Origin of the sequence: Variovorax sp. KK3 (genome assembly GCF_001984055.1) — a bacterium.
Classification (GTDB): domain Bacteria; phylum Pseudomonadota; class Gammaproteobacteria; order Burkholderiales; family Burkholderiaceae_C; genus Variovorax.
In genome coordinates this window covers 1-55,019 of record NZ_LYVO01000014.1, presented here as the reverse complement: position 1 = coordinate 55,019, position 55,019 = coordinate 1, and the positions used below count along the sequence as shown (strand labels likewise).

The window sequence follows — 55,019 nt, the reverse complement described above, 5'->3', positions numbered from 1 at the left end:
GCCGCTGATCAACGACCAGGCCTTGGCCAAGGTGCAGCGCGGGATCGATGAGGCACTGGCCTGCGGCGCGAGCCTGGTGGCGGGCGGCACGTCGCGCGGGCGCTGCTTCGACGCCACCGTGTTGGCGGACGTCAGCGCCGATGCACCCATCCACAGCGAAGAGGTGTTCGGGCCGGTCGTGCTGGTCGAAGCTTTCGACGACGAACGAGAAGCCGTGGCGGAGGCCAACGGCACGGCCTACGGCCTGTCGGCGTCGATCATGACCGCGGACGTGTGGAACGGCATCCGCCTGGGCGGCCAAGTGCAGGCCGGCATGGTCAACGTCAACGGACCCACGATGGGCGGCGAACCGCAGATCCCCTTCGGCGGCGTCAAGGACAGCGACTGGGCGCGCTTCGGCCGCTGGGCGATCGACATGTTCACCGACCTCAACCTGGTGACGGTGAGCCAGGAAAAGCGGCACTACCCGCTATGAACGATGGCCGCACCGTGAAACCGACAACCGCCGCCCTCGTGGTCGCACCCGCAGCCGCAACCGCATTGACACTCCCGCGGACGTTGTTCGGCCGAGGCGCCGTGCGGACGCTGTCTGCCGAACTCGAAGGCCTGGGCGTGCGCCGCCCCTTGCTGGTCACCGACCAGGGCCTGGTCGCGGCCGGCGTCTCGGCCCGCGTGGTGGCTGCCTGCGGGGGCGGCGTTTCGACCGTGCTCTTCGACAACGTGACCGAGAACCCGCTGTTCACCGATGTGGATGCCGGCGCCGCGGCTTACCTGGCGCACGGATGCGACGGCGTGCTCGCCGTGGGCGGTGGCTCGGTGATCGACACCGCCAAGATGATCGCCCTGCTGGCCGCCAACGCCGGAACGGTCGCCGACTACGCCGGCAAGCCCGGCGTGCCACACGGTCCCGCGGCGCCGCTCGTCGTGATTCCGACCACGGCCGGCACCGGCAGCGAAGCCTCGCCCTCCGCCGGCATCCACCCCGATGCAACGACGCCGTCGGTCGGCATGAACTCGCGGCATCTGGTGCCCAGGCTGGCGGTGCTCGACCCCGAACTCACGCTGAGCCTGCCGCGACGGCTCACCGCCGCCACCGGCATCGACGCACTGTCCCATTGCATCGAGGGGTATCTCTCCGAACGCGATCAGCCGCTCGGCAAGGCGATCGCGCTCGACGGCATCCGGCGAGTGGCGCGTCATCTTCGCCGCGCCGTGGTCGACGGCAACGATCTCGATGCACGAGCAGAAATGATGATGGCCGCCTACGCGGGCGGCGCGTCCATCGCCATGGGCCTCGGGCCGGCACACGCCGTCGCCATCGTTTGCAGCGACCAGGGCTTCCACCACGGCGTGCTGAGCGGAATCGGCCTGGTCGCCACGCTCGATGCGACGGCAGAACACGCACCCGCGCGGATGACTGCGGTGGCCGAAGCCTTCGGGCTCTCTTCCGGTGCCTCATTGGCTGCGGGCGTGGCAGCGCTGATGCGGGAACTGGGCCTGCCCGCCACCTTGGCCGAACTGGGCTACGCCGCGAAGGACCTGCGGGCCATGGCGGCCGCTGCCGAGCGCAGCCACTTCAACCTTTCCGCGCCGTTTCGCCCCAGCGCTTCGCAGTACGCAGCGCTGCTGGCGCATTCCATCGCAGTCGGTGACATGGATCCGTGAGCTCGGGCCTGGCGTTGGCGCGGGCAAAAAAAAGGGCTCGCAGAGCGAGCCCAAATGATTGCCTTTGCAGCAATCCCCCAGAGAAACAGTGAACGTAGTGTGCGCCTGTTTCCCCTGGGAGACGTGTGAAGAAATAGACGGAAGACCGACCAGAACCTGATGCTTTGTAACGGCCACGGCAGAGTTGGCGTAGAAGACGCGCCGAGTGGCGCAATCCAGCCAAATCGATGCCCGGAACAGACGCCATTCGCGTCCCGCCAAGCCGGTGCCGGGGGTGATTCGCCCCGCTCGAACGCCCTGCCCCGCAGCCGCGTAACATGCTCCGCAAGCCGGCCGCCGCGCGGCCCATCCACCTCATGCCCCTGGCCAATTTCCACCCCGCCGTTGCCGGCTGGTTCAGCCGCAGCTTTCCCGCACCCACCGAGGCGCAGACGGCCGCCTGGCCGGCGATTCGCGCCGGGCGGCACACGCTGGTCGCGGCGCCCACGGGCTCGGGCAAGACGCTGACCGCCTTCCTCGCTGCACTCGACGCGCTGGTGCGCCAGGGTCTGGCGCCCGAAGGCCTGCACGACCAGACCACGGTGGTCTACGTCTCGCCGCTCAAGGCGCTGTCGAACGACATCCACCTGAACCTCGAACTGCCGCTGGCCGGCATCCGCGACGAGCTCGCGCGGCTGGGCCTGCCCGACGTCGCGATCCGCAGCGCGGTGCGCACCGGCGACACCGCTCAGCGCGACCGGCAGCAGGCCCTGCGCAGGCCGCCGCACATCCTGGTGACGACGCCCGAGTCGCTGTACGTGCTGATGGGCTCCGCCTCTGGCCGCGGCATGCTCTCGACGGTGCGCACAGTGATCGTGGACGAGATCCACGCCATCGCCGCCGGCAAGCGTGGCAGCCACCTCGCGCTGACGCTCGAGCGGCTGGAGGCGCTGGCCGACGGGGCCATCACCCGCATCGGCCTGTCGGCCACGCAGAAGCCGATCGAAGAGGTCGCGCGCTTCCTGGTCGGCGCGGCGCACGTGCACGACGGCGTGGCCGACTGCGAGATCGTCGACATCGGCTACGCGAAGCGGCGCGACCTGGCGCTCGAGCTGCCGCCGCAGCCGCTGGGCGCGGTGATGACCAACGAGCAATGGGAGCAGGTCTACGGCCGCGTGGCCGAGCTGGTGCTGATGCACCGGACCACGCTGGTCTTCGTCAACACCCGGCGCATGGCCGAGCGGGCCGCGCGCCACCTGGGCGAACGCCTGGGCAAGCAAGCCGTGGCCGCGCACCACGGCAGCCTGGCCAAGGAAGCGCGGCTCGATGCCGAGCAGCGCCTCAAGCGCGGCGAGCTGCAGGTGCTGGTGGCCACCGCCTCGCTGGAGCTGGGCCTGGACATCGGCGACGTCGACCTGGTCTGCCAGTTGGGCTCGCCGCGCGCCATCGCCACCTTTCTGCAGCGGGCAGGACGCTCGGGCCACGCGGTCGGCGGCACGCCGAAGGCACGGCTGTTTCCGCAGTCGCGCGACGAGCTGGTCGAATGCGCGGCATTGCTGGACTGCATCCGCCGCGGGGAGCTCGACGCCCTGCGCATTCCACGAGCGCCGCTCGACGTGCTGGCCCAGCAGATCGTGGCCGAGACCGCCTGCCAGGAATGGGAAGAGGACACGCTCTTCGACATGGTGCGGCGGGCCTGGCCCTATGCCGCGTTGGAGCGCGCGCAGTTCGAGGCCGTGCTGTCGATGCTGGTCCAGGGCTTCGCCACCCGCAACGGGCCGCGCGCCGGCTACGTCCACCGCGATGCAGTGCATCACCTGCTTCGCGAACGCCGCGGCGCGCGCATGACGGCGCTGACCTCCGGCGGCACCATTCCCGAGACCGGCGACTACAGCGTGGTGCTGGAGCCGCAGGCCCACGCGATCGGCACGGTCAACGAAGACTTCGCGGTCGAAAGCCTGGCCGGCGACGTGTTCCAGCTCGGCAACACCAGCTACCGCATCCTGCGCATCGAGCCCGGCCGCGTGCGCGTGGAAGACGCCCAGGGCGCCGCGCCCAACATCCCCTTCTGGCTCGGCGAAGCGCCGGGACGCAGCGATGAACTCTCGCTCGGCGTGTCGCGCCTGCGCGAAGAGATCGCCGGGCGCATCGAGGCCGAAGGCGCGCCGGCCGCGGCGCGGTGGTTGCAGGGGCACATCGCAGGCCTGTCGGAAGACGCCGCGCGCCAGCTGGTGGACCACCTGGCCCGCACCCTGGCCGTGCTGGGCGTGCTGCCCAGCCAGCACCAGATCGTGCTGGAGCGCTTCTTCGACGAATCGGGCGGCATGCAGCTGGTCATCCATTCGCCCTTCGGCAGCCGGCTCAACCGGGCCTGGGGCCTGGCGCTGCGCAAGCGCTTCTGCCGCAAGTTCAACTTCGAGCTGCAGGCCGCGGCGACGGAAGACGCGATCGTGCTGTCGCTGTCGACCAGCCACAGCTTTGCGCTCGACGAGGTCGCGCGCTACCTGCATTCGGCCACCGCGCTCGACGTGCTCGTGCAGGCCCTGCTCGATGCGCCGCTTTTCGGTGTGCGCTGGCGCTGGAACGCGACCACCGCGCTCGCGCTGCCGCGCTTCGTCGGCGGCCGCAAGGTCGCGCCGCAGTTGCAGCGCATGAAGTCCGAAGACCTGCTCGCCAGCGTCTTCCCCGACCAGGTGGCCTGCGCCGAGAACCTGGCCGGCGAGCGCGAGGTGCCCGAGCATCCGCTGGTCGCGCAAACGCTCGACGACTGCCTGCACGAGGCGATGGATGCCGAGGGCTGGCTGGCCCTGCTGCGCCGCATGGAGTCGGGCGAAGTGAAGGTGGCAGCGCGCGACCTGCCCGCGCCCTCGCCGCTCGCGGCCGAGGTGCTGAGCGCCCGCCCCTATGCCTTTCTCGACGACGCACCGCTCGAAGAACGCCGAACGCGGGCCGTGCAGAGCCGGCGCTACAGCGATCCGGAAAGCGCCGACGACCTGGGCCGGCTCGACCCCGAGGCGATCGACGCCGTGCGCGAGGAAGCCTGGCCGGCGCCCCGCCACGCGGACGAGATGCACGAGGCGCTCAACGGACTGGGCCTGCTGACCGACGAGGAAGCCGAACGCGATCCGGCCTGGGCCGCCTGGCTGGCCGAGCTGGTCCAGGCGGGGCGCGCGACACGCCTGCTGCCGGCAGGCGAAAACGAGGGCATGTGGGTGACGGCCGAACGCCTGTCGCTACTGCGCCTCTTGCATCCCTCGGCCAGCCTGCAACCGCACATCGAAGCACCCGCCGCCTGCGCACAGCCGCCTGCCAGCCGCGACGAAGCCCTGCGCGAACTGCTGCAATCGCGCCTGGGCGGGCTCGGTCCCGTCACGCTGCCGCAGCTGGAGCGGCATCTGCGCTTGCCCCTCGCCGAGATCGAAACCGCCCTGCTGGGCCTGCAAGGCGAAGGTCTGCTGCTCAGCGGCCGCTTCACGCCCGGCGCTGCCGAACCCGAGTGGTGCGAGCGCCACCTGCTGGCCCGCATCCACCGCTACACGCTCAAGCGTCTTCGGCGCGAGATCGAGCCGGTCGAGCCGCGCGACTTTGCGCGCTTCCTTTTCGAATGGCAGCACGTGAGTGCGTCCTCGCGCGTCAGCGGCCCCGAGGCGCTGACCGGCGTGCTGACGCAGCTCGAAGGCTACGAGGCGCCCGCCGCGCTGTGGGAGTCCGAGCTGCTGCCCGCCCGCGTCAACGACTATTCCAGCCCCTGGCTCGACGACCTCTGCACAGCCGGCCGCGTGATGTGGACTCGACTGCGGCCGAACGTGGTCGAGGGACGCGCCGGTCGCGCCGGAACGTCGTTGCGCAGCACGCCGATCCTGCTGTTGCCGCGCCGCAGCGCCGCGCTGTGGACCGGCCTCGCCCCCACGCCCGCCGATGACGAGGCGCTGAGTTCGCGCGCGCAGCGCGTGGCCGCATGGCTCGGCGAGCGCGGCGCCTCCTTCTTCGACGAGATCCAGGACGGCGCCCGGCTGCTCGGCACCGAGCTGGAAGACGCGCTGTCGGAGCTGGTCGCCCGCGGCCGCGTTCGCTGCGACAGCTACGCCGGACTGCGCGCGCTGCTGGTGCCGGCCTCCAAGCGGGCCAGCACGCATGCCCGCCAGGGCCGCCGGCGCAATCCGCTGTTCGGCATCGAGGACGCGGGGCGCTGGTCGCTCGCGCGGCCGCCCAGCAGCGCCGACGCGCCCGCGGCCGATGCCGTCGAGCAGGTCGCGCGCGTGCTGCTGCGGCGCTACGGCGTGATGTGCTGGCACCTGATCGAACGCGAGGCCGCATGGCTGCCGCCCTGGCGCGAGCTGGTGCGCTGCTACCGCCGGCTGGAGGCGCGCGGCGAGATCCGCGGCGGGCGTTTCATCGCGGGCCTGTCGGGCGAGCAATTCGCCCTGCCCGAGGCCATCGGCCTGCTGCGCCAGGTGCGGCGCAATGCGCCCGATGGCGAGCTGATCTGCCTCTCGGCCGCCGACCCGGCCAACCTGCTCGGCAGCGTGCTGCCCGGCGGCCGCGTGCCGCGCGTGCCGGGTTCGCGCGTCCTTTACCAGGACGGCGTACCGATCGCGGCGAGCGTGGGCGGCGAGATCCAGTGGCTTGCACCCCTCGATGCGGCAACTGAACTGCAGGCGCGCAGGGCCCTCACGCTGTCGCCCGCCCTGCGCAGCAACGTCGGATTGCGGCAAGCCTTGGCTTGAACGCCGGTGTCGGCGTTGGCGGCGTAGCGCCTTGGACGGCACGGCGTGTGCATGCCAAGCGCCAGTTCAATCTATTCGATGTTTTCGCTTTCTTTGCGTTGTAAAAAGGCTGACCAGCAAATCCGCGAGTTGGAACTTAAACGCTGATCGTGTCCACTCACGACCTTCACAACAATTCCGGAGAGCGATGCATTTTGAATTTACCGTCTTCCTACGTTCATCCACCTTCTGACCCGAGAATTGCCGCGCTCGTGGAAGCGGCAACAGAAAAACTGCGGAATATTCAAAAGAACCCGACCGATTTTCAAGCGAACAGTGATTCCAGCCGAATGCCGAAACGGTTTCATGGCCACGGCCCGGAGTTCGACCGCGAACTTTACGAGGCGGCACTCGATCTGTGCAAAGACAACGAATTCGTACACGCTTTACCGCTGGCGCTGGTGTTGACCGCCAATGGCAGCCGCAACTGCCGCTTTCCCTTCCTTGCTGGCACCTGTCTTCAGCGCCTGGGCATGCCTGCCGAAGCCGGCGCCTTTTTCGAAACAGCAGCGGCGCTCGATGAAAAGTTCGATGTCACTGTGGCGGCGCAATACCGGCTGGGCGAATGCCTGCAAGCGCTGCAAATCCCCGATGCTGCGACCGCCGCCTTCGAGAAGACCATCGATTTCGCACGTTCGGATGAGCGACATCGACACTTTCAAATGCTCGCGGAAGCACGACTTGCGACATTGAGCGCCGGCACCTCCAGCATTTGATGCAACCATTCAAGCTTTGACCCAAACACAATCATGATTTCAACCAGCCCGCGCCCAAGCATCTTTGAATGTTCGCCTCAGCCACAAACCCAACTTCAACCTGAAGACCACGCGATTGCCGATCTCACAGACAGCGAATTGCCAGAGTTCCGCGCCTCTGAGCAGTCATCCGAATCTGAGGCTGAAAATTTTCAAATTGCAGCACCCGTCGACGTCGCGATTCAAGTTCCACTGAACGAGCACATCGACAATGACAGGCAAGCGCCTGGCAATACGGCTCTTCCACACGGAAATTCACTGACTCAAGCCCTGAGCAACATTCCAAACGACACGTGGCAGGCCGTGCGCGACTATTTCGACCATACGCCGCAACCGACCGTGATGTGCCATTTCATCGGTACGCCGCTCTGTGTCGGTTTTTTGATGACGATTGCCGGCGCGATCACATCCGCCAACGAGCAAATGTCCAACAACACCGATCACGGCAGCCGGGAAATGGTCCTGACCGGTGCTTCTGTCTGCGCTGCGGGAGCCGTCTTGGCCTCACTGGTCGGCGCCGTGATGCTCCAAGCTCTTCGCCGGTCGTCCGGCAACCACTGAACGGGTCGAAACCTCAACCCAGGTTGGCCGGCTTGCCCGGCGAGTACATCACCACCAGCGCCGTGGCCGCGCCCGAGAGCGCATGCCCACGGTGCGGCATGCGCGAATCGAAGTGGATGGTGTCGCCGGCTTCGAGGATGTACTTGTCCATGCCCACCTGCCATTCGATGCGGCCGGTGAGCACGTGCAGCAGTTCTTCGCCCTCGTGCTCGAAGAAGACGAACTTGTCGACCTCGGCCGGGAAGGAAAACAGGAACGGCTGCAGTGCGCGCCCCTCGGTGGCGTCGGTGAGCGCGAAGTAGTCGTAGCCGAAGGCGCTGCCGCCCAGCACCGTCTGCCGCTTCTCGTTGCGCCGGACCACGCTGGAGCCGCGCCACCGCGTCTGCACGCCCGCGCTTTGCAGCAGGGCCGCTGCCTCGATGCCCATCACGTCCGCGATGCGCGAGAGCGTGCCGATCGGCGGCACCTTCTTGCCGTTTTCGATGCGGGAGAGATACGCCTTGCCGAAGCCGGCGCGTTCGGCCAGTTCGGCAAGGGTCAGGCCGGCAGCCAGGCGCTGGTGCTTGATGCGGGCGCCGAGGTCGGCGGTGGGCAGTGCGGCGTCTTGCTGCTGCACCGGCTCCGACGCGCTCTCCGGGGCCGGGGCTGCTGCTGCGGGACGCTTCTTCGTTGGCATGTCGCCCGATTCTACGGAGGCCCCTCCCCGCCCCTGTCGAGCAGCGCGAGCTTGTCCGCGCGAGCGGCCAACGCATCGGCCTGCGGCAGCGGGCCCCGGTAGCTCGCCTTGGGCCAGCGGCGCGCGAGCTCTGCGTTGAGCGCCACGAAAGGCTGCATCGCCGCCTCGAGCCCGTGTGCCTGATGGATGGCCTGCACCGGGCACACCATCTCGCACAAGGCGCAGTTGGCGCAGGCGTCGGGGTCGATGACGACGAAGTTCGGCCCTTCGTGAAACGCCTCCTGCGGGCAGACCTCGATGCATTCGCCGTAGCGGCAGCCGATGCAGGCCTGGGTAACGACGTAGGCCACCGCGCTCGTCCTCAGGCCGTGGCGGGCTGCGCCTTCGCCTCCGACTGGAAGCCGGCGGTGTGGAAGAACACGTTGGGCTTGCGGTAGATGGCCAGCAGCAGGCAGCCTTCGTCGGAGCGCGTCTCGTGCAACGAGCCGGGCTGGCGCCACACGTACTGGCCGGCGCGGCAGATGCCATCGTGATCGTAGAAGCTGCCTTCGAGCACCCAGCTCTGCTCGATCTCGGGATGCTTGTGGAAGGGCAGCACGGCGCCCGGCTCCCACTTGAGCAGCACCGTCATCTCGCCGGCCTCGTCGTTGCGGTAGAGCACCTTCATCCAGATTTTTTCGAACTGGGACTTCTGCCATTCGAGCTTCTCGGGGTCGACGTAGATCGAGCCGCCCTTGGTGGGCTCGAGCTTGCCGGCGAGGCGCTGTGCGGTGTGGACGTTGGACATGAGATCTCCTTTGGAATGAATGAATGATCGGGTGAATGATTGGGTGGATGGAAAGGTCGGGCCTCACGACACCGACACGGATCGGTCGCGCGTCTCGTGCGCGAAGAAGGCGGCAGTGAGCGTGATCAGCGCCAGCACGATCAGCATGATGGAAACACCGGAGGTGCCGCCCAGCCGTTCGGTGAGCCAGGTGGCGAGCACCGGCGTCAAGCCGCCACCGATGGCCGCGGCCACCTGGAAGCCGAAGGACGCGCCGCTGTAGCGGGCACGGGCACCGAACAGTTCGGGGAAGTAGGTCGCCTCGGGCGCGAACATCAGCCCGTGGCCGAAGCTCAGGGCCACCGCGACCGTGGCCACGATGATCAGCGGGTCACGCGTGCCGAGCAGCCAGAACACCGGGAAGGCGAAGAAGATCGTGAAGATGGCGCCCGCGAAGTAGAAGGGCCGGCGCCCGAACTTGTCCGAGAGGTAGCCGAAGAGCGGGATGGTCACGATCTCGATCGCCGCTGCGATCATGATCGCGTCGAGGATCTGCGACTTGGGCAAGCCCAGCTTGGTGGTGGCGTACACCACCACGAACACGGTCAGCATGTAGACCCACGACACTTCCGAGATCTTGAGCCCGATGGCCACCAGAAAGCTCTTCGGATGCTTGAAGATCGCCTCTGCAAGCGGGTTGCGCGCGATCTCCTTCTTGGCCTTCATGGCCTCGAAGACCGGCGACTCTTCCACCTTCATGCGGATGAATGCGCCGAGGATCACGAGCACGATGCTGGAGAGAAAGGGCACGCGCCAGCCCCAGGAAAGAAACTCCTCCTCGGGCAGCTTCGACACCAGGGCGAACACGCCCGCCGAAAGGATGAGCCCGATCGGAAAGCCCACCTGCACGAGGCTGCCGCACAACCCGCGCCGCTTGGCGGGCGCATGTTCCAGCACCATCAGCGCCGCGCCGCCCCATTCGCCGCCCAGGCCGATGCCCTGCACGATGCGCAGCAGGATCAGCAGGACCGGCGCCCAGATGCCGATCTGTGCGTAGGTCGGCAACAGGCCGATGGCGAAGGTGCCCAGGCCCATGATGACCAGCGTGAGCAGCAGCATCGACTTGCGGCCCAACCGGTCGCCGAAGTAGCCGAACACGGCACCACCGAAGGGCCGCGCGAAGAAGCCGACTGCCGCGCTGCCCAGCGCGGCCAAGGTGCCGAGGAACGGGTCCACCGACGGAAAGAACAGCTTGTTGAACACCAGCGCAGCGGCCGCGCCGTAGATCAGGAAGTCGTACCACTCGATGATCGTGCCGAGCGTGCTGGCGAACACCACCCGGCCGACGCGAGGGTCCGCCTTCTTCGCCTGCTCCGCCGCTGCGGCGCCGTAGTCCTGCGTGATTTCCATCGCCTTCTCCAATCCTTGATCTGACACGCGCCGCTCGGCGGCGCTGCGACGGGCAACTTATGTTGTCCATTGGGAAACTATAGGTTGCCCGATCGGTCGCGTCAACGCGATGTGGCGCTAGGACAAACCCTCGCCCGCCTGGAGCGTGGGCAGGCGCGCCTTGTTGGCTTCCCAGGCCGCGCCGTATTCGATGATCCGCGCCACCTCGGCGGCCTGCGCGGCGCCGATGCGCGTGGCGATGACGTGCAGCATCGCGTCGATGCACAGGCTCACGCCGCCGCCGGTGAGCACCGTGCCGTTGTCCACCATGAGCGCGTGGCGGGTGTCGATGCGGGGGTGGTCGCGCGCGAGCAGCGAGAGCGGCGAGACCTCTGGCGGGCGCACCTCGCGCTTGGTGGTCGCGCTGCGGCCGTCGAGCAGACCGGCCTTCGCCAGCAGCATGGCGCCGGTGCAGATGGAGACCAGCAGCGTGCCGTCGCCCCGGCGGCGCAGGAACTCGCGAATGGCGGGGTCTTCGCTCGCCTGCACCCAGCCGGGCCCGCCGGGCACGATGAGCACGTCGAACGGGGGGCAGTCAGCGAAGCCGAAGTCAGGCACGACGCGCAGGCCGTTCGACATGCGCTGCAAGGCGGTGTCGGCGGCGACCGTGAGGTACTCGAGTTCGGGCACCACGCGCTTGGCCATCGAGACCACGCCGATCGCGGCCAGGTCGATGGGCTCCACGCCGTCGTACAGCAGAAAGGCAAACTTCATCGTGTGCTCCAGGGAATGACGCTCGGGTGAGCGTATGGGGCAACACTTTAGTCAGAAGTTGTCTGTTGAGCAACTATTGGGTTGATGACGGGTTTGGAGGGGGTGGGCTGTGGGTGCGCCCGGTGCCCTCACCCCTGCCCTCTCCCAGAGGGAGAGGGAGAGGGAGTAAGGCATGTTGCCCCCTCTTGCCGAGAGGTGGAGGAAGCCTCTTGTCCCCTGTTCCTCTGGGAGAGGGCTAGGGTGAGGGCATCGCGCCTACGCCATCGCCTCTTGCGGCCGCCAGGGCGTGAGCCTCCGCTCCGCCCAGGCCAGTCCGCCGTACAGCGCGATCCCCAGCAGCGCCAACACGATCACCGCCGCGAACACGCGCGTGGTGTCGAAGGTGCCCTGCGCGCTGAGAATCACGTAGCCCAGCCCACGCTGCGACGCCACGAATTCCCCGACGATCGCACCGACGAGCGCCAGCGAGATCGCAACTTTCATGCCGGTCAGGATCGACGGCAGAGCACAAGGCAGGCGCACCTTCAGGAAGAAGTCCAGCGTCGACCCCTTCAACACGCGCCCCAGGTCCAGTACGTCCTGCGGCACCGAACGCAGCCCGTGCACCGCGTCGACGATGACGGCGAACACCGCGATCAGGAAGGCGATGGCGATCTTGGGCTCCGAGCCCGTGCCCAGCCAGATCACGAACAGCGGCGCGATCGCGACCTTGGGCACGCTGTTCAGCGCCACGATCAGCGGATAGATCGAGTGTTCGAACCAGCGCGAACCCACCAGCATCATGGCCAGGCCCACGCCCACCACCACCGCAAGCACGAAGCCGCCCAGCGTCGTGGCCAGCGTGTACCAGGCATGGTCGAGATACCAGCGCCATTCCTGCGACAGCTCCAGCAGCACCGCGCTCGGCGGCGGCAGCGTGATGGGCCGCACGTGCAGCAACCGCACCAGCGCCTCCCAGAGCACGAGGAAGAGCAGCATCGTGAACAAACCCAGGCCCCACTGGCGGCCCTTCTGCTTGAGCGTCTTCATGCCGCCATCTCCTCCCGGACTTCGCCGGGGTCTTCGTTGATCAGACCCATCTCGTGGAAGAGCTTGCGGATGCGCGCGGTGTAAGCGCCGAACTGCGCCGTCTCGCGCACCGAGAGCTTGCGCGGGCGCGGCAGGTTGACTTCGATGATGTCGGCGATGCGGCCGGGCCGCGGCGAGAACACCACCACCCGGTCGGCCAGGAACACCGCTTCCGCGATGCCGTGGGTGACGAACATCACCGTGTTGCGCGTCTCCAGCCAGATGCGCTGCAGTTCGACGTTCATCTGGTCGCGCGTGAGCGCATCGAGGGCGCCGAAGGGCTCGTCCATCAGCAGCAGGCTGGGCTGGTCGATCAGCGCGCGGCAGATGGCGGCACGCTGGCGCATGCCGCCCGAGAGTTCGCGCGGATAGCGGTCGCCGAACTCGGTGAGGCCGGTGAGCTTGAGCAGGTCGGCCATCGCCTGGCGGTAGGCCGCCACCGGCTTGCCGGCGAATTCGATGGGCAACATGATGTTGCGCTCGATGCTGCGCCATTCGAGCAGCGCATCGCGCTGGAAGACCATGCCCACGTGGTCGGGCGGGCCGGCCACCGCCCGGTCGTCCACGCGCAGGTCGCCGCCGCTGATGGTTTCGAGCCCGGCCACGCAACGCAGAAAGGTGCTCTTGCCGCAGCCGCTCGGGCCGAGGATGCTGACGAACTCGCCGGGCTTGATGTCCAGCGAAATGCCGTCGAGCGCCGTGAGCGCGCGGTCGCCTTCGTACACCTTGCGCACGCCGCGGGCGTGGATGGCGGCGGCCGTCATTTCGCGCTCGCCGCGTTCAGGGCCACGGGGCGCACGAGGCCGGGCACGAAGAAGTCGTTGCCGTCCTTGATCGACTTCAGCAGGCCGGCGTCGGTGAGCGTCTTCACCGCCGTGCTCCAGTCCGCGGCCACGGGCGCGCCCAAGGGCTGACCGGCCGGTGCAGGCAGCTGGAAGAAGCCGCGCAGCGCATCGATCTGGCCGCGCAGCACTTTCTTGTCGAGCTTGGCCTGCGGGCGCTGGGCGACGATGGCCTCGACCGCTTCGTCCTCGTGGCCGTCGTAGACGTACTGCCACGAGGCCGCGACCACGCTCGCAAACTTGGCGATGGCCTCGCGCTTCGATGCCAGCTTGGCCTCGGACGCGAACAGGCCGAAGCTCGGCATGTTGAGGTTGTAGTCGGCGAAGCGCACGGCTTCGGAAGGCCGCGTCTGCGACACCACCGGAAGGAAGAAGGGAATGGTCGAGAACGCAGCATCGGCCCGGCCCGCGGCATAGGTCGCGGCCTTGCCGGCGGCGTCGACGTTGACGAGTTCGATGTCGCTCTTCTTCAGCCCGCCCGCGGCGAGGAAGGCATCGACGAAGGGCGCTTCGAGCGAGCCGGCGGTGTAGGCCACCTTCTTGCCCTTGAGATCCTTCGGCCCCTTGATGCCGCCGCCCGCCGGCACGAGCATGCCGACGTCGCTGAGCCGCGCGAACACGGCCACGCCCTTGACGGGCAGGCCCTTGTCGCGCGCGATCATCATCGATGCGAGCGCCGCATGGCCGACGTCGAACTGGTCGCCGCCACCGACGATCTGCACGGTGGTGACCGAGCCGTTGCCGTCCTCCATCTGCACGTCGAGGCCGGCGGCGTTGAACCAGCCCTTCTGCTGCGCGAGGTGCATCGCGCCGTGCACGCCCCAGGGCGTCCAGTCGAGGCGCACCTTGAGTTTTTCGGGTGCCTGCGCGGCCGCGCCGGCGGCCATGGCGAAGGCGACACAGCCGGCGAGCGCGCGGCCGATGAGCTTGAGTTTGGGAATCGATGAAAACATGGCGAGGACCTCCGGACGAGTGGACAACAAGGCAAAGCTCCGCCATCGGCGCGAGCGGCATGCTCGCGCCGTGGAAGAACGGATGGGTGGATACGCGGGTGTCGGTTGTTTCGTCAGTCGCCGGCACCGAACAGGCGCCGGATCCGCGACCACAAGACGCTCCAGCCCAGGCTGAAGGCGTTGAGCCGTGCCGGCGGCAGCGGCGCATCGGGCGAGCGCGCGGGATCCATGCGCAGCGCCACGTTCTTGCCGAACTCCTGGATCAGGCGCCCGACGAAATCCTTGACCAGGCCCGAACGCGAGAACTGTGCCAGCGGGCCCTGCAGCGAATAGAGCAGGTCGACCTCGACGCGCGTCTCGCCGGGCGACACCTCGACCAGGCGGTAGGCCACGTCGCCGTTGGCGCGCGACTGGCTCAGCGTGTCCTGGCCCGCGCCCTTGAGCACGGCGGAGCGCGCAGCGTCGTCGCGCTCCAGCCGCGCGGCGCCGTTGAAGCTGGCGGACATGGGACCGAACTTGATGGCGACGCGGCCCTTCACGCGGTCGCCCGTGTGCTCGGTCAGTTCGGCGCCGGGCAGGCAGCCCGCCACGGCGGGCAAATCGGCCATGAAGCGCCAGACCTCGTCGGCCGCGAAGGGCACGCTGAAGCGGCCCTGGATGCGCGTGCCCTTGTCGCTTGCAGAGCCCTGTGCTTGCGCCGGTTCGTCGCGCGGCGCAGCGACAGGCGCTGCCGTGCCGGTATCGGTGGCTTCGAAGGTGGCGAACGGCGCACTCGCTGCAAGCGGCACAGGCGCCGATTCGCCACGCGCCGCACGCAGCGCCTGCCGCAGGGCCGTGATCTCCGGATGCGCGTCGCCGCCGCACTGCTGCAGCACGTCGCGGATGGCCGCCACGATGCCCATGTAGCCCGTGCAACGGCACAGGTTGCCCGACAGTTCGAGCCTGATCTTCGGCTCGTCGGCATCGGGAAAGCGCAGCACGATGTCGCGCGAAGTCGCCAGCATGCCGGGCGTGCAGAAGCCGCATTGCAGCGCGTGGTGGCGCGAGAAGGCGGGCCGCAGCAGCGCCATCACCGGATCGGCGTCGTAGCCCTCGACCGTGGTGACCTTGCGGCCGTCGCAGGCCACGGCGAAAGCGATGCAAGAGCGCACCGGCTGGTCGTCGACCAGCACGGTGCAGGCGCCGCACACGCCGTGCTCGCAGCCCAGGTGGGTGCCGGTGAGCCGGCCTTCGTCACGGATGAAGTCGCCGAGGTGCGTGCGGGCGGAGATGTCGCGGCGCACGGGACGGCCGTTGAGTTCGATGGCGATGGTGTTCATTCGGCATGCTCCGGCATGAAGATCCGGCCGAGGCAGCGCTCGACGGCGGCGACCAGCAGCTTGCGGTCGATGGCGTCCTTGCCCGGCGCGATGGCCATGACCGCGGCCTCGACCGCGGCGCGGTGCGGCTTCTCGCCGTTGCGCGCGACCTGCGCCGCCAACTGCGGCAGGGCCTGCGGCGCGCCGTCGAGCGCGCCGACGACGATGCGCGCCAGCTTGCGCTCGGCGTCGAAGAGCGCGGCGCAGCTGGCCTCGGCGAACTCGCCGGTCTTGCGGCAGAACTTGAAGTAGGCCCAGCGTGCCGAGGCGCCGAGCCTGGGCACCCACAGGGCAGCGATCAGCTCGCCCTCGGCCAGCGCGGTGGTGTAGGCGCCCTGCATGAAGCGGTCGGCCGCGATGCGGCGCGTGCCGGCGTGCGAGGCGATCTCGATCTCGGCGCCCAGGGCCGAGGCGGTCAGCACCCAGTCGGCGGCGGGGTCGGCATGCGCGAGGCTGCCGCCGACGGTGCCGCGGTTGCGGATGGCGCGGTAGGCGATGCCGCCGGCCACCTGCTGCATCGGCGTGCCGCGAAGCAGCGGATGTACGCCGTCCTCGATCTCGGCGTGCGTGACGGCGGCGCCGACGCGAATCCAGGCGCCTTCTTCGCGCACCTGGCGCAGCTCGGGCAACGCCGCGACGTCGATCACCTGCTTCGGGCGCGTCAGCCGCAGGTTGAGCATCGGGCCCATCGATTGGCCGCCGCCGATGGGCTTGGCCTGGCCTTCGCCCTCAGCGAGGAGGCGCAGCGCTTCGGCCAGCGATGCGGGGCGGCGGTATTCGAAGTTCGCAGCTTTCATCGATTCGCCCTCACGCGACTTTCCTGTGCTCGCCGAGCTTCGCGGCCTCGATCGCCTCGAGCAGGCGGCGCGGCGTGAGCGGCGTGTGCGCGACCTCGGCGCCCAGCGGACGCAGCGCGTCGTTGACCGCGTTGAAGATCGCGGCGGGCGGTGCGATGGCACCGCCCTCGCCCATGCCCTTGGCGCCGAACTCGGTGTGCGGCGAAGGCGTCTCGAAATGGTGGATGCGCAGGTTCGGCACCTCGGTGGCGCCGGGCAGCATGTAGTCGGCCAGCGTCGATGCGAGCGGCTGGCCGTTGCGGTCGTAAGGCGTCTCTTCGTAGAGCGCGGTGCCGATGCCCTGCGCCACGCCGCCGTAGGTCTGGCCCTCGACCACCATCGGGTTGATCATGGTGCCGCAGTCTTCGACGATCACGTAGTCGAGGATGTCGACGTGACCCGTGTCCGGGTCGACCGCGACAGTGACCGCGTGGCTCGCATAGGTGAAGGCGCCGGTGTCGACCTTGGGCTTGAAGCCCATCGTCACTTCGAGGCCCGAGGCATCGACGTCGGCCGGCAGGCGGTCGGGGCGCAGGTACCAGGCTTGCGCCACCTCCGAGATCGGTACGCTGCCGGCGGGGCCGACGATGCGGCCGGCTTCGATCCGGACCTGAGCGGTTGCCACTCCCAACAGGTGCGCCCCGATGTGCATGAGCCGCGGCGCCAGCGCCTTGCACGCACGCGACACTGCGCCGCCCGACATCACCAGCGAACGCGAGGCATAGGTGCCGGTGGAAAACGGCGTGAGCCCGGTGTCGCCGTGCACGAGCTTGATGCTGCCGATGTCGACGCCCAGGATCTCGTGGGCGATCTGCGCGAAGGTGGTTTCCATGCCCTGGCCGTGCGAATGCACGCCGACACGGATCTCCAGGCCGCCGTCGGGCGTCATTCGCACGTTGGCGGAATCGAAGCCCGGGATGACCGGCGTGCCCCAGGTCGCGAAGACCGAGGTGCCGTGCGCCGATTGCTCGGTGTAGGTGGCGAAGCCGATGCCGATCAGGCGGCCGTCGGGCTCGGTGGCGCGCTGGCGTCGGCGCACGGCGTCGAAGTCGATCATCTCGCGCGCCTTCTGAAGGCTGGCCGGGTAGTCGCCGCTGTCGAGGTGCTTGTTGGCGACGTTGACGTGCGGCATGGCCGACGCCGGCACCAGGTTTTCGAGCCGCACTTCCCACGGCTCGCGGCCGACGGCGCGGGCGATGGCGTCGATGGTGAGTTCCATCGCGAAGCACACGCCGGTTCGCGCCACCCCACGGTAAGGCACGAAGCCCGGTTTGTTGGTGGCCACGCATTCGGTGACGCAGCGGTAGCCTCGAAACGCGTAGGGCCCGGGCAGGTTGCCCACGGCCTGGCCCGGCTCGAGGCCGATGGTGAAAGGCCAGACCGAGTACGCGCCGCCGTCGATGGTGATGCGCGCGTCGAGCGCCAGCAGCTTGCCGCGCGCGTCGGCATAGGCCGTCATCTCGTAGTGGTGCTCGCGCGTGTTGGCGCCGGCGATCAAGTGCTCACGCCGATCCTCGATGTAGCGGAAGGGCTTGCGATGGGTCTTGGCCAGCCAGGCCACGCACAGCTCTTCCTGCTGCAGCACGCACTTGTAGCCGAAGGCACCGCCGACGTCGGGCGAAATGACGCGCACGCGGCCCTGCTCCAGGCCGAGGCACTGCGCGATGACGGTGCGGATCATGTGCGGCACCTGCGTGGCGCTGACCACCACGAGCTGATCGGCCTGGTGGTCCCAGTAGGCCAGCACGGCCTTGCCTTCCATCGGCACCATGCATTGGCGCGACAGGTCGACGGAGCGGCGCACCACCAGCGCGGCCTGCTTGGCGTGGAGATCGAAATCCTTGTCGGCGCCGAGCGTGACGAAGGTGTTGTCGCGCCAGTGCGCGTGAATGAGCTCGGCGCCGGCTGCGCGCGCGCTGGTGGCATCGGCGTGGACCGGCAGCTCGTCGAAGTCGACCTCGACCTGCTCGGCCAGGTCTTCGGCCTCGGCGCGCGTGGGTGCGAAGCACATGGCCACCGGCTCGCCGACGAAGCGCACCTTGCCCGCGGCCAGCGGCGGCTGGGCCGAGGCCTGGTAGGTGGGCAGCGTGGAGTCGGCCACGATGTCGAGCACGTCGGTCATGTTCTCGCGCAGCGCCACACGGTCGGCACCCTGCGTCGGCAGGCGGGCGCCGACGATGCGCGCATGGGCCAGCGGGCTGCGCAGGAAGGCGACTTCGCTGAGCTCGGGCATGCTCATGTCGGCCACGAAGCGGCCGCGGCCGTGCAGGTGGCGTTCGTCTTCCTTGCGCAGCACGCGCGCGCCCACGCCCTGGCCGGCGCGTGCCTCGTGGTGGTTGTCGTTGCTCATGGTGTGGCTCGGTTCGTTCACTTGGGTTCGGGCGCGAACAGTCGGGACGGGTCGTCGCGCTCGGCACCGGAGCCCGCCGCATCGCCTTCGCGCGGCTGCACGTCGATGCGGATCTTGTCGACGTCGACCACCTTCTCCTTGTCGAGGAAGGCGGTCACCGTCTCGGGCACGAAGATCACGATCGCCACCAGCAGCAGTTGCATCGCGACCCAGGGGATGGCGCCCAGGTAGATGTCGCGCGACTCGACCTTGCGCGGCAGGGTTCCGTTCTTCGCCAGCGTATCGGAGATGCCGCGCAGGTAGAACAGCGAGAACCCGAAGGGCGGATGCATGAAGCTGGTCTGCATGTTCACGCAGATCAGCACGCCGAACCACACCAGGTCGATGCCCAGCTTGGCCGCCACCGGCGCCAAGAGCGGCAGGATGATGAAGGCGATCTCGAAGAAGTCGAGGAAGAAGGCCAGGAAGAAGATGAAGATGTTGACCGCGATCAGGAAGCCGAGCTGGCCGCCGGGCAGCGCCGACAGCATGTGCTCGATCCACAGGCCGCCGTTGACGCCCTGGAACACCAGCGAGAAGGCGCGCGAGCCGATGAGGATGAACACCACCATCGCCGTCATGCGCATGGTCGAGCCCATGGCGTTGTTCAGCAGCGTCCAGCTCAGCCGGCGGTGCATGGCGGCCAGCGCGAAGGCGCCGAGCGCGCCCATGGCGCCGGCCTCGGTGGGCGTGGCGATCGCGTGGTCGATGAAAGGCAGGCCGCCCATCGAGCCCAGCACTGCGAAGATCAGGATGGCAGATGGCAGGATGCCGCGCAGGCACTTGCGCCACAGCGCCCAGCCGTGCAGCGTGCGCGCTTCCTTGGGCACGCCCGGCACGTCTTGCGGGCGGATGCGCGACAAGAGGAAGGTGTAGAGCGCGAACAGCAGCACCTGCAGGATCGCCGGGCCCCAGGCGCCCTTGTACATGTCGCCGACCGAGCGGCCGAGCTGGTCGGCCAGCACCACGAGCACCAGCGAAGGCGGCACCAGCTGCGTGATGGTGCCGGAGGCCGCCAGCACGCCGGTGGCATAGCGCATGTTGTAGCCGTAGCGCATCATCACCGGCAGCGAGATCATCGCCATCGCGATCACCTGGCCGGCCACGGTGCCGGTGATGGCGCCCAGGATGAAGCCCACGATGATGACCGAGTAGCCCAGGCCGCCGCGCACCGGGCCGAAGAGCTGGCCCATGGAGTCGAGCATGTCCTCGGCCAGGCCACAGCGCTCGAGGATGCAGCCCATCAGCGTGAAGAAGGGAATGGCCAGCAGCAGGTCGTTCGACAGGATGCCGAACACGTTGAGCGGCAGCGCCGCCATGAACCCGGCCGGGAACCAGCCCATGAAGATCGCGATGCCGCCGCAGGCCACGCCCAGCGCGGCCAGCGAGAAGGCGACCGGAAAGCCCAGGAGCAGGATCGCCACCAGGCCGGCGAACATCATCGGCGCGAAGGTCTCCATGCTCATTGCACGGGCCTTTCGTAGTGGGTGTCCATGCGCAGACGTCCGCGCAGCCAGAGCACACGCTTGCAGACCTCGGCCGCGCCCTGCAGCACGAGCAGCGCGAAACCCAGCGGCAGCGTGAGCATGGCGGGCCAGCGCACCAGGCCGCCGGCGTTGGAAGACGACTCGCCTGAACGCACCATCTCCACCAGCAGCGGCCACGACAGCCAGGCCAGCAAGCCCATGATCGGCAGCAGGAAGAAGACCAGGCCGAACAGGTCCATCAAGACCTGGCGGCGCGCCTTCCAGCCGCCGTAGAACACGTCGACGCGCACGTGTTCGTTGAGCCGCAGCACCTGCGCGGCGCCGAACATCACGCCGACGGCGAAGAGATACCACTGGATCTCGAGCCAGGCGTTGGAGCTGTAGCCCACGGCGTAGCGGATGATGGCGTTGCCGCCGCTGATCACGCAGGCCGCGAGCAGCGCCCACTTGGCGAGCGCGCCGAAGAAATCGTTCACGCGATCGATGGCGCGCACCCAGGCGTAGGGCTGCCCCGTGTCGGGGGTCATGGGGTTCATGTGGGGTCGTCTTCTGCGGAGCGCTGCGGCATCGCCGGGCCTGGGCTTACTGCGCCTTGGTGACGGCGGCGAAGGTGTAGCTGTCGAGCTCCGCCTCGGCCACGCGGAACCAGCTGGCCTGGTCGCGGCGCCACTTCACCCACTGCGGCAGCACGGCCTTGAAGTCGGGGTTCTTGTCGGCGAGCTCGGTGAAGAGCTCCGACGAAGCCTTGAAGGCCGCGTCCATCACCGGCTTCGGGAAGTACGCGAGCTTGGCGCCCTGCCCGATCAGCTTCTTGAGCGCCTCGGGGTTGCGCGCGTCGTAGTCGGCCAGCATCTTCATCGTCTGCTCGTTGGCCGCGCATTCGAAGGCTGCCTTGTAGGCCGGCGGCAGCTTGTTCCACGCCTCGCTGTTGACCATGGCGGTGATGGAGGCACTGCCTTCCCACCAGCCGGGCGTGTAGTAGTTCTGTGCCACCTTGTGCAGGCCCAGCTTGGCGTCGTCGTAGGGGCCGATCCATTCGGCCGCGTCGATGGTGCCCTTCTCGAGCGCGGGGTAGATGTCGGCCGCCGCGATCTGCTGCGGCACCGCACCCATCTTCGACATCACCATGCCGCCGATGCCGCCGATGCGGATCTTCAGGCCGTCGAGGTCGGCCACCGTCTTGATCTGCTTGCGATACCAGCCGCCCATCTGCACGCCGACGTTGCCGCAGACGAAGTTGACGATGTTGTATTTCTTGTAGAGCTCGCGCATGGCCTGCATGCCGCCGCCGTATTGCATCCAGGCGTTGTGCTGGCGCGCGTTGAGGCCGAAGGGCAGGCCAGTGTCGAAGGCGACGGCCGTGTTCTTGCCGATGAAGGCGGAGGCCAGCACGTGGTTGACCTCGACGGTGCCGTTGCTGATGGCTTCCATGTTCTGAGCCGGCGGCACCAGTTCGCCGCCGGCAAAGGGGCGAATCTCGAACTTGCCGTCGGTGAGCTCGCCGACGCGCTTGCACATCTGCTCGGCCGAGCCGTACATGGTGTCCAGGCTCTTGGGCCAGCTGGTCGACATGCGCCACTTCACGCTCGGCGACGACGACTGCGCCAGTGCGGGTGCGGCAACGGTGGCGAGGCCCGCGAGGGCACCCGATCTTTCCAGGAAACGGCGACGCTGCATCGAATCTCTCCTCGGTGGGGTTGGCTAAGAATATAGTCAGTATGCTGACCATATTCTTCAGTGTCAACGCAAATCGATTAGGAAAATCCCCGATCCTTGAATCCTGGGCGATGACGCCCTGACGAGGGGCAAATTCGGCAGATTCTCATAGGCAAATCACCAGGTTGGTGCGAATTTTCAAGCCTTGCACCCGCATGGTTCGCATCCAGAAAAACCCGTAGTCAGTTTGCAATTTATGATCAGTACACTGACAATAACCGCTCAGTACACGTTTCACAAAAGGACTGCCCCATGCCCTGGACCCGCATCGCCGACGCGAACCAGCTGCAAGACGACGAAGTCGTGCCCATCACGCTCGGCAGCGCCCAATTCGCGCTGTTCAAGAGCGCGGGCGAATTCCACCTGACCGACAACGTCTGCACCCACCAGTACGCCCTGCTCTCCGACGGCTACGTGGAAGACGGCTGCGTGGAATGCCCGCTGCACCAGGCGCGCTTCGACCTGCGCACGGGCGCGGCGATGTGCGCGCCCGCCACGCAGCCGATCCGCGTGTATCCCGTGCGCATCGAAGGCGCCGACGTGTTGGCGGATGTCTGAGATGGCCACGATGGCTGAGTCCGACCCCATCCTGATCGTCGGCGCCGGCCAGGCCGGTGCGACCGCCGCGGCCGCGTTGCGCAGCGGCGGCTTCGCTGGCCGCATCGTCATGGTGGGCCGCGAGGCGCCGCTGCCTTACGAGCGGCCGCCGCTGTCGAAGGCGGTGCTGTCGGATGCGGCGATGGACGATCGCATCGGCATTCATCCCGCCGGATTCCACGGCGAGCAATCGATCGAGCTTCGACTGGGCGCTGACGTGGTGGCCATCGACGCGAAAACGTCGGTGGCGCGCCTGGACGACGGCAGCACCTTGCCCTTCAGCCGCTGCCTGCTGGCCACGGGCGGCCATGCGCGCGCCCTGCCCGGCCTGCCGGCGGGCACGCCGGGCATGCACCTGATCCGCACGCTGGCCGATGCGCAGGGTTTGCGCGAGGCGATGGCGCGGCATGGCTCGATGGTGGTGCTGGGCGCCGGATTCCTCGGCCTGGAGGTGGCCTCCACCGCGCGCGCCATGGGCATCGGCGTCACGGTGCTCGAAAGCGCGCCGCGCGTGCTGCCGCGCGCGGTGCCGCCAGCCTTTTCCGATTGGCTGCAGCAGCGCGTGCGCGACGCCGGCGTCGACCTGCGGCTCGACACGCGATGCGGCTCGGTCGCGCCGGTGCCGGACGGCATCGCGCTCGGGCTGGAAGACGGCAGCCGCATACAGACGCCGCTGCTCGTCGTCGCGATCGGCCAGTCGCCCGAGGTGGCGTTGGCCCGCGACAGCGGCCTCGCGCTGCACCCGGGCAACGGCGGCATCCGCATCGACGCGCAATGCCGCACCAGTGCGCCGAACGTGTTCGCTGCCGGCGATTGCACGAGCCAGCATCAGCCGCATGCCGGCTTGGAGATGCGGCTCGAGTCGTGGCAGAGCGCGAACGAGCAGGCCCGCATCGCGGCGGCCGCGATGCTCGGCATCGACGCCGCGCCCGCCGCCACGCCGTGGTTCTGGACCGACCAGTTCGGCTGCAACGTGCAGATGATGGGCCTGCCCGCCGAGGGCCTGGCCTATCGCTGGCGCGGCGATCCCGCGGCTGCGGCCGCAATGCCGAAGCTGCTGATGTTGGGCACCAATGCGGACGGCCGCCTGCGCCATGCGATCGCCGTCAACGCCGGCGGCGACCTGCGCCAACTGCGCCCGTTGTTCGACGCAGCCGTGCCGATCGACGCCGCGCGCCTGTGCGACCTCTCCGTGCCGCTGCGGCAAGGCGTGCGCGACGCGCTGGCCGCGAAGCCGGCCCTGCTTCCCATCTGACCTGACCTCTCTCACCCACCTGACCGGAGCACCTCCATGTACAGCACCCACGCGGTCATCAACCGCACGCCCCGCGCCAAGGACGCCGAGCTGGCCGCATGCCGCTGGCCCGAGGACGCCTTGCACTTCATCCCCGACTGGGTCTACACCAGCGAGCCGGTGTACGAGCGCGAGATGGAGCGCATCTTCCGCGGCCGCACCTGGAACTACGTCGCGCTCGAAGCCGAGATTCCCAACACCGGCGACTTCAAGCGCTCCTACGTGGGCGCGACGCCGGTGGTGGTGGCGCGCGCGGCCGACGGCTCGATCAGCGTCTTCGAGAACCGCTGCGCGCACCGCGGCGCGGAGTTCTGCCGCCACGGCCAGGGCAACACGAGCGAGTTCGTCTGCCCGTACCACCAGTGGTCCTACGACCTCAAGGGCAACTTGCAGGGCGTGCCCTTCAAGCGCGGCGTGAACCGCGAGGGCGGCATGCCGAAGGACTTCAAGAACGAGGACCACGGCCTGGTCAAGCTGCACGTGACCACGCGCCACGGCGTGATCTTCGCGTCGTACTCGAACGAGGTGGAGGCCATCGACGAATACCTGACGCCCGAGATCCTGAAGGACTTCGACGTGGTGTTCCCGGGCAAGAAGCTCAAGGTGCTGGGCTACTACAAGAACGAGCTGCCCTGCAACTGGAAGATGTACCACGAGAACCTGAAGGACCCGTACCACGCGACGCTGCTGCATTCCTTCCTGGTGGTCTTCGGCCTGCTGGTGGCGGGCAACAAGGCGGCGATGATCGCCGACCCCGTGCATGGCCGCCACGGCACCATGGCCTCGGCCAAGACCGAGGACAAGTACGCCGAGGTCAGCGCCGAGAACAAGAAGGAGATGCGGTCGTTCCACGAAGGCATGCGGCTGCAGGACGACCGCTTCCTCGACTTCGTGAAGGAGTTCGATTCGCCCTGGTCGGTGACCATGCAGACCGTGTGGCCCAACCTGGTGGTGCAACGCGAGATGAACACGCTCGGCGTGCGCCAGATCGTGCCCAACGGCCCCAACAGCATGCTGATGCTGTGGACGATGTTCGGCTACGAGGACGACACCGAGGAGATGACGCAGCACCGCCTGCGCCAGGGCAACCTGATGGGCCCGGCCGGCTTCCTGGGCCTGGAAGACAACGAGGCGATGAAGTTCGTGCAGGAAGGCGTGCGCCGCTCCAGCACCGACCGCAACGTGCTCAAGCTCGACTCGGGCCACGTGGGCACGTCGAATTCGCTGATCTCGGAAGCGGCGATTCGCGCGATGTACAGCCATTACCGCGACGTGATGGGGTTCTGAGGCCATGAAGACGAGCACTCACAACCTCTATCGCAAGCAGCGCATCGCACCTGCGCGCGCGCTCGCGCTGCGCCAGGAAGTCGAGGCCTTCAACGCCGAGTACTGCGCCGTGCTCGACGCCGGCCTGGTCGAGGACTGGCCCGCCTTCTTCACCGAGAACGGCCTCTACCGCATCACGGCGCGCGAGAACGCCGAACTCGGCATGCCGGTCGGGCTGGTGTATGCGCAAGGCCGCGGGATGATGCACGACCGCGCGGTGGCGATCGCGCGCACGCAGATGTTCGCGCCTCGCTACAACCTGCACCTGGTCACCAACACGCGGGTGACGGCGGAGACGGAAACCGGGGGCATCGAGGCGCAGGCCAACTTCCTGCTGCTGCAGACGCTGGTGGAAGGGCCGAGCACCATCCACATGGCCGGCACCTACCACGACCGCTTCGCACGCGTGGACGGCGCGCTGCTGCTCGAGGAGCGGCAGGCGATCTACGACACCACGATCATCGCGAACGACCTGGTGTATCCGTTGTGATCAGCAGAAGGTCAGAAGGTGCGCAGCACCGTGCGGCTGTACTGGTTGTTGGCTTCGACCAGGATGCGCATCAGGTCCATCAGCATGGTGCGCTCGGCGGGCCGCAGCGGCTCGAGCAGGCGCTCCTGCGCGCGGGCCATGCCGCCGCGCAGCGACTCCACCACCTTCTCGCCGTCTTCGGTCAAACGGACGTGGCGCGTGCGCTTGTCGGCCGGGTTCGCACTGCGCGTGACCAGGCCGCGTTCTTCGAGGCGCTTGACCACGTCGGCCGTGGTCGTGCGGTCGAGCCCCACTTCCTGGCCCAGCGAGGTCTGGTCGAGGTCGGGCAGCACCGACACCGCCGTGAGGATGCCGTACTGCACCGGCGTGACGTTCTGCGTCTTGCACTCCTCGAAGAAGAGCGCGTAGTGGATCTGGTGAAGGCGCCGGATCAGGAAGCCCGGCCGTGCGAACAGCAGTTCCTTGGCCGGATCGACGGTGGTCATCTCGATGGGCAGCTCCGGTTCCATCTCTCCCTTGCGCGCTGCTCGAACCTGCTTCGATGCCACCTCGACCCCTATTTGTTAGCACACTGAACATTCTAGCGACGGCCATGTCATCAGCAGTTCGTCGTCCCGAGCGGACGATCCCCGAAAGCCGCGTTCGGCGCGCCCATCAGCGCGGCGTGCAGGAGACCGATTGGCTGGTCGCACGCTTCAGCTTCTCGTTCGGCGACTACCACGATCCGAACCACACGCACTGGGGCTCGCTGCGCGCGCTCAACGAAGACTGGGTGGCGCCGGGACGCGGCTTCGCATGGCATGGCCATCGCGACATCGAGGCGATCACGTTGCCCATCCAGGGCCGCATCCACCACACCGACAACCTCGGCAACGACTACGTGTTCGGCCCCGGCGAAGTGATGCGCATGAGCGCCGGCAGCGGCATCGCGCATGCGGAGATGAACGCATCGGACGCCGAGGCCGAGCGCCACCTGCAGATCTGGCTGTACCCACGCCGGCGCGGCACGGCGCCCGAGTGCGAGCTGGTGCGCATCGATGCGCAGAACAAGCGCGACCGCTGGTGCGTGATCGCCTCGCCGGACGGGCGCGAAGGATCGCTCTCGGTGCAGCAGGAAGCCCTGATCTTCTCGACCTGCCTGAGCCTCGGCGCCTCGCTGCCCTGCCCGCTCGCACCGCACCGCCTGGGCTACCTGCACGTGGTGTCGGGCGAGCTGGACGTCGACGGCGCGCTGCGCCTCGGCCCCGGCGATGCATTGCGCTTCACGCACGAGACACCGCCGCTCGTCACCGCTGCAGCGCCCGACACCGAAGCGCTGCTGTTCGACCTCTGACCCCACACCCCCGACTCCCATCTCTCACCCTGGAGCATTCATGACAACAAGGATTCGCAAGATCGCGCTGGAGGAGCACTACATGGCGCCCGGCTTCGAGCGCTATTCAAAGGCTTTCCTGCAGCACATCGCCCCCGCGGTGCAAGCGGAGCTGGCACGCCGGCTCGGCGACTTCGATGAGCTGCGCCTGGCCGAGATGGACAAGGCCGGCATCGACGTGACGGTGCTGTCGCAGACCGGCCCGAGCGTGCAGGCCGAGACCAACCTGGCCGACGCCATCGGCCTGGCGCGGCAGAACAACGACTACCTGGCCGCGCAAGTGGCGCGCCATCCCACGCGCTTCGCCGGCTTCGCGACCTTGCCCATGCAGGACCCGAAGGCCGCGGCCGACGAACTGGAGCGCGCTGTGACGCAGCTCGGCTTCAAGGGCGCGCTGGTCAACGGCCACACGCAGGGCCGCTACTACGACGAACCCGGCTACGACGCGTTCTGGGAACGGATGCAGGCGCTCGACGTGCCGCTGTACCTGCACCCCATCGACATGCCCTCGATTCCGCCGGCCTTCGCCGGCCATCCCGAGCTGCACGGCGCGGCCTGGGGCTGGGGCGTGGAGACGGCTACGCATGCGCTGCGCCTGCTCTTCGGCGGCGTGTTCGACCGCTTTCCGAAGCTGCACCTGATCCTCGGCCACATGGGAGAAGGCCTGCCCTTCCTGCGCTGGCGCTTCGACAGCCGCTTCGCCGCCTATCCGCACGGCGTGAAGCTGCAGCGAGCGCCTTCCGAATACATCGGCAGCAACATCGTGATCACCACCTCGGGCGTCTGCTCCAGCCCTGCGCTGGTGGCGTCCATCGAGGAGATGGGCGCCGAGGCGGTGATGTTCTCGGTCGACTACCCCTACGAATCGACCGCGATCGCAGCCGACTTCATCGAGCAGGCCCCGCTCGACGAAGCCACGCGCGCGCTGGTGTGCCACGGCAATGCCGAACGTTTGCTCAAGCTGAAGCCGCTCTGAGCGCGGCCATCGACTTCATCCACGCTGGAGACCCTCAATGCCCCAAATGAATTTCCGCATCGGCCAGATCGTGCCGAGCTCGAACACCACCATGGAGACCGAGATCCCGGCCATGCTCGCGGCCCGGCAGCTCGTGCGCCCGGAGCGCTTCACCTTCCATTCGAGCCGCATGCGCATGAAGACGGTGAAGAAGGAAGAGCTGGCCGCGATGGACGCCGAGTCCGACCGCTGCGCCGTCGAGCTCAGCGACGCACGCGTCGACGTGCTGGGCTACGCCTGCCTGGTCGCGATCATGTCGATGGGCCTGGGCTACCACCGCGCCTCCGAGCAGCGCCTGCGCGCGCGCACCGAAGAGAACGGCGGCAACGCGCCGGTGGTGACCAGCGCCGGCGCGCTGGTCGATGCGCTCAAGGTCATCGGCGCAAAGCGCATCGCGCTGGTCGCGCCCTACATGAAGCCGCTGACCCAGACGGTGGTCGACTACATCCGCCACGAAGGCTACGACGTGGTCGACTGGCGCGCGCTCGAGATCCCCGACAACCTGGAGGTGGGCCGCCACGACCCGGCGCGGCTGCCGGGCATCGTGGCCGGCATGAACACGCGCGACGTCGATGCGATCGTGCTGTCGGCCTGCGTGCAGATGCCATCGCTGCCGTCCATCGCGAAGGTCGAAGCGATGACGGGCAAGCCAGTGGTCACGGCTGCCGTCGCCACCACCTACGCGATGCTCAAGGCATTGGACCTGGAGCCGATCGTGCCGGGCGCGGGCGCTCTGCTGTCGGGCGCGTACTGAGGAGCGCGGCGATGAGCAACTTCCTCTATGGCGCCAATGTCCGCGCCAACGGCATTCGGCAGCACTACCTGCGCTATGGCGGGCGCGGACGGCCCGTCGTCGTCGTGCCGGGCATCACGAGCCCGGCCGTGACCTGGGGCTTCGTCGCGGAACGCCTCGGTGCGCACGTCGACACCTACGTGCTCGACGTGCGGGGGCGCGGGCTTTCCGAATCCTCGGACACGCTCGACTACGGACTCGATGCGCTCGCCGCCGACGTCAACGCCTTCGCAGCATCGCTGGGCCTCGAAGGCTATGTGCTCGTGGGCCATTCGATGGGCGCACGCATCGGCATCCGCGCGGCGCGGCAGAAGCCGGCCGGCCTCGAACGTCTCGTGCTCATCGACCCGCCCGTCTCCGGCCCCGGTCGACGTGCGTACCCGGCCAAGCTGGACTGGTACATCGACTCGATCCGCCTGATGCGCGACGGCGCCGGCATGGAAGCGCTGCGGCCCTTCTCGCCGACCTGGACCGACGAGCAACTGCGCCTGCGCGCCGAATGGCTGCACACCTGCGACGAGCGCGCGATCGTGACGACCTACCAAGGCTTCCACGACGACGACGTGCATGCCGACCTGCCGCACGTGGCGGTGCCCACCCTGCTGATCGCCGCCGGGCGCGGCGACGTCATCCGGCCCGACGACCTGGCCGAGCTGCGCACGCTGCTGCCTGCGATGCAGGTGACGACCGTGGCCAACGCGGGCCACATGATTCCGTGGGACGACGAGGCCGGCTTCTACCGGGCCTTCGGCGACTTCCTCGGCACGCCGATCGCCGACTGAATCCTTGGAAAGGACAAGCACATGCCCGTCAGTGACCATCAGCTGATCGGCGCCTGGAAGCAGGTGCTGACGCTCTCGAAGCTGGAGCCCGGCCAGACCGTGACCGTGCTCACCAGCGCCGCCACGCATCCGCAGACCTTGTCGTGCGCGCTCGTCGCGGCGCAGGACCTGGGTGCGATCGTCAACCGGCTCGACCTGCCGCCCGTGAACGCAGAGAAGGCCCTGAGCCGCGACAGCCTGGCTTATCTCGGCAGCACGCCGCTGACCGGCAACCCGGCCGCCATCGCCATGCTGAAGGCCAGCGACCTGGTGCTGGACCTGATGACGCTGCTGTTCTCGCCCGAACAGCACGAGGTGCTGGCCACCGGCACGAAGATCCTGCTGGCGGTGGAGCCGCCCGAGGTGCTGGTGCGCATGGTGCCGAACGAGGGCGACCGCACGCGCGTCAAGCGCGCTGCCGAACACATCGTGCGCTCGCGCGAGATGCACGTGGTGTCGGAGGCCGGCACCGACCTGCGCTGCCCGCTCGGCCAGTTTCCGGCCATCAGCGAATACGGCTTCGTCGACGAACCCGGCCGATGGGATCACTGGCCCAGCGGCTTCGCGCTGACCTTTCCGGACGAGGGCGGCGCGAGCGGCCGCATCGTGATCGACCGCGGCGACATCCTGCTGCCGCAGAAGTCCTATGTGGGCGAGCCCATCGTGCTCACGGTCGAGAAGGGTTACGCGACGAAGATCGAAGGCGGGCTCGATGCCGAACTGCTGAGCGACTACATGGCCTCGTTTCGCGACCCCGAGGCATACGCCATCTCGCACATCGGCTGGGGCCTGCAGCCCCGGGCGCGCTGGTCGACGCTGGGCCTGTACGACCGCGAGGCCTCGATCGGCATGGACGCGCGGGCCTACGAAGGCAACTTCTTGTTCTCGCTCGGCCCGAACAACGAGGCCGGCGGCAGCCGCACCACGGCCTGCCACATCGACATCCCGCTGCGCCGCTGCACGGTGCGGCTGGACGGCGAGGACATGGTGCGCGAAGGCCGCGTGCTGGATGAGGAAGGGGCGCGCCATGCACGCTGAACTGGGCACCTACGAACGCCAGGGCTTCGGCGCGACGCTGCCGCTGCACGGGCCCTACGGCCTGCTGATCGTCGACTTCGTCAACGGCTTCGCCGACCCGCAGGTCTTCGGCGGCGGCAACATCCCCGACGCCATCGCGGCCACCGTGCCGCTGCTGGCTGCGGCACGCGAGCGCGGCTGGGCCATCGCGCACAGCCGCATCGTCTACGCCGAGGACGATGCCGACCACAACATCTTCTCGATCAAGGTGCCGGGCATGTTGGGCCTCAAGGAGCACGTGCCCGCCAGCGCCATCGTGCCCGCGCTCGCGCCGCGCGCCGGCGAGCTGGTGGTGCGCAAGACCGTGCCCTCGGCCTTCTTCGGCACCTCGCTGGCCGCCTGGCTCGCGCAGCGCGGCGTGCAGACCCTGCTGGTGGCGGGCGCCGTCACCAGCGGCTGCGTGCGGGCGAGCGTGGTCGACGCCATGTCCTGGGGCTTCCGGCCGCTGGTCGTGTCCGACTGCGTGGGCGACCGGGCCTTGGCACCGCACGAGGCGAACCTCTTCGACATGCAGCAGAAGTACGCCGCGGTCATGCCTCGCGACGAGGCCTTGCGAACCACCGGCACGCCGGCCGCTGCGGCCTGAAGCTGTGGGCATCCGATTGCGGCGCGCTCCTACACCGGAGGCGCCGCCGCTCGCCAATGCTTCTCGTCGGCCGACCGAACGTTGACTAAATGACTAATCAAGAGGAGCTTTCATGACCGACGCAGACGCAGCGTGTTCTTCCGATTCGTGCTGCAGCCTGCGCGTTCTCGTGGTGGAGGACGACCCTGAAGTCCTCGAGGCCTCCCTGGATGCGTTGGAACTGCTCGGCCACTGGGCGACCGGTGTGCGCAGCGCGGAAAGCGCGCTCGATCGCTTCATGGAAGGGGCTTTCGACGTGCTGATGGCGGATGTAGGCCTGCCCGCGCTGTCCGGCCTCGAACTGGCGGACAAGCTCCAGGCCAGATGTGCGACGCTACCCATCGTCTTCGCGACGGCGACGCCCGCACCCTGCCGCACGCTGCCGGGCACTTTCTGGCTCAGCAAGCCCTTCGGCATCGAGCAGCTCGGCGTGACGCTGAAGCAGGCCGGACGCATGCGCGTGCCGTCAGGCGCTGGCTCTGCCCCGCCTTCCGCCGCCGTGGCCGAGCTCCCGCTGCGGCAGTAAGCCGAGGATTCAGCCCCGCTGGCAGTGGGCGTAGGCCAGCGCCAGGTAGTCCGCCTGCTTGCGCAATCCCTCGAGCTGCTGCAGCGTGCTTCCGCGTACCGGGTCTTTGGGGTCGAAGCGCACGTCGCCGTCGGCCATCAGGATGAAGTGCGTCTTGCCGCCACTGCCGCCATTTGCGCCCTGTCCGCCTTGCGCCATCGGGTTGACATAACCGCAGGCCGTTCCGGTTCGCTTGTCATAGACCACGCCGGAGAAATGCACAGCCGCCGGATCGGCCAACCGGCTCTTCACGCGCGACTCCACCTGCCAGACCGGCCAATAGAACCACCAGGCAGCGATCAAGCCGACGAAGGCGGCAATGCTGGCGATCAGGCAGACAAGAACTCTCATGGCGCCTCCTAGTCAGGTTGCACGAACTGCATGGCGAAGCGGCCCAGGGCCGTCAGCTCCGTCACCGTGGCCGATCCAGAGCGGCCCGGCGGTGCCGAAAACGTCGCCTTGACCCAGCCGCCATCCTTCAGGATGCGCAAAGCCTCGATGTCTTCCACGGCAGTGAACACCATCGGCAAAGGCCCCTTCGCAATCCGCTGCAGCGCGCTATACGACGACAAGCGCGCCTCCACGCACGGGCAGGCAATTCGTATCCAGTGACGTCTCGGAACGTGAATGCATGTAGCTAATTGTAATTACGTGTAGTACTTACTGGCTACTGTTTCTTGTGCCGCTTTTCACGGATATCAGCCGTCGTGAAGTCTTTTGTGGGACTTTTCCGATCGTTTTGCTTCTAGACAGTAGTCAAAAGCATGAACAATTTGTGAAAGCGGTCCGTATATCCGGGGGACTGCCGTCGTCACAGCAGGCGCCTTTGTGTAGTCTTGCTCTGCAGGACGCGGCGCCGAGAGCACTACAGCTCCACTGTTGCGAAATGGAGGCAACCATGCAGGACCCGGTGACGGCTATCGATACATCGTTCGATCGATGGACTCAGCTGTCGGACGCCTTCGAGCAGCACCTCGCGCACATGAAGCAGGGCGACGAACGCGCCCGCGTCGAGGCGCTTCGGCTGGCGCGCGAACTCGACGCCCTCACCCGCCGCATCAGCCGCGAGCTCGATGCGAGCAAGCAGCAAACGGCTCAGGCATCGCCGCAATCTCAGCCTTCTCAGCCTTCTCAGCCATCCCAGCCGTTTCTGCCGACGCGGCCCGGCATCTGAGCTCTTCAGCCGAGCCGATCCTCCTGCCCATCTCCTGACGGCATGCCGCACGCTTGCGGCGGCAGCATCGCAGCCCGATTGTTTCCGCGACGAAAACGCCGCGGTTCCGAACACCCCGGGTTACTACCTAGCTTTTGCGCGCAAACTTCATCCCACAGAGCAGCCAACCACTGTTCTGAGTGAACAGGGCACCGAGCGAGGTGGCCGCCTCGACCAACGAAGGCGACGACCCCACCCAAGACCGGTTCGGAATCAAGCCAATTGCCAAACTGCCAAGGAAACTGAAATGAACACCTCGAAGATCATCGCCGCTGCCGCCGTCTCCCTCCTCGCCGCTTTCGGCGCCCAGGCGGAAACCTACGAAGGCGTGCATGCGCCCGTGTCGGCCAACGCACGCGCCGACGTGCGCTCGCAAGCCGTCGTGGCGGCTCGCAGCGAGAACCCGTATGCCGAAGGCGTCTCGTCCCGCGTCGCGCCGGCGCTCGTCGCGTCGACCGACCGCGCTTCGGTCCGCAACGAGGCCGTGGCCGCCGCACACAGTGCGGACCGCTTTGCCGATGGCTATGGCCAAGGCGTCACCACGCTGAACAGCACCATCGACCGCGCCACGGTGCGCGCCGAAGCCCGCGCCGCCGCCCGCGGCCAGCAACTCGCGCTGTAAGCACGCGACGCGCGACCCGACGAGCCGGGGCCATGCATTGCATGGCTCCGGCTTTTTACTGTGGGGCGGGCGCATCTTCTGCCCGGAGAATGGAAAAGTGCCGAGCGCGTCCAGCGCGGAGCGCGGCACAATCTCACCCAGCATGACGCAGCAACTGCCCCACCCTGACGACCTGAGCGATGAGGAACTGGCCGAACAGGCACAAGCCTGGCGGCGGCTCGCATTGCGCGGAGACCGGAGCGCCCGGGCACCGGCCCATGCTTACGAAACGGCGCTCCGCGAGCGCACGCGGGCCTCTGTGGCCGCCGAGTTGATCGCCAGCGCGAGCGCCGCCCCCGCGCCGAAGCGTCCCTGGTGGCGCCGCCTGTGGCCCCTGTCGGCCGAGCAACGCGTCACTTCCTGAAGAATGCCCGGAGCGCTGCCACTGCTTTAGTTGCGCGGACCGTCCTTGCCGAACATCTTGCGCAGTGCCGCAACCCCGGCCACCAGGGCGTTGGCATAACTGGCCTGCGGATCGGTGGCAGCCTCGAGTGGAAGATAAGGCAGCGCGTCTTCGATGGCGTAGTCGGCACCTTCCATCAATACCCAATAGAACTCTCCTTCCTCGAGTTCGTGCACGGTGAGCGCGATGTTTCGCAGTTGCGGCATGTGGTGTCTGAGCGGGTATTCCAAGTAGGCAGCCTGATGCTATTCAGGCCATGCGTTACGACCAAGTTACAAATTCACGGTTAGCAGAAAATGTGAACGGAAAGTATTCATTCCGAGCTTTCCACACATCTACCAAAGACAGCAGAACGCACCGGCGCCCTAGGGGCTTTTCCTACATCAACCCCGTGCGGGCAGGCCTAAGCTGACTTTCCCGTCAGAAGTCGCTGGACTGGAGGAGGCCTCATGAAGCATTTCATCCTCGACCCGCACATGTGCGCTGCGTTCGGGGGAGCGTTCTACCCCACCGGGCATTCGATGGTGATGTTCCCGAGCGCAGACGATGCGAACCGGGTCGGGCATCAGCTGATCGACCAGGGCTTCAGCGGTGACGAGGTCTACCTCATTCCACCCAAGACGCTGCTCTCGCAGATCTCGCCGACGGTTCGGGACGACGCCGACACGCCGCTGCCTTCGGCGGGGACCGATGGCGCGACCGTGCGCATGTACACCAAGCTGGCGCGCGAAGGCCAAACCGGCCTGCTGGTGAAGACCGAGAACCGGGCCACCGCGGAACGCCTGATGGAGGTGGTGCGCCAGGTGCCTTACTCGGTCGCCGAGCGGTACTGCCGCCTGGTCATCGAAGACCTCTAGCGCCGCGCAGTTGAGGCCGCGTCAGGCCGGTGCAGCGCGGCTGATGACCGCGCGGGCCATCGACTGCGCGAGTTCCTGCTCGCCGAGGAGTACGGTGGCCGCAGTTTCCTGCGACAGCAAGCGGGCTTCGTCTTCGTTGTGGCTGCGGATGACGGTCTGGATGGCCGGATTGAGCGTCCTCGCCGCCTCGATCATCTGACGCACGTTGATGGCATCAGCCGTGGCGACCACCAGTACGCGCGCACGCGCGATGTGCGCCTGGATCAACACGGCCGGATCGGCCGCATCACCCCACACCGCAGCCTTGCCGTCGGCGCGAAGTTTCTCGACCAGCTCGCGGTTCTGTTCCGCCACCACGAAAGGCAGGTCGTGCGCCGCCAGTTCCGCGGCGATCCGCCGACCGACGCGGCCGTAGCCCACCAGCACCACCTGGCGCGAGAGGTACTTGGCCTCGGTCGTCATGGGCAGTTCGGCCAGCGGATCGTCGCGCTCGGCCAGCCCGCGCAGCAGGCGCGAATGGCCATGCAGCCATCGCTGAAGCGGCTCGATCAGCCCGAACCACAGCGGATTGGTGGCGATCGAAATCAGCGCACCCGCCAGCAGCAGGCTTTGACCTTCCTGCGGCAGCAACCCCAGCGAGACGCCCAGCGCCGCGAGGATGAAGGAGAACTCGCCGATCTGCGCCAGGCTCGCACTCACCGTGAGCGCCGTGCCCAGCGGATAGCGCAGCAGCAGCACCAGCACGCAGGCCGCGATCGACTTCCCCACCACGATCACCAGCACCACCGCCAGCACCTGCAACGGGCGTTCGATCAGCACCGCGGGGTTGAAGAGCATGCCGACCGAGACGAAGAACAGCACTGCGAACGCGTCGCGCAGCGGCAGCGACTCTTCCGCGGCGCGATGGCTGAACTCGGACTCCCGCATCACCATGCCCGCGAAGAAGGCACCCAGCGCGAAGGACACGCCGAACAGCGCCGCCGAGGCGAACGCAATGCTCACCGCTGCTGCCACGACGCACAGCGTGAACAACTCGCGCGAGCCGGTGCGCGTGACCTGCCACAAGAGCCAGGGAAAGACCCGCCGCCCCACCACCAGCATTAGCACCACGAAGCCGCCGACCTGCAGCAGCGTGACACCCAGGGTCTGCCAGACCGGCGCCGCGCCCGGGCGTGCCACGTTGCCGCCCAGCACCTCGGCCAGCGGCGGCAGCAACACCAGCACCAGCACCATGGCCAGGTCTTCCACGACCAGCCACCCCACTGCGATGCGACCGGTGAACGATTCGAGAATGCCCAGGCTCTCCAGCGCACGCAGCAGCACCACGGTGCTGGCCACCGACAGCGCCAGCCCGAAGACCAGCGCGCCGCCCAGGCTCCAGCCCCACCACGTGGCCAGTGCGCCGCCCAGCAAGGTGGCCACTGCCATCTGCACCAGCGCCCCCGGCAGCGCGACCTTGCGCACGGCGAGCAGGTCGTCGAGCGAGAAATGCAGACCCACACCGAACATCAGCAGCATCACGCCGATCTCGGCCAGCTGTGCCGCGATTTCCGCATCGGCCACGAAGCCGGGGGTGAACGGGCCGATGATGACGCCGGCGAGCAGATAGCCCACCAGGGCCGGCAGCCGCAGGCGCGCTGCGAGAAAGCCGAGGATCAGCGCCAGGCCCAGGCCGGCCGCGACGGTGTTGATGAGTGAGACGCTGTGGGGCATTGGCTTGCATTGTGCAAGACCATGGGCCGCTCGCCCGGCGAAGGCCGTCTAAAACCGTTCGAAAAAAGAAAAGACCCGCCGAGGCGGGCCTTTGCAGATGGCTCGCGGGCCCTGCCTCAGTGCATATGCAGGCCACCGTTGACGGAGAAGTCGGCACCCGTCGAATAGCCGCCTTCGTCGGTTGCCAGCCACGCGATGATGGACGCGATTTCGCTGGGCTCGCCGAGGCGCTTGACCGGGATCGTGCCCACGATCTTGTCGAGCACTTCCTGGCGAATGGCGCGGACCATGTCGGTGCCGATGTAGCCCGGGCTCACGGTATTGACCGTCACGCCCTTGGCTGCCAGCTCCTGCGCCAGCGCCATCGTGAAGCCGTGCATGCCGGCCTTGGCTGCCGAGTAGTTGGTCTGGCCGGCCTGGCCCTTGGCGCCGTTGACCGAGCTGATGTTGATGATGCGGCCCCAGCCCTTCTCGACCATGTCGCTTACCACCTGCTTGGTGACGTTGAACATGCTGTTGAGGTTGGTCTCGATCACCGCGCTCCAGTCCTCGGGCGTCATCTTGAGGAACATGCGGTCGCGGGTGATGCCCGCGTTGTTGACCAGCACGTCGATGCTGCCGTGCTCTGCCTTGGACTTGGTGAAGGCTTCCACCGTGGACTGCCAGTCGCCAACGTTGCCGACCGAGGCGTGGAATTCGTATCCCAGCGCCTTCTGCTCTGCCAGCCACTTGCCATGGTCCCGCGTGGGGCCGCAGCCCGCGATGACGGTAAAGCCGTCTTTGTGAAGGCGCTGGCAAATGGCGGTACCGATTCCTCCCATGCCGCCGGTGACGTATGCAACTTTTTTGCTCATGATTTTTCCCTCGGGGTTGACGCGCCCGAACAGGCGCGATTGACTGTAGCCAAGTTTCTCACGCCCCCCGGCTCAGGAAAACACTGACCCCTCAATGCAACGGGGTGTCACAGAGGCTGCGTCGCATATCGACTTCGATAAAGAACGATATCGTCCATCTCGCGACGGCCCTGTGCTCTGTCACCACGAATCCCATCGACCCATGAAGCTCGTCACTTGGAACACCCAGTGGTGCCTCGGCCTCGACGGCATGGTCAGCCCCCTGCGCATCGTCGAGGAGGCGCGTGCGCTGGCCGACTTCGACGTGCTCTGCCTGCAAGAGATCGCTTCGGGCTACGACCGCATGCCTGGCGCGCCCGGCGACCAGCCGGCCGAGCTGCGCGCCCTGCTGCCGGGCTTCCAGCTTTTCTTCGGCGCGGCTGTCGACGAATTCGACGCCGCGGGCCGGCGCATGCGCTTCGGCAACCTGATCGCGACGCGACTGCCCGTCGCGCAGGCGAGGCACCATCCGTTGCCCTGGCCTGCCGATTCGGCCGTGAGCACCATGCCGCGGATGTGCACCGTCGTCACGCTGACCAGCCCCGGCCTGGGTCCGGTACGCGTGATGACGACACACCTCGAGTACTACTCGGCGAACCAGCGAGCGGCCCAGACAAGGGCATTGCGTGCCCTGCATGTCGAGGCTTGCCAGCAAGCGGCCGCACCGCCGAAGGCCGAACACGACCACTCCCCTTTCCAGCCCAAGCCACACACGCAGCATGCGATCTTGTGCGGCGACTTCAACATGCCGGCTACCGACCCGGCTCAGGCAGTCATTCAGCAAGGCTTCGACCTCGTGACTCCAGGCGGCGGCCCGGGTGCACGATTGCACGACGCCTGGCCGGCCCTGCATGGCGAGCGGCCGCACGACCCGACCTTCCGGCTTTTCGACAAGCGATACGGGTCGGACCCGGCCGCCTTCGACTTCTTCTTCGTGAGCGAGACGCTCGTGCCGCGTCTGACGCGAATCGAAGTCGATGGCCGGACACGGGCCTCAGACCATCAGCCAGTCCTGCTCGAGCTCGAAGGCTGAGGCACGGGCGCGCGCATCGCCCTTCTGCGCACGCCTGAACAGAGGCGCAGCAACAGCGGCCGAACGCGACTTTTCGAGCAGCGCCTGCCGGCGCTCCGCAGCCTCGCGGCTCTCACGCTCCATGGCGAGCATGTCGTTCGCGCACGTGTCGGGCAGACACCCGCGCAGCGTCGCGAAGTCCTGCGCTGTCAGCGCGTGCGCGAAGGCGCGCGTGTCTTCCGAGGTCTTGAGGGTTTCCATGTGGCTCGGCACGCCCAGCAGCCCGCCGGTAAGGTTGAAGAGCAGGTGTCGCGCCTCGTTGGGCAGATGCGCTGCTGCAACGGCTTCGCGCGACTTGTCCAATGCCTCGGGGCTGTCGAGCAAAGTTCGGATCACGGTCTCGGACGCCCGCGCTTGCGCGGCCTTCTCGTTCTGCCGCGCGGTCTCCGCGGCAAAGGCCAATGCCTGATCGGCATTCGGCAATTGCAGACTGGCCGCCTTGGCGAGGGCTTGCAGCTTCGCCTCGGTCAAGGGCTTCTGCCGCGTTGCCAGGGCCAGAGTTGCCTGCGCATGGTCGTTGCGCAGGCGGCGAGTCATCGTCGAGTCAGTCCTCGAAGGCATGCCTTCCAAGATCAAGTGCGTGCGCAGCGCCAACGCCACATCGGAGGCGGCATTCCGGGCTGCCAGTGTCTCGGAAATCGCCGCATCGTAGAAGCCATCGCCGTACCACTTGGCGAATGCGGCTTTGGCTCGTCCACTGTCGGCATGGAACTGCTCGTGGGCGGCCAAGCCTTCGGTACCGAGTTGCAGTTCTCCGTCACGCGTCAACAAAGCATCCCCGTTCGGAAGCATCCTCGAAACGCCCGGCGTCGCCAGTGTCGACGGGTGGCGTTGCAGGCCCCACCGTTCCATGAGCTCCACGGAAAGGTCCGCCGCGCCGGGGCCGTCGTAGGAATTGCGCCACTGTGCGGCGAGTTGCAACGCTGCGGCCTCCGCACTGATGCCGCTTTGCTGCATATGCACCTGCAGGCGTACCTCGCCCCGCCGTGCCAGGAGCGCCATCTCCAACCCGTTGTCATCCGTATCGACCGGCAATCCGAGTTCTTCGAGCAATGCCGCCCTGACCCTGTCGTCTTCCGGCATGAGCACGTCGCCCGAGCGGCGCCGATACACGCCCAGAAACTCGAGGAACTCGCAAAGGTTGTCGTGCGCCTTGCACATGGCGGAGAAGGCCGAAGCCATCGCAGGGTCTCGGTTCGGCACCACTGATCCGTCAGGAAGCTGGCGCTCGGCAGGCTGATCGGGAAACAGGGCCTCGTCTGCCAAGTCGAGATCGACGCGCGTGAGTTCGACCGCCATGTCCGCCACCAGCACCTGCACGACTGCATGCACGGCGTGCTCAGGGTTCTTCCACGCCTCAGCAATCTCCTTCTTCAAGTCGTCGGGCACTTTGCGCCAATCGTGGTGCCACTGCAGCCCGCCGGTCGCGCGCATCATCTTCACGTAGGAAATCGTGCGCTCACCTTCGGGACCGACACCCTTCGAAGGCGTGCCCTGCTTCGCCGTCCGCGATCCGTCGCGGCGGTTGCTCATGATGCCATCGACGACCTTGTTCCCTGGGGCGAACAGCTTCTCGAAACCTTCATCCTTGCGCATGGCTTGGCGCTCGCCCGTGCCCGAACTTTGGTGCAGGCCCACATGCTGATTCAGTCTTTTCAGAAACTGGATGACCTGGTCAAGATTTTTCACCGTCGCAGTCGCGCGCATGAGACGTTCCGCCTGCAGCCGAGACGTGGCACGAGCAGAAGTGCGCGTGCCGTAATCCGCGTCGACTACGATGCCCTGGAAAGTGATCGCCGAGCGGTCGAACGGCCCGTCCTTGAGCCGGAGCGCGTCGCGCAGTTCCACGATCCGCGATGCGCCCCCGGTCCGCACAGAGCTTCCTCCCACGCCTTCCATCAAGCGCACCTGTGTGCCGGGAAAGGCCGTAGCGATGTCCAGAAGCGCTTCCAGCGCGCGCGCCGTCTCCAGCATCTGGCCGACCTTGCCTTCGCGATTGACCAAGTCGCTGCCCGCGACCATCAAATGAACCACTTGTGGCAGCGGCTTGCCTTCGGCCCTCCGCTGGTCGAGCATTTCGATCAACGCCTTGGAGATGCCTGCCGTCATGTCACCCTCTTCGATCAGCGGCATGACGACCACCCCGCCCTCCGGGTCGTCGAGCCATGTCATCACCCCCTGCTGCCGCATCAACGCGATGGTCTTTCCGAAGTGGGCAGGGTTGTCGCACTCGGCAATGATGACGGTGCCGACATCGCCTCCCAGCGCCTTGATCTCCTTGAACCGCAGCGCAAGGGCTCCCATCGCTTTGACATCGACGATCTCGGTGTTGTCCTCCGACGTTCTCCACAGTCCGCGGTCACCGCCCGCAGTGAAGCGGAAGTGACCCTTGGCGCCACTGGTGCCAAATCGTTCGACGACATCTTTCAAGCGCGGATGGTCTTGTCCGATGAGCTTGAGCAACGCCTCTTGTTCGCTCGACTCGCTCTCGCCGGCTCCGAGCTTGCCCGCGGCATCCGGATAGCCTGGCATCTCTATGAACTCGAAGTTGTCCGTCTGCGCGTTCAACCGGCCAGGCTCGCTCAACCAGCCGACCACGCTGCCCCAATAGTTTGCGGTCGATTCAATGCGCTCGATGTCTTCGTCGTCCAAGCCCTCTCGTTTCGCCAACGTGACATAGGCACTCCACATGGCATAGCGCAGATGCGCCCGCTGCAGGAACATGTACCCAGGCAGCGCATCGGGATGTCCGTCCTGGTCGTACGCACCCCACACCTCCGGTCGGGCCGTGCAAGCCAGCAACGCGTCACGGTCGGCGACGGTCGGCAGCGCCCCAAGTTCTTCGTGCAGCGCGACAGCCTGATTGGCGATGGCTTCGGCCATCATCGGCATCTCGTCGTGGACCAGCGAAGGCTTGTTCCATTGCTCCGGTTCGACGGGCGGCAACAGCCGCTCCAGAACCTCGATGCCCTGGAGCGGCGTGTGGCCCGCAAGATGTTCGTAGACCTGCCGGTAGGCGTTGCGCATGCTCGCCGTGCGTGAATGCGTCGGATGCGATGTGGGCACGGCGACCAGGGCACGGTTCGTCCTGGGCACTTTCCAATCGGCCTCGAGGCACGCCTTGTCACGGGCCACGATGGACGTCGACATGTTCAGTTGGCGTAGCAGTGCGACGTAGAAGCCAAAACCGGGATTGGTTGCGAAGAACTTTTTGAGGTAATGGGAACGGAGTTCTCCCAGCTCGACGAACAGGTTCCCGTCGACAGCCGCTTGCGCCTGCTCGAAGGTCTCGTTCCTTGCGCAACTCAGACTCTTCTTGTAGTCCTCGATCAACTTCAACCGCCGGCCTTCGGGGCTGCCCGGCGGGACGGAGTGCTCCTTCGTTTCAGGAGTGACAACGTCGGATGATCGAGGGAGGATTGGGCGCTGGATGAATGACTTGGAAGGCGTCGTAAGCATGAGGGTCTGTGCTCTCGTTGCACCACGCCAATGGCACCGTGCCCGCCAGTCGAAGACAAGCGGGCACGAAACGGGCACTTGGTGAATAGCGGACCCCGTTGCCGCCGCTGCGGCAGCAGCGGCAGGCCTCCCGATTGGCGCCGCTTCTGTCACCAAACCGTCTTGTTGGTTCCAGCATTGGCGAGAATCGCAGCCCCCTTGGGCAACGGAGTTTTCAGGCCTCTCGCCATCGAGCGACTTCGAGCGACTTCGAGCGAAGCCGTCGATGACCATGGAAGGCGACTGCGCATCAAGGCAGCGACCCGCGGGCCGCTTCCTGTGCGCAGGTGGCGACTCAGCGTTCGATCGTCAGCGCGACACCCATGCCGCCGCCGATGCACAGCGAGGCGATGCCCTTCTTTGCGTTCTGGCGCTGCATTTCGTGCAGCAGCGTCACCAGGATGCGGCAGCCGGATGCACCGATCGGATGGCCGATGGCGATGGCGCCGCCGTTCACGTTGACCTTGTTGATGTCCCAGCCCATCTCGCGGTTGACCGCGCAAGCTTGCGCCGCGAAGGCTTCGTTGATCTCGAGCACGTCGAGGTCGGCGGGCTTCCAGCCGGCACGCTGCAGCGCCTTCTGCGAGGCCGGCACCGGGCCCATGCCCATGAAGGCCGGGTCGAGGCCGGTGCTCGCGTAGCTGGCGATGCGGCCCAGCGGTTTCAGGCCCAGGGCCGCGGCCTTCTTGGCGGTCATCACCATCACCGCGGCGGCGCCGTCGTTGAGGCCCGATGCATTGCCCGCCGTCACGCCGCCGGCCTTGTCGAAGGCAGGGCGCAGGCCGGCCAGACCTTCGGCGCTGGTCTTGCGGTTGATGAACTCGTCCTTGTCGAACACCACCGGGTCACCCTTCTTCTGCGGGATGGTGACGGCGACGATCTCGTCCTTGAACTTGCCGGCGTCCTGCGCGGCAGCCGCCTTGGTCTGGCTGGCCAAGGCAAGCTCGTCCTGCGCCGAGCGGCTGATGTCGTACTTCTTGGCCACGTTCTCGGCCGTGATGCCCATGTGGTACTGGTTGTACACGTCCCACAGGCCGTCGATGATCATCGTGTCGACCAGCTTCCAGTCGCCCATGCGCTGGCCGTTGCGCGAATTGGGCAGCACGTGCGGCGCGAGGCTCATGCTCTCCTGTCCGCCGGCGATCACGATCTCGCTGTCGCCCGTGGCCACGGCCTGGGCGGCCAGCATCACGGCCTTCAGGCCCGAGCCGCAGACGGCGTTGATGGTGAGCGCGGGGGTTTCCTTGGCGACGCCGCTCTTCAGCAGCGCCTGGCGTGCCGGGTTCTGGCCGCTGCCCGCGGTGAGCACCTGGCCCATGATGACTTCACCGATCTGGTCGGCGCCGACCTTGGCGCGTTCGAGCACTTCCTTGATCACGATCGAACCCAGCTCGGTGGCCGGGATGCCGGCGATCGAGCCGCCGAACTTGCCCACGGCCGTGCGCGCGGCCGAAACGATGACGATGTCTTCCATGGTGTGTGCTCCGAGGCTGGGGATTGAAATGAGAAACGGAAACGAACGAGATCAGGCCTTCGCCTTGACGTAGCGGCCCGGCGCGGGCTCGATCGCCTGGTAGGCGCTGCCCTTGCCGTAGGACTTGGGGGCCGGGATCTGCCTGCCCGCGTGGGTCTTGAGCCAGTCGGACCAGTCGGTCCACCAGCTGCCGGGGTGCTCGGTGGCACCAGCCAGCCACTCGGCCTGCGTCTTCGGCAGCTTGCCGTCGGCGCGGATCCAGTGGCTGCGCTTCTTTTTCGCGGGCGGATTGATCACGCCGGCGATGTGGCCCGAAGCGCCCATGACGAAGCGCTTCTTGCCCTTGAGCAGTTGGGTGGAGGCGTAGGCGCCGCCGATGGGCACGATGTGGTCTTCGCGCGAGCCGTAGATGTAGACCGGTGCCTCGATGCTTCCCAGGTCGACCGGCTCGCCGGCCACCGTGAGCGCGCCCGGCACGGCGAGCTGGTTCTCGTGGTAGGTGTGGCGCAGGTACCAGCAGTACATGGGCCCCGGCAGGTTGGTGGCGTCGCTGTTCCAGTACAGCAGGTCGAAGGGCGGGGGCGTCTCGCCCTTCAGGTAGTTGCCGACCACGTAATTCCACACCAGGTCGTTGGGCCGCAGGAAGCTGAAGGTCGACGCCAGCTCGCCGCCCTGCAGCAGGCCGCCCGACTGCATCTGCATCTCGCGGAAGCGGACGAAGGCCTCGTCGATGAAGATGTCGAGGATGCCGGTGTCGTCGAAGTCCAGCAGCGTGGTGAGCAGCGTGACCGAGGCGGCCGGCTGCTCGCCGCGCGCAGCGAGCACCGACAGCGCGGTCGACAGGATGGTGCCGCCGACGCAGAAGCCGAGCGTGTCGATCTGGCCGCCCTTCTTGTCCTGCCCGGTGATTTCGCGCGTGACCTGGATCGCCTTGATGGCGGCGTCCTCGATGTAGTCGTCCCACGTGTAGTGGCTCATCGAGGCATCGGGGTTGCGCCAGCTGATGACGAAGACGCGATGCCCCTGCTCCACGCCATATCGGATCAGCGAGTTCTCGGGCTGCAGGTCGAGGATGTAGAACTTGTTGATGCAGGGCGGCACCAGCAGCAGCGGGCGCTCGTACACCTTGGCCGTGAGCGGCTTGTATTCGAGCAGCTGGAACAGCTCGTTCTCGAACACGACCGCGCCCTCGGTGGTGGCGACGTTGCGGCCCACTTCGAAGACGCTTTCGTCGGTCATGCTCAGGTGGCCCTGCCGCACGTCCTTCAGCAGGTTCTGGATGCCCTTGGCGATGCTCTCGCCCTTGGTTTCGACGGCCTTCTTCTGGGCGTCGGCATTGAAGGCGATGTAGTTGCTGGGGGCCGACGCGGCGACCCATTGCTCGACCGCGAAGCGCAGGCGGGCCCGCGTCTTCTCGTCGGCCTCGACGGCTTCGGCCATGCCGAGCAGCGTGCGGGTGTTGAGCAGGTACACCGCCGCGGAGAACGAGGCCACCGGGTTGCTGCCCCACGCTTCGGCGGAGAAGCGCCGGTCGAGCCGCGTGCGCTCGGCCATGTCCTGGCGCCACAGCGCAGTGGCTTCTTCGACGTACTGCTGCTGCAGTTCCTGGAGCTTGGTGGGGGAGAAGGAGAGCCGGGGCATCTCCATGTTCATGTTCAGGCCGGGCGCTGCGCCGCTACCGAGCGACTGAAAGGATGCGAGGGCCTTTTCCCACCCCTGCGTCAGTGCCTGCTGGAAGGGCGCGAAGGTCTGCTCCGCTGCCGTCTGTTCTTGTTGTCCCATGTCGTCTCTCCTGATTCCTCGCCTTGTCGCAACGGCGTTGAGTATGCTGCATCCGGCAGGGGCCGACCAGCGTGGCCCGCCAAACCATCCCGAAATCCTCGCCTATGCACCTTGTCGTCATTGCCTGGCTGTATGTCACCCTCATGATGGCAGTGGCCGAAGCCACCAACACCAACGGCACGGTGCTCGGCGCGGTCTTCACCTTTCTACTCTACGGCCTCATGCCGGTGGCACTGGTGGTTTACCTGATGGGCGCACCGGGCCGGCGCAAGGCCATCCGCGAACGCGAGGCCGCCGAGCGCGAGGCCGCGATCCGCGCTGCCGCGGCGAACTCAGCCGCGCCAGATGCAGGCGGCGAATCGCCCGCTGGTCCGATCCCGCCGATGCGAGAAAAAGAGTAACGGGTTGTTCACGGTGCACCAGGCGATGCTGCCGTCGTTGCCGTAGACCTGCGCCACGCCGGCCGCACGCAGACGCTGGCGGGCAAGGCCTGCAAGATCGGCCGTCCACTTGCCGGCCGCGACGCCAGGCCTGAAGCATGACGCCGCCTCCGGTGCCGCGGCGGCGAAGACGGCCCGCACTTCGTCACTGACCTCGAACGCATCCGGCCCGATGCAGGGCCCCAGCCAGGCGATCAGATCCGGAGGCGCCGCTTCGGGTGCAAAGGCCCCGACGGCCCGCTCGAGCACGCCGGCCGCGAGCCCGCGCCAACCCGCATGCGCGGCGGCGACGCGGCGACCCGCGCGGTCGGTGAAGAGCACCGGCAGGCAGTCGGCCACCATGATCGTGCAGGCGACGCCATCGGACGTGGTGGTGCAGGCATCGGCAGCGGCGCCGTCGGTGCTGGCGCACTCCAGTGTCTGCAACGCAGTGCCATGCACTTGTTGCAGGAACACCGGCCGCGCGCCGATCGCATCGCGCAGCCGCACACGGTTGATGGCCACGTCGCCCGGCGCATCGCCGACGTGGTCGCCGAGATTGAGGCTGTCGTAGACACCGCGGGACACACCGCCCTGGCGCGTGGTGCACAGCGCCTGCACGCCGGGCGGCGCGGGCCAGTCGGGCACCAGCACCTGCCCGAGCGCTCCGCCGAGCGGCACGCTCAGGGCTCCGCGTCGGGGCAGCGCGATGGCTGCGCGCGCTGGAAGGCATCGAGCTGCATGCAGGCTTCGAAGGCCGCCATCGTGCGCGGCAGCCCGCTGAAGTCGCAGTCGAAGCGCTGGCCGTTGAATACCTGCGGCACCAGGCAGCAGTCGGCCAGGGTGGGCGTGTCGCCCCAGCAGTAGACGCTGGCCGGGCGCTGCGCAAGCTGGCGCTCGAAGGCCAGCATGCCCTCGCGCACCCAATGGCGGTACCAGGTGTTCTTGGCGTCGTCGCCGATCTTCAGCTCGCGCACGAGGTACTTCAGCACGCGCAGGTTGTTGAGCGGATGGATCTCGCAGGCGACCGACTGCGCCAGCGCGCGCACGTGGGCGCGGCTCACCGGGTCGCGCGGCAACAGTGCGGGCTCGGGATGGATCTCGTCCAGGTATTCGATGATCGCCATCGACTGCGAGAAGCGCTCGCCGTCGTCTTCGAGCAGCGGCACCAGCATGTCCGCCGAGATGGCCGAGAAGGGCCCGGTCTTGTGATCGCCGCGCGCGATGTGCACCGGGATGTAGTCGTAGTCCAGCCCCTTGAGGTTGAGGGCGATGCGCACGCGGAACGACGCGGAAGAGCGGAAATAGTTGTGCAGCTTCATCATGGGCCCGAGCATAGCCCGCCTCCCCGCCGCGAGGCAAAAGCCGGCAGCGGCCGTCGCCCTCTGGCAAACTGCCGCTTTCGCTCGATAAGGACTTTTCCCCCATGGCTTCCGAATACGTCTTCACTCCGCCGGCGACGGTATCCCTGCCGGTGGTGGGCCAAAGCGCGCGTTTCCCGGTTCACCGCATCTACTGCGTGGGCCGCAACTACGAAGAGCATGCGAAGGAAATGGGCTTCACCGGCCGCGAGCCGCCCTTCTTCTTCATGAAGCCGGCCGATGCGGTGGTGGTGGTCGATGCCGGCAGCACCGGCACCATGGCCTACCCCACCCTCACCAAGAACCTGCACCACGAGATCGAATTGGTGGCAGCCATCGGCACCGGCGGCAAGAACATCAAGGCCGCCGATGCGATGAAGCACGTCTTCGGCTTCGCGGTCGGGCTGGACATGACGCGCCGCGACCTGCAGGGCGACATGAAGAAGCAGGGCCGCCCCTGGGACATCGGCAAGAGCTTCGAGCAGAGCGCACCCACCGGCCCGATCGTGCCGGCGGCCGAGGCCGGCGACATCCAGAACGCCGAGATCTCGTTGCAGGTCAACGGGCAGGACCGCCAGCGCAGCAACGTCGCTAAGCTGATCTGGAACATGGCCGAGACCATCGAGCACCTGTCCGCCGCCTGGGAGCTGCAGCCCGGCGACCTGATCTTCACCGGCACGCCCGAAGGCGTGAACGCGGTGGTGTCCGGCGACACGCTGGTCGGCCAGGTCGCGGGCCTGCCCACGCTCACGGTCAAGATCGCCTGACCCGCCGCGCCTTTCTTCGGCCGCACTCGTCAACCACGCCCACTCCGCTCATTCCACGATGCTCCTGCGCGTCCCCATCAAGCACTGCAAGAACTGCGGCACCGCAGTGGTCTACCGCCTGCCCGACGACGGCGACACGCGCGAGCGTGCGATCTGCCCCGCGTGCCACACCGTGCACTACGAGAACCCGCTGAACGTGGTGGGCACCATCCCCGTGCTGGGCGATCGCGTGCTGCTCTGCAAGCGCAACATCGAGCCCCGCTGGGGCAAGTGGACGTTGCCTGCCGGCTTCATGGAGCTCAACGAGACCACCGCGCAGGGCGCGGGGCGCGAAACCGATGAAGAAGCCGGCGCCGAGTACGAGATGGAAGGTCTCTTCGCTGTGATGAGCGTGGTGCGCGTGGGCCAGGTGCACCTGTTCTACCGGGCGCGCCTGCTCAGCGACAAGTTCGACCCGGGCCACGAGACGATCGAGGCGCGGCTCTTCACCGAAGAAGAAATCCCCTGGGACGAGGTCGCCTTCCGCACCGTGCGGGAAGCGCTGACGCTCTACTTCGAGGACCGGCGCCGCGGCAGCTTCGACCGGGTCCACACGGTCGACATCACATGAGGCACATGAAGCGCATCGAGCGCATGAAGCAGCTTCGCGCACTGCTCTGCTGCGCCCTGCCGCTGGTGCTGGCCACGCCCGCCTCCTTCGCCGAGCCGGTGGGCGAAGTCGACACCGCTTTCAAGCTGATCGGGCCCGACCACAAGATCGTGGTCGAGGCCTACGACGACCCCAAGGTCAGCGGCGTCACCTGCTACGTCTCGCGTGCCAAGACCGGCGGCGTCTCGGGCGCGCTCGGCCTGGCCGAGGACAAGGCCGAGGCCTCCATCGCCTGCCGCCAGGTCGGGCCGGTGCGCGTGACCCAGCCGTTGCCCAAGCGCGAAGAGGTGTACAGCGAACGCCTGTCGATCCTCTTCAAGCGCCTGCGCGTGGTGCGCATGGTCGACGCCCCGCGCAACACCCTGGTCTACCTGACCTACTCCGACCTGTTGATCGACGGCTCGCCCAAGAACAGCGTGACCGCGGTGCCCATCGACCGCGCCACGCCGATCCCGCTGAAGTAGGGTGAGCAGCGCCTACAAGCCGACCCACGCCATCGGGGAGCTGTACCGCGCACTCTGGCGCCACGCCGAGGGCGCCCGCGGCCAGTTGCTGGGCGCCACCGCGATGCTGACCAGCTCGCAGCTGATGCGGCTCACCTTGCCCTGGCTGGCCGGCCAGGCCATCAATGCGCTGCAGACCGGCGACTTCGCGGGCGCCGGCCGCTGGATCGCCACGCTGGCGGGCATCTACCTGCTCTCGTGGACGATGCACGGGCCGGGCCGCATCCTCGAGCGCAACGTTGGCCTCAAGGTGCGCGAGTCGGTGGCCGATGCGCTCTATGCCCGCATCTCCGCGGCGCCGCTGGCCTGGCACGACGGCCACCACTCGGGCGAGTTGCAGCACCGCGTGCACCAGGCCAGCCGCGCGCTCTTCGACTTCGCGCAGAACCAGTTCATTTACCTCACCAACATCGTCAACTTCATCGGGCCGCTGGTCGCGATCACGCTGCTGTCGCGCACCAGCGGCGCGGCGGCGATGCTGGGCTACGTGGTGATCGGCATCGTCATCGTGCGCTTCGACCGCGCGCTGATGCACTACGCGCGGCTCGAGAACGACGCCGACCGGCGCTACGTGTCCGCCCTGCTCGACTTCTTGTCCAATGCCTCGACGGTGATCGGCCTGCGACTGTCGGCCGCGTCGCGCCTGCTGCTGCGCGGCCGCATGGCCGCGCTGTCGATGCCGCTCAAGCGCATGGTGGTGCTCAACGAGGGCAAGTGGTTCTCGGTCGACGTGATGGGCCTGGCCCTGACCTGGGGCCTGGTGGTGGTCTACGTGTGGCAGTCGCGGACGCCGGGCCAGGCCGTGATGCTGGGCGGCGTGTTCATGATCTACCAGTACGCACAACAGGCCGCGGGCGTGGTCAGCTCGATGGCCGCCAACTTCAGCTTCTTCGCGCGCATGCACACCGACTACGGCAGCGCGGCGCCGATCTGGCTCGCACCCGCCCGCGCCGAAGACCCGACGCGGGAGCACATCGAGGCGGACACCGCATGGCGTTCGCTGCGCATCGACGGACTCGACTGGAAGTACCAAGCGCGCGGCACCCGGGCCGAGGCGAACGAACATGCGCCGAGCGGCTTGCATGGGGTGGCGCTCACGCTGGGCCGCGGCCAGCGGGTGGCGCTGGTCGGCCCCAGCGGCGGCGGCAAGAGCACGCTGCTGCGGGTGCTCGCCGGGCTCTATGCGCCCTCGGGCGGCACGGTCGCGATCGACGGGCAAACGGTCGCCTGGTCGCGGCTGCGCGAGATCGCGACGCTGATCCCGCAGGAGATCGAGGTATTCGAGGCCAGCGTGCGCGAGAACCTGGGTTTCGGCCAGCCGCAGGACGATGCGGCGATCCGCGCGGCCCTGCATGCCAGCACCTTCGACGAGGTGCTGGCCTCCACGCGAGGCGACCTCGACACGCCCTTGTCGGAGCGCGGCTTCAATCTGTCGGGCGGTCAGCGGCAGCGCCTGTGCCTGGCGCGCGGCGTGCTCGCGGCCCGCGACAGCTCGTTGCTGCTGCTCGACGAACCGACCAGCGCACTCGATGCCGCCACCGAACGCCACGTGCTCGAACGCATCGGCCAGGCCTTCCCCGAGGCCTGCATCGTCGCGTCCATCCACCGCCTGAGCCTGCTGGAACGATTCGACACCATCGTGCTGATGGAGGCCGGCCGCGTTGCAGATGCCGGCCCGCGCGACGAGGTGCTGGCCCGCCAGCCATCGCTCGCGCAGCAGCGGGCCCACCCACACAAACCCTAGATTCGTCGAGGTCCTACAACCCGAAGGGGAACCACGGGTGTCAAAATGGCCTCGAAAAACGCCATGCAATCCAAGTCCCTCGCCCTCCGCACCGGCATCCTCGCCGCTGCGGCCGCCAGCCTTGTGGCCTGCAGCACCACCCCGCTGCCGCCGCAACGGCCATTGCCATCCTCCATCCCCGCGGTGCCGCCCACGCCACCCAAGCCGCCGCCGCCTGCGCCAGCCGCCTTCGTGCGGCCCGCCTCGGGCCCGACCCTGGCCCGCTTCGACGGCAAGAACAACAAGGGCCTCGACATCGCGGGCAGCCTGGGCGATCCGGTCGTGGCCTCGGCCGACGGCCGTGTCGTCTATGTCGGCAGCGAGCTGCGCGGCTACGGCAACATGGTGATCGTCAAGCACAACGACACCTTTCTCACCGCCTACGCCCACGCACAAAACATCGTCGTCAAGGAAAAGGACGTGGTGCGCCAGGGCCAGAAGATCGCCGAGATGGGCAGCAGCGGCACCGATCGCGTCAAGCTGCATTTCGAGGTGCGCAAGCAAGGCGTGGCGGTGGACCCCGAGCCCTATCTGAGCGGGCAACTGCGCTGAGGCGCAGCAAGCGCTAGAGCAGGCTCTCGGGCACCAGCGGCGCGAACAGCTCGAGCTTGAGCCGCGAGCCGAAATCGGTCTCGGGCTCGTTGTGCAACACGACATCGGGTCCGCCGTCGGTCGCCGGACTCACCCACTCGATGCCGCCGCGCGGGCCCAGCCGCAAGTGGTAGGCCGCGTCCATGGTGATGAAGCCGATCAGGCTGGTCAGCTGGGCGGCGATCTGCGGGCTGTAGATGAACAGGCCCAGCTCGGTGTTGTGCAGGTCCGAGCGCGGGTCGAAATTGAGCGAGCCGAGGAACACCACCTTGCCGTCGACCACTGCCGACTTGCCGTGGAGCCGCCCGCTGGCCGAGCCGAAGACGCCGAAGCGCTGCGTCTGCTCCACGCGCTTGGGGCTCAGCTCGTACAGGTCCACGCCCAGCTGCAGCAGCTCGGGCCGGTAGCGGCGGTAGCCCAGGTGCACCAGTGATTCGTCGGTGGCGGCGAGCGAGTTGGTCACCAGCGTGAAGCGCACGCCGCGCTCGCGCAAGAGCCGCACCGACTGCATGCCGCCGCGGCCGGGAATCAGGTAGGGCGTGGTGATCAGCGCATCGCGCTCGGCCGCGCGAACGATTCGACGAACATTGAAGAGCACGCCCTCGGGTGCGTCGGCCGCGATCTTCGGCCGCAGCTCGGGCGGGCCCAGCGCCTTGTGCGGCGTGTCGGCATAGGCTTCGGCGCGCGCCCAGGTGAGCTGGAGTTCGCCTTCGTCCATGTCCTCGCCGAGCCCGCGGTAGCCCAGCAGGTCGCGCTCGATCGGCGTCTGCGGCGCCCAGATCGCCGCGTCCATGGTCAGGTCCTCGAAGCGCTGCCGCAGCTCGCGCGCCGGCGCATCGGGGGGCGACAGCGATTCGACCGGATAGACGTAGGGGCTGTTCCAGTACATGTCGAACAAGGACGACAGGCGCGGCACCACCGCGCCCGTCACCAGCGTGTCGATGTCGATGAAGTTCGAGCCCGCATCGCGCATGAAGTATTCGTTGGCGATGTTGCGTCCGCCGACCACCGCCATCGCGTTGTCGGCGACGAACAGCTTGTTGTGCATGCGGCGGTGGATGCGGTCGATGTCGAAGAGCGACGCGGCCAGTCGCGTCGAAAGCCGTTCGCGCCCGGCGGGAAAGGGATTGAAGAGGCGCACCTCGACGTTCGGATGCGCGGCCAGCGCCACCAGCAGGCGGTCGGCGCCGGCGGTGTAGAGGTCGTCGATGAGCACGCGCACGCGCACACCGCGCTCGGCCGCGTCGCGCAGCGTGCGCAACAGGTAGCGGCCGGTCTCGTCGTTCTGCACCAGGTAGTACTGGATGTCGATGCTGCGCTGGGCGCGGCGTGCCAGTTCGAGCCGCGCGTGCATCGAATAAGCCGGCATCGGCAGCAGCCTGAAGCCGCTCTGCGCCCGGTCGGGCGCGCCGGCCCAGGCGATGCGGCCGAGTGCGGTGTTCTCGGTGCCGCTCAATGCCTCGGAGGGCGTGCGAGCCACGTCCCTCGGCAGTCCGGCGCAGCCCGCAAGGACGACCGTCAGCAGGCAGCCCAGCGCCCATGCGGCGATGCGGCACGAGCGCCCCACCCGCTCAACCGGCATGGCCGCCCTCGATCCGGGACATCGTCCCGTGATCGGACTTTCCGCCGAAGTACTTTTGCAGGCAATCGTTGAACACGGGCTCGGCCGGATCGGCCGTGTCGAACAAGGTCATGGACGACCAGAACTTCATGTCGTCGGGCGCGCCGAAGATGCGGCTGACCCCGTGACCCTGCACCGCGAGCACCAGCGCGCTGCATTCACGCAGCCGTTCGCCGAGGACCCGATGGTCGAGGTACGCGCGCGCCTCGGCCAGCGAGCCGATCGCGTAGCGCTGCGCCATCTCGCTGCGGCCGAGGCCGGCGATCTGCGGAAACACGAACCACATCCAGTGGGTGCGCTTGCGCCCCGTGCGCAGCTCTTCCCGGACCGCATCGATGACGGGGTCCTGTGCATCGACGAAGCGTTGCAGGTCGTAGGGGTGTTTCATTGCGGCAGTGCAGGCATGTAGGCGGCGTCTTTCTCCACGTGGCGAAGTATGCCGCGCCGCGACTGTAGTGCTTTGGCTTTCAATCCACAGCACCAAGAATGAGAGACAGCCGAGACACAAGATGTACTGCGAAGCGATCCTCTGCGCCGACACCCACACCGTGCGGTTCGCCATCTACCCCGATGGACTGGACGGTCCCCGCATCACGGCGCACATCTCCGAAGCCGCACTGCGCGCCTTCGGCCACGCACTCCCCGAAGAAGACCTGACCGTCGCCTGCGAGGCCCACTTCGACTGCATCGAGGCCAAGGCGCTGGAGCGATACCGCAGCTCGCCGTCCAGCCCGATCCTGCTGGATCTGGAGGACGTCAGCGTGTGCGCCCTGCCGCACTGACGGCCGGGTTCAACACGAAGTCGAAGTCCAGGGTGTAGAACGGCTCTTCGCTTCGACCGCCGTCCGGCGTGGGGCCGGGCGGGTGTTCCACCCAGTCGGCGATGAGCGAGCCGCGCACGCCGAAGACCGAGTCGGAGTCGAGGTACTGGTCGCCGTCGCGGAACACGTGCGTGATCAGTCGCTCGAAGCCCGGCGCCGTGATCATGAAATGCAGGTGCGCCGGCCGCCACGGGTGGCGCCCCAGGGCATCGAGCATGCGGCCCACGGGCCCGTCGTGCGGGATCGGGTAGGCCTCGGCCCGGATCGACTTGAAGTGGAAGCGGCCTTCGGCATCGGCATGCAGTGTGCCGCGGGCGCGGTGGCCGTGCTCGCCCTGGTACTGCACGTCGTAGAGGCCGTCGGCGTCGGCCTGCCACACCTGCATCTCGGCATTGGGCACCGGGCTGCCGTCGATCGAGAGCACGCGGCCGCGCACGTAGCAGGGCTCGCCGCGCGCGCCATTGGCCACATCGGCGCCCAGCGCGTACTCGGGTGAGCCCTCGACATGAAAGGGCCCGAACACGGTCGACTCGGTGCATGCGTGCGGCTTGCGGTTGTTCAGCGCCGTGACCAGCATCGACAGCCCCAAGGTGTCCGACAGCAGGATGAATTCCTGGCGCTTGTCGTCGGTGATGTGGCCGACGTCGGTGAGGAAGCGGATGCCTTCGAACCACTCGGCTTCCGTGAGCCGAACGTCGCGCGCGAAGGCGTGCAGGTGCTGAACCAGGCTGGTCATGATCTCGCGCAGTCGGGCGTCGGGCGCGCCCGTATGCCGGGCCAGCACGGCCTGGGTGATCGTGTCTTCGTCGAGGTTGCGCATCGTGGTCTCCTTGCTTGCAGGCCGACACTATGAGGCGAGCGTGCGGCCGTGCCCAGCGCCTTGGTGGAAAACTGTTTTGCGCCGTCGCCACTGCGACTTGGACCTACCATCGGGCCCATGTCCGTCGCCTCCTTCGCCTACACGAGCCAGCCCCAAACTGTTG

General features: G+C 67.5%; 56 protein-coding genes (1 of these 56 running past the window's edge). 28 read left to right on the top strand and 28 right to left on the bottom strand.

Annotated elements, in window-relative coordinates:
* From B0W80_RS09355 to B0W80_RS34805, 5 genes are all read left to right on the top strand, one after another.
* Positions 1-475, top strand: the 3' end of a protein-coding gene (locus tag B0W80_RS09355; RefSeq protein ID WP_076998848.1) for an aldehyde dehydrogenase family protein. It extends 1,001 nt beyond the left edge of the window; 475 of the gene's 1,476 nt are visible here — the last part of the coding sequence; its start codon lies off the left edge, out of view; the stop codon is at positions 473-475.
* Positions 472-1,665: an iron-containing alcohol dehydrogenase gene (locus B0W80_RS09350; protein ID WP_083745271.1), complete on the top strand. Its 1,194-nt coding sequence runs from the start codon at positions 472-474 to the stop codon at positions 1,663-1,665. Before B0W80_RS09355 ends, B0W80_RS09350 begins: the two co-directional genes overlap by 4 nt.
* A gap of 317 nt (positions 1,666-1,982) precedes the next feature.
* A complete protein-coding gene (locus B0W80_RS09345; RefSeq protein WP_076998847.1) occupies positions 1,983-6,371 on the top strand; it encodes a DEAD/DEAH box helicase in 4,389 nt (1,462 codons plus the stop codon).
* A gap of 149 nt (positions 6,372-6,520) precedes the next feature.
* Positions 6,521-7,126 (top strand): tol-pal system YbgF family protein, encoded by a 606-nt coding sequence (locus B0W80_RS09340; RefSeq protein ID WP_143684540.1) that lies wholly within the window; start codon positions 6,521-6,523, stop codon positions 7,124-7,126.
* 33 nt (positions 7,127-7,159) lie between these two features.
* A complete protein-coding gene (locus tag B0W80_RS34805; protein WP_143684539.1) occupies positions 7,160-7,726 on the top strand; it encodes a hypothetical protein in 567 nt (188 codons plus the stop codon).
* Positions 7,727-7,739: 13 nt separating this feature from the next.
* Here B0W80_RS34805 and B0W80_RS09330 read toward each other — a convergent pair whose 3' ends face one another.
* From B0W80_RS09330 to B0W80_RS09265, 14 genes are all read right to left on the bottom strand, one after another.
* A complete protein-coding gene (locus B0W80_RS09330; RefSeq protein WP_076998844.1) occupies positions 7,740-8,402 on the bottom strand; it encodes a helix-turn-helix domain-containing protein in 663 nt (220 codons plus the stop codon).
* An 11-nt stretch (positions 8,403-8,413) separates the two neighbouring features.
* On the bottom strand, positions 8,414-8,752 hold the full coding sequence (locus B0W80_RS09325) for a ferredoxin family protein (protein ID WP_076998843.1): 339 nt from the start codon (positions 8,750-8,752) through the stop codon (positions 8,414-8,416).
* Positions 8,753-8,763: 11 nt separating this feature from the next.
* A complete protein-coding gene (locus B0W80_RS09320; protein ID WP_076998842.1) occupies positions 8,764-9,189 on the bottom strand; it encodes a cupin domain-containing protein in 426 nt (141 codons plus the stop codon).
* A 63-nt stretch (positions 9,190-9,252) separates the two neighbouring features.
* Entirely contained in the window at positions 9,253-10,578 is a 1,326-nt protein-coding gene (locus tag B0W80_RS09315) for an MFS transporter (protein WP_083745270.1), read from the bottom strand.
* A 117-nt stretch (positions 10,579-10,695) separates the two neighbouring features.
* On the bottom strand, positions 10,696-11,331 hold the full coding sequence (locus tag B0W80_RS09310; RefSeq protein ID WP_076998841.1) for a DJ-1/PfpI family protein: 636 nt from the start codon (positions 11,329-11,331) through the stop codon (positions 10,696-10,698).
* 255 nt (positions 11,332-11,586) lie between these two features.
* Complete coding sequence (locus tag B0W80_RS09305; protein ID WP_076998840.1) at positions 11,587-12,360, bottom strand: ABC transporter permease; 774 nt, start codon at positions 12,358-12,360, stop codon at positions 11,587-11,589.
* Positions 12,357-13,163 (bottom strand): ABC transporter ATP-binding protein, encoded by an 807-nt coding sequence (locus B0W80_RS09300; RefSeq protein WP_076998839.1) that lies wholly within the window; start codon positions 13,161-13,163, stop codon positions 12,357-12,359. Before B0W80_RS09300 ends, B0W80_RS09305 begins: the two co-directional genes overlap by 4 nt.
* A complete protein-coding gene (locus B0W80_RS09295) occupies positions 13,160-14,182 on the bottom strand; it encodes an ABC transporter substrate-binding protein (RefSeq protein WP_373038468.1) in 1,023 nt (340 codons plus the stop codon). Before B0W80_RS09295 ends, B0W80_RS09300 begins: the two co-directional genes overlap by 4 nt.
* Before the next feature lie 125 nt (positions 14,183-14,307).
* Positions 14,308-15,513, bottom strand: a complete 1,206-nt coding sequence (locus tag B0W80_RS09290) for a 2Fe-2S iron-sulfur cluster-binding protein (protein ID WP_076998837.1) — start codon at positions 15,511-15,513, stop codon at positions 14,308-14,310.
* Positions 15,510-16,349: a xanthine dehydrogenase family protein subunit M gene (locus B0W80_RS09285; RefSeq protein ID WP_076998836.1), complete on the bottom strand. Its 840-nt coding sequence runs from the start codon at positions 16,347-16,349 to the stop codon at positions 15,510-15,512. The genes B0W80_RS09290 and B0W80_RS09285 overlap by 4 nt, the downstream gene beginning before the upstream one ends.
* Positions 16,350-16,359: 10 nt before the next feature.
* A complete protein-coding gene (locus B0W80_RS09280) occupies positions 16,360-18,738 on the bottom strand; it encodes a xanthine dehydrogenase family protein molybdopterin-binding subunit (protein ID WP_076998892.1) in 2,379 nt (792 codons plus the stop codon).
* Positions 18,739-18,755: 17 nt separating this feature from the next.
* Complete coding sequence (locus B0W80_RS09275) at positions 18,756-20,243, bottom strand: TRAP transporter large permease subunit (protein ID WP_076998835.1); 1,488 nt, start codon at positions 20,241-20,243, stop codon at positions 18,756-18,758.
* On the bottom strand, positions 20,240-20,800 hold the full coding sequence (locus tag B0W80_RS09270) for a TRAP transporter small permease subunit (protein ID WP_256856524.1): 561 nt from the start codon (positions 20,798-20,800) through the stop codon (positions 20,240-20,242). The genes B0W80_RS09275 and B0W80_RS09270 overlap by 4 nt, the downstream gene beginning before the upstream one ends.
* A 46-nt stretch (positions 20,801-20,846) precedes the next feature.
* Positions 20,847-21,941, bottom strand: a complete 1,095-nt coding sequence (locus tag B0W80_RS09265) for a TRAP transporter substrate-binding protein (RefSeq protein ID WP_076998834.1) — start codon at positions 21,939-21,941, stop codon at positions 20,847-20,849.
* A gap of 291 nt (positions 21,942-22,232) precedes the next feature.
* Here B0W80_RS09265 and B0W80_RS09260 point away from each other — a divergent pair, with 291 nt between their 5' ends.
* From B0W80_RS09260 to B0W80_RS09245, 4 genes are read left to right on the top strand one after another with little or no spacing between them, the layout of a single operon-like run.
* Positions 22,233-22,538: a non-heme iron oxygenase ferredoxin subunit gene (locus B0W80_RS09260; RefSeq protein WP_076998833.1), complete on the top strand. Its 306-nt coding sequence runs from the start codon at positions 22,233-22,235 to the stop codon at positions 22,536-22,538.
* A gap of 10 nt (positions 22,539-22,548) precedes the next feature.
* The gene (locus B0W80_RS09255) at positions 22,549-23,832 is read left to right on the top strand and encodes an NAD(P)/FAD-dependent oxidoreductase (RefSeq protein ID WP_076998890.1); all 1,284 of its coding nucleotides are present in this window, start codon (positions 22,549-22,551) and stop codon (positions 23,830-23,832) included.
* A gap of 36 nt (positions 23,833-23,868) precedes the next feature.
* Complete coding sequence (locus B0W80_RS09250; protein ID WP_076998832.1) at positions 23,869-25,158, top strand: aromatic ring-hydroxylating dioxygenase subunit alpha; 1,290 nt, start codon at positions 23,869-23,871, stop codon at positions 25,156-25,158.
* A gap of 4 nt (positions 25,159-25,162) precedes the next feature.
* Complete coding sequence (locus B0W80_RS09245) at positions 25,163-25,687, top strand: nuclear transport factor 2 family protein (RefSeq protein WP_076998831.1); 525 nt, start codon at positions 25,163-25,165, stop codon at positions 25,685-25,687.
* A gap of 11 nt (positions 25,688-25,698) precedes the next feature.
* On the opposite strand, the gene B0W80_RS09240 is transcribed toward B0W80_RS09245, so the two are convergent.
* Complete coding sequence (locus B0W80_RS09240; protein ID WP_076998830.1) at positions 25,699-26,196, bottom strand: MarR family winged helix-turn-helix transcriptional regulator; 498 nt, start codon at positions 26,194-26,196, stop codon at positions 25,699-25,701.
* Positions 26,197-26,279: 83 nt separating this feature from the next.
* On the opposite strand from B0W80_RS09240, the gene B0W80_RS09235 reads away from it, so the two are divergent.
* The 7 genes from B0W80_RS09235 to B0W80_RS09205 all read left to right on the top strand — a co-directional run bounded on the left by B0W80_RS09235 (position 26,280) and on the right by B0W80_RS09205 (position 31,916).
* Positions 26,280-27,020, top strand: coding sequence for a pirin family protein (locus B0W80_RS09235; protein WP_076998829.1), 741 nt, complete (start codon positions 26,280-26,282; stop codon positions 27,018-27,020).
* Between the two features lie 40 nt (positions 27,021-27,060).
* Entirely contained in the window at positions 27,061-28,035 is a 975-nt protein-coding gene (locus B0W80_RS09230; protein WP_076998828.1) for an amidohydrolase family protein, read from the top strand.
* A 37-nt stretch (positions 28,036-28,072) separates the two neighbouring features.
* Positions 28,073-28,828 (top strand): Asp/Glu racemase, encoded by a 756-nt coding sequence (locus B0W80_RS09225; protein WP_076998827.1) that lies wholly within the window; start codon positions 28,073-28,075, stop codon positions 28,826-28,828.
* 11 nt (positions 28,829-28,839) lie between these two features.
* Entirely contained in the window at positions 28,840-29,649 is an 810-nt protein-coding gene (locus B0W80_RS09220; RefSeq protein ID WP_076998826.1) for an alpha/beta fold hydrolase, read from the top strand.
* 21 nt (positions 29,650-29,670) lie between these two features.
* Positions 29,671-30,726 carry a 2,5-dihydroxypyridine 5,6-dioxygenase gene (locus B0W80_RS09215; RefSeq protein WP_076998825.1) on the top strand — a complete coding sequence of 352 codons (1,056 nt, stop codon included), beginning with the start codon at positions 29,671-29,673 and terminating at the stop codon, positions 30,724-30,726.
* Complete coding sequence (locus B0W80_RS09210; protein ID WP_076998824.1) at positions 30,716-31,351, top strand: isochorismatase family protein; 636 nt, start codon at positions 30,716-30,718, stop codon at positions 31,349-31,351. Before B0W80_RS09215 ends, B0W80_RS09210 begins: the two co-directional genes overlap by 11 nt.
* Positions 31,352-31,463: 112 nt before the next feature.
* Positions 31,464-31,916 (top strand): response regulator transcription factor, encoded by a 453-nt coding sequence (locus tag B0W80_RS09205; RefSeq protein ID WP_076998823.1) that lies wholly within the window; start codon positions 31,464-31,466, stop codon positions 31,914-31,916.
* 9 nt (positions 31,917-31,925) lie between these two features.
* Here B0W80_RS09205 and B0W80_RS09200 read toward each other — a convergent pair whose 3' ends face one another.
* Positions 31,926-32,306, bottom strand: a complete 381-nt coding sequence (locus B0W80_RS09200; protein ID WP_076998822.1) for a hypothetical protein — start codon at positions 32,304-32,306, stop codon at positions 31,926-31,928.
* Between the two features lie 8 nt (positions 32,307-32,314).
* A complete protein-coding gene (locus B0W80_RS35395; protein ID WP_179106865.1) occupies positions 32,315-32,479 on the bottom strand; it encodes a hypothetical protein in 165 nt (54 codons plus the stop codon).
* 374 nt (positions 32,480-32,853) lie between these two features.
* On the opposite strand from B0W80_RS35395, the gene B0W80_RS09195 reads away from it, so the two are divergent.
* The 3 genes from B0W80_RS09195 to B0W80_RS09185 all read left to right on the top strand — a co-directional run bounded on the left by B0W80_RS09195 (position 32,854) and on the right by B0W80_RS09185 (position 34,193).
* Entirely contained in the window at positions 32,854-33,129 is a 276-nt protein-coding gene (locus B0W80_RS09195) for a hypothetical protein (RefSeq protein ID WP_143684538.1), read from the top strand.
* Between the two features lie 286 nt (positions 33,130-33,415).
* Complete coding sequence (locus tag B0W80_RS09190; RefSeq protein WP_076998820.1) at positions 33,416-33,790, top strand: helicase SNF2; 375 nt, start codon at positions 33,416-33,418, stop codon at positions 33,788-33,790.
* A gap of 142 nt (positions 33,791-33,932) precedes the next feature.
* On the top strand, positions 33,933-34,193 hold the full coding sequence (locus tag B0W80_RS09185; protein ID WP_076998889.1) for a hypothetical protein: 261 nt from the start codon (positions 33,933-33,935) through the stop codon (positions 34,191-34,193).
* A 26-nt stretch (positions 34,194-34,219) separates the two neighbouring features.
* Here B0W80_RS09185 and B0W80_RS09180 read toward each other — a convergent pair whose 3' ends face one another.
* Positions 34,220-34,438: a hypothetical protein gene (locus B0W80_RS09180; RefSeq protein ID WP_076998819.1), complete on the bottom strand. Its 219-nt coding sequence runs from the start codon at positions 34,436-34,438 to the stop codon at positions 34,220-34,222.
* A gap of 243 nt (positions 34,439-34,681) precedes the next feature.
* Here B0W80_RS09180 and B0W80_RS09175 point away from each other — a divergent pair, with 243 nt between their 5' ends.
* Positions 34,682-35,089: a hypothetical protein gene (locus tag B0W80_RS09175; RefSeq protein WP_076998818.1), complete on the top strand. Its 408-nt coding sequence runs from the start codon at positions 34,682-34,684 to the stop codon at positions 35,087-35,089.
* A 21-nt stretch (positions 35,090-35,110) separates the two neighbouring features.
* Here B0W80_RS09175 and ybaL read toward each other — a convergent pair whose 3' ends face one another.
* Both ybaL and phbB read right to left on the bottom strand, forming a co-directional pair.
* Entirely contained in the window at positions 35,111-36,802 is a 1,692-nt protein-coding gene (gene ybaL / locus B0W80_RS09170) for a YbaL family putative K(+) efflux transporter (protein WP_076998817.1), read from the bottom strand.
* A gap of 116 nt (positions 36,803-36,918) precedes the next feature.
* Positions 36,919-37,656, bottom strand: a complete 738-nt coding sequence (phbB, locus tag B0W80_RS09165) for an acetoacetyl-CoA reductase (RefSeq protein ID WP_076998816.1) — start codon at positions 37,654-37,656, stop codon at positions 36,919-36,921.
* Between the two features lie 202 nt (positions 37,657-37,858).
* Here phbB and B0W80_RS09160 point away from each other — a divergent pair, with 202 nt between their 5' ends.
* Entirely contained in the window at positions 37,859-38,728 is an 870-nt protein-coding gene (locus B0W80_RS09160; protein WP_076998815.1) for an endonuclease/exonuclease/phosphatase family protein, read from the top strand.
* Here the strand turns inward: B0W80_RS09160 and B0W80_RS09155 are convergent.
* The 3 genes from B0W80_RS09155 to phaC all read right to left on the bottom strand — a co-directional run bounded on the left by B0W80_RS09155 (position 38,690) and on the right by phaC (position 45,521).
* Positions 38,690-42,100 (bottom strand): hypothetical protein, encoded by a 3,411-nt coding sequence (locus tag B0W80_RS09155; protein WP_143684537.1) that lies wholly within the window; start codon positions 42,098-42,100, stop codon positions 38,690-38,692. The genes B0W80_RS09160 and B0W80_RS09155 overlap by 39 nt on opposite strands.
* A 460-nt stretch (positions 42,101-42,560) precedes the next feature.
* Positions 42,561-43,739 carry an acetyl-CoA C-acetyltransferase gene (locus tag B0W80_RS09150; RefSeq protein ID WP_076998813.1) on the bottom strand — a complete coding sequence of 393 codons (1,179 nt, stop codon included), beginning with the start codon at positions 43,737-43,739 and terminating at the stop codon, positions 42,561-42,563.
* Positions 43,740-43,790: 51 nt separating this feature from the next.
* Entirely contained in the window at positions 43,791-45,521 is a 1,731-nt protein-coding gene (gene phaC, locus B0W80_RS09145; RefSeq protein WP_076998812.1) for a class I poly(R)-hydroxyalkanoic acid synthase, read from the bottom strand.
* Positions 45,522-45,625: 104 nt separating this feature from the next.
* Between phaC and B0W80_RS09140 the strand changes: the two genes are divergently transcribed.
* The gene (locus B0W80_RS09140) at positions 45,626-45,922 is read left to right on the top strand and encodes a hypothetical protein (RefSeq protein WP_076998811.1); all 297 of its coding nucleotides are present in this window, start codon (positions 45,626-45,628) and stop codon (positions 45,920-45,922) included.
* Here B0W80_RS09140 and pgeF read toward each other — a convergent pair.
* Positions 45,854-46,621: a peptidoglycan editing factor PgeF gene (gene pgeF / locus B0W80_RS09135; RefSeq protein WP_179106864.1), complete on the bottom strand. Its 768-nt coding sequence runs from the start codon at positions 46,619-46,621 to the stop codon at positions 45,854-45,856. The genes B0W80_RS09140 and pgeF overlap by 69 nt on opposite strands.
* A gap of 2 nt (positions 46,622-46,623) precedes the next feature.
* Positions 46,624-47,262: a maleylacetoacetate isomerase gene (maiA, locus tag B0W80_RS09130; protein ID WP_076998887.1), complete on the bottom strand. Its 639-nt coding sequence runs from the start codon at positions 47,260-47,262 to the stop codon at positions 46,624-46,626.
* 104 nt (positions 47,263-47,366) lie between these two features.
* On the opposite strand from maiA, the gene B0W80_RS09125 reads away from it, so the two are divergent.
* The 5 genes from B0W80_RS09125 to B0W80_RS09105 all read left to right on the top strand — a co-directional run bounded on the left by B0W80_RS09125 (position 47,367) and on the right by B0W80_RS09105 (position 51,555).
* Entirely contained in the window at positions 47,367-48,068 is a 702-nt protein-coding gene (locus B0W80_RS09125) for a fumarylacetoacetate hydrolase family protein (RefSeq protein WP_076998810.1), read from the top strand.
* 58 nt (positions 48,069-48,126) lie between these two features.
* Complete coding sequence (locus B0W80_RS09120) at positions 48,127-48,678, top strand: NUDIX hydrolase (protein WP_076998809.1); 552 nt, start codon at positions 48,127-48,129, stop codon at positions 48,676-48,678.
* A gap of 23 nt (positions 48,679-48,701) precedes the next feature.
* Entirely contained in the window at positions 48,702-49,181 is a 480-nt protein-coding gene (locus tag B0W80_RS09115; RefSeq protein WP_076998886.1) for a CreA family protein, read from the top strand.
* A 1-nt stretch (position 49,182) separates the two neighbouring features.
* Positions 49,183-50,964, top strand: coding sequence for an ABC transporter ATP-binding protein (locus tag B0W80_RS09110; RefSeq protein ID WP_256856523.1), 1,782 nt, complete (start codon positions 49,183-49,185; stop codon positions 50,962-50,964).
* 63 nt (positions 50,965-51,027) lie between these two features.
* Positions 51,028-51,555: a murein hydrolase activator EnvC gene (locus B0W80_RS09105; RefSeq protein ID WP_076998808.1), complete on the top strand. Its 528-nt coding sequence runs from the start codon at positions 51,028-51,030 to the stop codon at positions 51,553-51,555.
* A gap of 13 nt (positions 51,556-51,568) precedes the next feature.
* Here the strand turns inward: B0W80_RS09105 and B0W80_RS09100 are convergent, their stop codons facing one another.
* Complete coding sequence (locus tag B0W80_RS09100) at positions 51,569-53,176, bottom strand: phospholipase D family protein (protein WP_076998807.1); 1,608 nt, start codon at positions 53,174-53,176, stop codon at positions 51,569-51,571.
* Positions 53,166-53,603, bottom strand: a complete 438-nt coding sequence (locus tag B0W80_RS09095; RefSeq protein ID WP_076998806.1) for a DUF1810 domain-containing protein — start codon at positions 53,601-53,603, stop codon at positions 53,166-53,168. The genes B0W80_RS09100 and B0W80_RS09095 overlap by 11 nt, the downstream gene beginning before the upstream one ends.
* Positions 53,604-53,724: 121 nt before the next feature.
* Here B0W80_RS09095 and B0W80_RS09090 point away from each other — a divergent pair, with 121 nt between their 5' ends.
* Complete coding sequence (locus tag B0W80_RS09090) at positions 53,725-53,997, top strand: hypothetical protein (RefSeq protein ID WP_076998805.1); 273 nt, start codon at positions 53,725-53,727, stop codon at positions 53,995-53,997.
* Here B0W80_RS09090 and B0W80_RS09085 read toward each other — a convergent pair.
* The gene (locus B0W80_RS09085; protein WP_076998804.1) at positions 53,972-54,856 is read right to left on the bottom strand and encodes an intradiol ring-cleavage dioxygenase; all 885 of its coding nucleotides are present in this window, start codon (positions 54,854-54,856) and stop codon (positions 53,972-53,974) included. The genes B0W80_RS09090 and B0W80_RS09085 overlap by 26 nt on opposite strands.
* Positions 54,857-55,019 lie beyond the last annotated feature (163 nt).

What these genes read in the sequence shown, in the direction of transcription:
- ybaL (WP_076998817.1), bottom strand. Translation starts at nt 36,802, where the DNA reads ATGCCCCACAGCGTCTCACTCATCAACACCGTCGCGGCCGGCCTGGGC.
- phaC (WP_076998812.1), bottom strand. Translation starts at nt 45,521, where the DNA reads ATGGGACAACAAGAACAGACGGCAGCGGAGCAGACCTTCGCGCCCTTC.
- B0W80_RS09315 (WP_083745270.1), bottom strand. Translation starts at nt 10,578, where the DNA reads ATGGAAATCACGCAGGACTACGGCGCCGCAGCGGCGGAGCAGGCGAAG.
- B0W80_RS09275 (WP_076998835.1), bottom strand. Translation starts at nt 20,243, where the DNA reads ATGAGCATGGAGACCTTCGCGCCGATGATGTTCGCCGGCCTGGTGGCG.
- B0W80_RS09345 (WP_076998847.1), top strand. Translation starts at nt 1,983, where the DNA reads ATGCTCCGCAAGCCGGCCGCCGCGCGGCCCATCCACCTCATGCCCCTG.
- B0W80_RS09195 (WP_143684538.1), top strand. Translation starts at nt 32,854, where the DNA reads ATGCAGGACCCGGTGACGGCTATCGATACATCGTTCGATCGATGGACT.
- B0W80_RS09175 (WP_076998818.1), top strand. Translation starts at nt 34,682, where the DNA reads ATGAAGCATTTCATCCTCGACCCGCACATGTGCGCTGCGTTCGGGGGA.
- B0W80_RS09210 (WP_076998824.1), top strand. Translation starts at nt 30,716, where the DNA reads ATGCACGCTGAACTGGGCACCTACGAACGCCAGGGCTTCGGCGCGACG.
- B0W80_RS09350 (WP_083745271.1), top strand. Translation starts at nt 472, where the DNA reads ATGAACGATGGCCGCACCGTGAAACCGACAACCGCCGCCCTCGTGGTC.
- B0W80_RS09270 (WP_256856524.1), bottom strand. Translation starts at nt 20,800, where the DNA reads ATGAACCCCATGACCCCCGACACGGGGCAGCCCTACGCCTGGGTGCGC.
- B0W80_RS09095 (WP_076998806.1), bottom strand. Translation starts at nt 53,603, where the DNA reads ATGAAACACCCCTACGACCTGCAACGCTTCGTCGATGCACAGGACCCC.
- maiA (WP_076998887.1), bottom strand. Translation starts at nt 47,262, where the DNA reads ATGAAGCTGCACAACTATTTCCGCTCTTCCGCGTCGTTCCGCGTGCGC.
- B0W80_RS09105 (WP_076998808.1), top strand. Translation starts at nt 51,028, where the DNA reads ATGCAATCCAAGTCCCTCGCCCTCCGCACCGGCATCCTCGCCGCTGCG.
- B0W80_RS09180 (WP_076998819.1), bottom strand. Translation starts at nt 34,438, where the DNA reads ATGCCGCAACTGCGAAACATCGCGCTCACCGTGCACGAACTCGAGGAA.
- B0W80_RS09185 (WP_076998889.1), top strand. Translation starts at nt 33,933, where the DNA reads ATGACGCAGCAACTGCCCCACCCTGACGACCTGAGCGATGAGGAACTG.
- B0W80_RS09090 (WP_076998805.1), top strand. Translation starts at nt 53,725, where the DNA reads ATGTACTGCGAAGCGATCCTCTGCGCCGACACCCACACCGTGCGGTTC.
- B0W80_RS09280 (WP_076998892.1), bottom strand. Translation starts at nt 18,738, where the DNA reads ATGAGCAACGACAACCACCACGAGGCACGCGCCGGCCAGGGCGTGGGC.
- B0W80_RS09290 (WP_076998837.1), bottom strand. Translation starts at nt 15,513, where the DNA reads ATGAACACCATCGCCATCGAACTCAACGGCCGTCCCGTGCGCCGCGAC.
- B0W80_RS09120 (WP_076998809.1), top strand. Translation starts at nt 48,127, where the DNA reads ATGCTCCTGCGCGTCCCCATCAAGCACTGCAAGAACTGCGGCACCGCA.
- B0W80_RS09245 (WP_076998831.1), top strand. Translation starts at nt 25,163, where the DNA reads ATGAAGACGAGCACTCACAACCTCTATCGCAAGCAGCGCATCGCACCT.
- B0W80_RS09215 (WP_076998825.1), top strand. Translation starts at nt 29,671, where the DNA reads ATGCCCGTCAGTGACCATCAGCTGATCGGCGCCTGGAAGCAGGTGCTG.
- B0W80_RS09150 (WP_076998813.1), bottom strand. Translation starts at nt 43,739, where the DNA reads ATGGAAGACATCGTCATCGTTTCGGCCGCGCGCACGGCCGTGGGCAAG.
- B0W80_RS09220 (WP_076998826.1), top strand. Translation starts at nt 28,840, where the DNA reads ATGAGCAACTTCCTCTATGGCGCCAATGTCCGCGCCAACGGCATTCGG.
- B0W80_RS09300 (WP_076998839.1), bottom strand. Translation starts at nt 13,163, where the DNA reads ATGACGGCCGCCGCCATCCACGCCCGCGGCGTGCGCAAGGTGTACGAA.
- B0W80_RS09225 (WP_076998827.1), top strand. Translation starts at nt 28,073, where the DNA reads ATGCCCCAAATGAATTTCCGCATCGGCCAGATCGTGCCGAGCTCGAAC.
- B0W80_RS09310 (WP_076998841.1), bottom strand. Translation starts at nt 11,331, where the DNA reads ATGAAGTTTGCCTTTCTGCTGTACGACGGCGTGGAGCCCATCGACCTG.
- B0W80_RS09160 (WP_076998815.1), top strand. Translation starts at nt 37,859, where the DNA reads ATGAAGCTCGTCACTTGGAACACCCAGTGGTGCCTCGGCCTCGACGGC.
- B0W80_RS35395 (WP_179106865.1), bottom strand. Translation starts at nt 32,479, where the DNA reads ATGGTGTTCACTGCCGTGGAAGACATCGAGGCTTTGCGCATCCTGAAG.
- B0W80_RS09305 (WP_076998840.1), bottom strand. Translation starts at nt 12,360, where the DNA reads ATGAAGACGCTCAAGCAGAAGGGCCGCCAGTGGGGCCTGGGTTTGTTC.
- B0W80_RS09190 (WP_076998820.1), top strand. Translation starts at nt 33,416, where the DNA reads ATGAACACCTCGAAGATCATCGCCGCTGCCGCCGTCTCCCTCCTCGCC.
- B0W80_RS09200 (WP_076998822.1), bottom strand. Translation starts at nt 32,306, where the DNA reads ATGAGAGTTCTTGTCTGCCTGATCGCCAGCATTGCCGCCTTCGTCGGC.
- B0W80_RS09100 (WP_076998807.1), bottom strand. Translation starts at nt 53,176, where the DNA reads ATGCCGGTTGAGCGGGTGGGGCGCTCGTGCCGCATCGCCGCATGGGCG.
- B0W80_RS09235 (WP_076998829.1), top strand. Translation starts at nt 26,280, where the DNA reads ATGTCATCAGCAGTTCGTCGTCCCGAGCGGACGATCCCCGAAAGCCGC.
- phbB (WP_076998816.1), bottom strand. Translation starts at nt 37,656, where the DNA reads ATGAGCAAAAAAGTTGCATACGTCACCGGCGGCATGGGAGGAATCGGT.
- B0W80_RS09255 (WP_076998890.1), top strand. Translation starts at nt 22,549, where the DNA reads ATGGCTGAGTCCGACCCCATCCTGATCGTCGGCGCCGGCCAGGCCGGT.
- B0W80_RS09330 (WP_076998844.1), bottom strand. Translation starts at nt 8,402, where the DNA reads ATGCCAACGAAGAAGCGTCCCGCAGCAGCAGCCCCGGCCCCGGAGAGC.
- B0W80_RS09260 (WP_076998833.1), top strand. Translation starts at nt 22,233, where the DNA reads ATGCCCTGGACCCGCATCGCCGACGCGAACCAGCTGCAAGACGACGAA.
- B0W80_RS09125 (WP_076998810.1), top strand. Translation starts at nt 47,367, where the DNA reads ATGGCTTCCGAATACGTCTTCACTCCGCCGGCGACGGTATCCCTGCCG.
- B0W80_RS09205 (WP_076998823.1), top strand. Translation starts at nt 31,464, where the DNA reads ATGACCGACGCAGACGCAGCGTGTTCTTCCGATTCGTGCTGCAGCCTG.
- B0W80_RS09250 (WP_076998832.1), top strand. Translation starts at nt 23,869, where the DNA reads ATGTACAGCACCCACGCGGTCATCAACCGCACGCCCCGCGCCAAGGAC.
- B0W80_RS09115 (WP_076998886.1), top strand. Translation starts at nt 48,702, where the DNA reads ATGAAGCAGCTTCGCGCACTGCTCTGCTGCGCCCTGCCGCTGGTGCTG.
- B0W80_RS09265 (WP_076998834.1), bottom strand. Translation starts at nt 21,941, where the DNA reads ATGCAGCGTCGCCGTTTCCTGGAAAGATCGGGTGCCCTCGCGGGCCTC.
- B0W80_RS09140 (WP_076998811.1), top strand. Translation starts at nt 45,626, where the DNA reads ATGCACCTTGTCGTCATTGCCTGGCTGTATGTCACCCTCATGATGGCA.
- B0W80_RS09240 (WP_076998830.1), bottom strand. Translation starts at nt 26,196, where the DNA reads ATGGAACCGGAGCTGCCCATCGAGATGACCACCGTCGATCCGGCCAAG.
- B0W80_RS34805 (WP_143684539.1), top strand. Translation starts at nt 7,160, where the DNA reads ATGATTTCAACCAGCCCGCGCCCAAGCATCTTTGAATGTTCGCCTCAG.
- B0W80_RS09230 (WP_076998828.1), top strand. Translation starts at nt 27,061, where the DNA reads ATGACAACAAGGATTCGCAAGATCGCGCTGGAGGAGCACTACATGGCG.
- B0W80_RS09320 (WP_076998842.1), bottom strand. Translation starts at nt 9,189, where the DNA reads ATGTCCAACGTCCACACCGCACAGCGCCTCGCCGGCAAGCTCGAGCCC.
- B0W80_RS09285 (WP_076998836.1), bottom strand. Translation starts at nt 16,349, where the DNA reads ATGAAAGCTGCGAACTTCGAATACCGCCGCCCCGCATCGCTGGCCGAA.
- B0W80_RS09085 (WP_076998804.1), bottom strand. Translation starts at nt 54,856, where the DNA reads ATGCGCAACCTCGACGAAGACACGATCACCCAGGCCGTGCTGGCCCGG.